Origin of the sequence: Bacillus sp. SIMBA_026, assembly GCF_046535335.1 — a bacterium.
Lineage (GTDB): Bacteria > Bacillota > Bacilli > Bacillales > Bacillaceae > Bacillus > Bacillus velezensis.
Window position 1 is genome coordinate 1,208,251 of sequence record NZ_JAWRWX010000001.1, and the last position, 54,905, is coordinate 1,263,155.

68 protein-coding genes and 6 pseudogenes (2 of these 74 only partly in view) are annotated in these 54,905 nt (G+C 43.5%); 24 read left to right on the forward strand and 50 right to left on the reverse strand.

Features of this window, described 5'->3' with window-relative positions:
* The 13 genes from SB847_RS05550 to cgeC form a co-directional block, all read right to left on the reverse strand.
* Positions 1 to 73 carry the 5' portion of a YozE family protein gene (locus SB847_RS05550; protein ID WP_007407941.1) on the reverse strand. 152 nt of this gene lie to the left of the window's left edge, so the window shows 73 of its 225 coding nt (coding positions 1–73); the start codon lies at positions 71 to 73; its stop codon lies beyond the left edge, outside the window.
* 74 nt (positions 74 to 147) lie between these two features.
* Positions 148 to 426, reverse strand: coding sequence for a YokU family protein (locus SB847_RS05555; protein WP_410561793.1), 279 nt, complete (start codon positions 424 to 426; stop codon positions 148 to 150).
* Positions 423 to 1,844 carry a lysine 2,3-aminomutase gene (kamA, locus tag SB847_RS05560; protein WP_410561790.1) on the reverse strand — a complete coding sequence of 474 codons (1,422 nt, stop codon included), beginning with the start codon at positions 1,842 to 1,844 and terminating at the stop codon, positions 423 to 425. The genes SB847_RS05555 and kamA overlap by 4 nt, the downstream gene beginning before the upstream one ends.
* Complete coding sequence (gene ablB / locus SB847_RS05565; RefSeq protein WP_410561788.1) at positions 1,841 to 2,713, reverse strand: putative beta-lysine N-acetyltransferase; 873 nt, start codon at positions 2,711 to 2,713, stop codon at positions 1,841 to 1,843. Before ablB ends, kamA begins: the two co-directional genes overlap by 4 nt.
* The gene (locus tag SB847_RS05570) at positions 2,676 to 3,983 is read right to left on the reverse strand and encodes a peptidase (RefSeq protein ID WP_326156413.1); all 1,308 of its coding nucleotides are present in this window, start codon (positions 3,981 to 3,983) and stop codon (positions 2,676 to 2,678) included. The genes ablB and SB847_RS05570 overlap by 38 nt, the downstream gene beginning before the upstream one ends.
* Entirely contained in the window at positions 3,949 to 4,644 is a 696-nt protein-coding gene (locus SB847_RS05575; protein ID WP_410561784.1) for a 3-oxoacid CoA-transferase subunit B, read from the reverse strand. The genes SB847_RS05570 and SB847_RS05575 overlap by 35 nt, the downstream gene beginning before the upstream one ends.
* Positions 4,629 to 5,318 carry a CoA transferase subunit A gene (locus tag SB847_RS05580; RefSeq protein ID WP_012117777.1) on the reverse strand — a complete coding sequence of 230 codons (690 nt, stop codon included), beginning with the start codon at positions 5,316 to 5,318 and terminating at the stop codon, positions 4,629 to 4,631. The genes SB847_RS05575 and SB847_RS05580 overlap by 16 nt, the downstream gene beginning before the upstream one ends.
* 6 nt (positions 5,319 to 5,324) lie before the next feature.
* Positions 5,325 to 6,656, reverse strand: coding sequence for an aspartate aminotransferase family protein (locus SB847_RS05585; protein ID WP_101670567.1), 1,332 nt, complete (start codon positions 6,654 to 6,656; stop codon positions 5,325 to 5,327).
* A gap of 246 nt (positions 6,657 to 6,902) precedes the next feature.
* A complete protein-coding gene (locus tag SB847_RS05590) occupies positions 6,903 to 7,349 on the reverse strand; it encodes an AraC family transcriptional regulator (protein WP_410561780.1) in 447 nt (148 codons plus the stop codon).
* A gap of 137 nt (positions 7,350 to 7,486) precedes the next feature.
* Positions 7,487 to 7,627 (reverse strand): YjcZ family sporulation protein, encoded by a 141-nt coding sequence (locus SB847_RS05595; RefSeq protein ID WP_007612029.1) that lies wholly within the window; start codon positions 7,625 to 7,627, stop codon positions 7,487 to 7,489.
* A gap of 78 nt (positions 7,628 to 7,705) precedes the next feature.
* Positions 7,706 to 8,485, reverse strand: a complete 780-nt coding sequence (locus SB847_RS05600) for a GNAT family N-acetyltransferase (RefSeq protein WP_038458805.1) — start codon at positions 8,483 to 8,485, stop codon at positions 7,706 to 7,708.
* Positions 8,486 to 8,523: 38 nt separating this feature from the next.
* Complete coding sequence (locus SB847_RS05605; protein ID WP_410561776.1) at positions 8,524 to 9,795, reverse strand: glycosyltransferase family 2 protein; 1,272 nt, start codon at positions 9,793 to 9,795, stop codon at positions 8,524 to 8,526.
* Between the two features lie 64 nt (positions 9,796 to 9,859).
* The gene (gene cgeC, locus SB847_RS05610) at positions 9,860 to 10,159 is read right to left on the reverse strand and encodes a spore maturation protein CgeC (protein ID WP_007407929.1); all 300 of its coding nucleotides are present in this window, start codon (positions 10,157 to 10,159) and stop codon (positions 9,860 to 9,862) included.
* 210 nt (positions 10,160 to 10,369) lie between these two features.
* Between cgeC and SB847_RS05615 the strand changes: the two genes are divergently transcribed.
* Positions 10,370 to 10,801 carry a hypothetical protein gene (locus SB847_RS05615; protein WP_044802191.1) on the forward strand — a complete coding sequence of 144 codons (432 nt, stop codon included), beginning with the start codon at positions 10,370 to 10,372 and terminating at the stop codon, positions 10,799 to 10,801.
* Positions 10,802 to 10,807: 6 nt separating this feature from the next.
* Entirely contained in the window at positions 10,808 to 11,764 is a 957-nt protein-coding gene (locus tag SB847_RS05620; RefSeq protein ID WP_082998644.1) for a CgeB family protein, read from the forward strand.
* 50 nt (positions 11,765 to 11,814) lie between these two features.
* Here the strand turns inward: SB847_RS05620 and phyC are convergent, their stop codons facing one another.
* The gene (phyC, locus tag SB847_RS05625; protein WP_410561773.1) at positions 11,815 to 12,966 is read right to left on the reverse strand and encodes a 3-phytase; all 1,152 of its coding nucleotides are present in this window, start codon (positions 12,964 to 12,966) and stop codon (positions 11,815 to 11,817) included.
* A 315-nt stretch (positions 12,967 to 13,281) separates the two neighbouring features.
* Here phyC and SB847_RS05630 point away from each other — a divergent pair, with 315 nt between their 5' ends.
* Complete coding sequence (locus tag SB847_RS05630; protein ID WP_032873355.1) at positions 13,282 to 13,707, forward strand: SDR family NAD(P)-dependent oxidoreductase; 426 nt, start codon at positions 13,282 to 13,284, stop codon at positions 13,705 to 13,707.
* A 33-nt stretch (positions 13,708 to 13,740) separates the two neighbouring features.
* Here SB847_RS05630 and sprB read toward each other — a convergent pair whose 3' ends face one another.
* The 3 genes and pseudogenes from sprB to SB847_RS05645 all read right to left on the reverse strand — a co-directional run bounded on the left by sprB (position 13,741) and on the right by SB847_RS05645 (position 14,560).
* Positions 13,741 to 13,917 carry a recombination directionality factor SprB gene (gene sprB, locus SB847_RS05635; protein ID WP_007612049.1) on the reverse strand — a complete coding sequence of 59 codons (177 nt, stop codon included), beginning with the start codon at positions 13,915 to 13,917 and terminating at the stop codon, positions 13,741 to 13,743.
* 2 nt (positions 13,918 to 13,919) lie between these two features.
* Positions 13,920 to 14,093: pseudogene (locus SB847_RS05640) on the reverse strand (hypothetical protein); the annotation flags it as partial.
* Positions 14,094 to 14,284: 191 nt separating this feature from the next.
* A complete protein-coding gene (locus SB847_RS05645) occupies positions 14,285 to 14,560 on the reverse strand; it encodes a DUF3221 domain-containing protein (protein WP_410577450.1) in 276 nt (91 codons plus the stop codon).
* Positions 14,561 to 15,091: 531 nt separating this feature from the next.
* Here SB847_RS05645 and SB847_RS05650 point away from each other — a divergent pair.
* Both SB847_RS05650 and SB847_RS05655 read left to right on the forward strand, forming a co-directional pair.
* Positions 15,092 to 15,328 (forward strand): hypothetical protein, encoded by a 237-nt coding sequence (locus tag SB847_RS05650; protein WP_015240043.1) that lies wholly within the window; start codon positions 15,092 to 15,094, stop codon positions 15,326 to 15,328.
* A 123-nt stretch (positions 15,329 to 15,451) separates the two neighbouring features.
* A complete protein-coding gene (locus SB847_RS05655; protein WP_007407921.1) occupies positions 15,452 to 15,826 on the forward strand; it encodes a YoqO family protein in 375 nt (124 codons plus the stop codon).
* Positions 15,827 to 15,842: 16 nt separating this feature from the next.
* On the opposite strand, the pseudogene SB847_RS05660 reads toward SB847_RS05655, so the two are convergent.
* Positions 15,843 to 15,915, reverse strand: a pseudogene (locus SB847_RS05660) (hypothetical protein); the annotation flags it as partial.
* 143 nt (positions 15,916 to 16,058) lie between these two features.
* A complete protein-coding gene (locus SB847_RS05665) occupies positions 16,059 to 16,511 on the reverse strand; it encodes a YoqH family protein (RefSeq protein ID WP_410561769.1) in 453 nt (150 codons plus the stop codon).
* 377 nt (positions 16,512 to 16,888) lie between these two features.
* Here SB847_RS05665 and SB847_RS05670 point away from each other — a divergent pair, with 377 nt between their 5' ends.
* Together SB847_RS05670 and phrK are read left to right on the forward strand one after the other, a co-directional pair.
* Complete coding sequence (locus SB847_RS05670; protein ID WP_029326141.1) at positions 16,889 to 18,004, forward strand: Rap family tetratricopeptide repeat protein; 1,116 nt, start codon at positions 16,889 to 16,891, stop codon at positions 18,002 to 18,004.
* Positions 18,001 to 18,123, forward strand: coding sequence for a phosphatase RapK inhibitor PhrK (gene phrK / locus SB847_RS05675; protein WP_016936664.1), 123 nt, complete (start codon positions 18,001 to 18,003; stop codon positions 18,121 to 18,123). Before SB847_RS05670 ends, phrK begins: the two co-directional genes overlap by 4 nt.
* A 40-nt stretch (positions 18,124 to 18,163) precedes the next feature.
* Here phrK and SB847_RS05680 read toward each other — a convergent pair.
* Positions 18,164 to 18,287: pseudogene (locus tag SB847_RS05680) on the reverse strand (DNA polymerase); the annotation flags it as partial.
* A 3-nt stretch (positions 18,288 to 18,290) separates the two neighbouring features.
* Here SB847_RS05680 and SB847_RS05685 point away from each other — a divergent pair.
* Together SB847_RS05685 and SB847_RS05690 are read left to right on the forward strand one after the other, a co-directional pair.
* Positions 18,291 to 18,599 (forward strand): hypothetical protein, encoded by a 309-nt coding sequence (locus SB847_RS05685; RefSeq protein ID WP_410561766.1) that lies wholly within the window; start codon positions 18,291 to 18,293, stop codon positions 18,597 to 18,599.
* Between the two features lie 66 nt (positions 18,600 to 18,665).
* On the forward strand, positions 18,666 to 19,685 hold the full coding sequence (locus tag SB847_RS05690; RefSeq protein ID WP_410561763.1) for a YncE family protein: 1,020 nt from the start codon (positions 18,666 to 18,668) through the stop codon (positions 19,683 to 19,685).
* A gap of 60 nt (positions 19,686 to 19,745) precedes the next feature.
* On the opposite strand, the gene SB847_RS05695 is transcribed toward SB847_RS05690, so the two are convergent.
* Positions 19,746 to 20,105, reverse strand: a complete 360-nt coding sequence (locus SB847_RS05695) for a hypothetical protein (protein ID WP_224182343.1) — start codon at positions 20,103 to 20,105, stop codon at positions 19,746 to 19,748.
* Positions 20,106 to 20,515: 410 nt separating this feature from the next.
* Here SB847_RS05695 and SB847_RS05700 point away from each other — a divergent pair, with 410 nt between their 5' ends.
* Positions 20,516 to 20,599 (forward strand): putative holin-like toxin, encoded by an 84-nt coding sequence (locus tag SB847_RS05700; RefSeq protein ID WP_410577678.1) that lies wholly within the window; start codon positions 20,516 to 20,518, stop codon positions 20,597 to 20,599.
* A 254-nt stretch (positions 20,600 to 20,853) separates the two neighbouring features.
* Here SB847_RS05700 and SB847_RS05705 read toward each other — a convergent pair whose 3' ends face one another.
* Positions 20,854 to 21,312: an SMI1/KNR4 family protein gene (locus SB847_RS05705; RefSeq protein ID WP_032873346.1), complete on the reverse strand. Its 459-nt coding sequence runs from the start codon at positions 21,310 to 21,312 to the stop codon at positions 20,854 to 20,856.
* A 15-nt stretch (positions 21,313 to 21,327) separates the two neighbouring features.
* Positions 21,328 to 23,130, reverse strand: coding sequence for a T7SS effector LXG polymorphic toxin (locus tag SB847_RS05710; RefSeq protein ID WP_410561757.1), 1,803 nt, complete (start codon positions 23,128 to 23,130; stop codon positions 21,328 to 21,330).
* Positions 23,131 to 23,301: 171 nt separating this feature from the next.
* Between SB847_RS05710 and SB847_RS05715 the strand changes: the two genes are divergently transcribed.
* From SB847_RS05715 to SB847_RS05725, 3 genes and pseudogenes are all read left to right on the forward strand, one after another.
* Positions 23,302 to 24,252, forward strand: coding sequence for a thermonuclease family protein (locus tag SB847_RS05715; protein WP_410561754.1), 951 nt, complete (start codon positions 23,302 to 23,304; stop codon positions 24,250 to 24,252).
* Positions 24,253 to 24,638: 386 nt separating this feature from the next.
* Positions 24,639 to 26,323 (forward strand): annotated as a pseudogene (locus SB847_RS05720) (recombinase family protein).
* Positions 26,299 to 26,919: pseudogene (locus tag SB847_RS05725) on the forward strand (polysaccharide biosynthesis protein); the annotation flags it as partial. The pseudogenes SB847_RS05720 and SB847_RS05725, both read left to right, overlap by 25 nt.
* A gap of 40 nt (positions 26,920 to 26,959) precedes the next feature.
* On the opposite strand, the gene msrB reads toward SB847_RS05725, so the two are convergent.
* On the reverse strand, positions 26,960 to 27,394 hold the full coding sequence (gene msrB, locus SB847_RS05730; RefSeq protein WP_007409536.1) for a peptide-methionine (R)-S-oxide reductase MsrB: 435 nt from the start codon (positions 27,392 to 27,394) through the stop codon (positions 26,960 to 26,962).
* 1 nt (position 27,395) lies between these two features.
* Positions 27,396 to 27,929: a peptide-methionine (S)-S-oxide reductase MsrA gene (msrA, locus tag SB847_RS05735; RefSeq protein ID WP_088461024.1), complete on the reverse strand. Its 534-nt coding sequence runs from the start codon at positions 27,927 to 27,929 to the stop codon at positions 27,396 to 27,398.
* A gap of 128 nt (positions 27,930 to 28,057) precedes the next feature.
* Here msrA and SB847_RS05740 point away from each other — a divergent pair, with 128 nt between their 5' ends.
* A complete protein-coding gene (locus SB847_RS05740; RefSeq protein ID WP_003153639.1) occupies positions 28,058 to 28,483 on the forward strand; it encodes a MarR family transcriptional regulator in 426 nt (141 codons plus the stop codon).
* A gap of 50 nt (positions 28,484 to 28,533) precedes the next feature.
* Here SB847_RS05740 and SB847_RS05745 read toward each other — a convergent pair whose 3' ends face one another.
* The 5 genes from SB847_RS05745 to ilvA all read right to left on the reverse strand — a co-directional run bounded on the left by SB847_RS05745 (position 28,534) and on the right by ilvA (position 32,232).
* Positions 28,534 to 29,097 carry a YpmS family protein gene (locus SB847_RS05745; RefSeq protein WP_029326139.1) on the reverse strand — a complete coding sequence of 188 codons (564 nt, stop codon included), beginning with the start codon at positions 29,095 to 29,097 and terminating at the stop codon, positions 28,534 to 28,536.
* A gap of 9 nt (positions 29,098 to 29,106) precedes the next feature.
* On the reverse strand, positions 29,107 to 29,862 hold the full coding sequence (locus SB847_RS05750) for an SGNH/GDSL hydrolase family protein (RefSeq protein WP_410561748.1): 756 nt from the start codon (positions 29,860 to 29,862) through the stop codon (positions 29,107 to 29,109).
* A 77-nt stretch (positions 29,863 to 29,939) separates the two neighbouring features.
* The gene (locus SB847_RS05755) at positions 29,940 to 30,521 is read right to left on the reverse strand and encodes an SCO family protein (protein WP_410561745.1); all 582 of its coding nucleotides are present in this window, start codon (positions 30,519 to 30,521) and stop codon (positions 29,940 to 29,942) included.
* 98 nt (positions 30,522 to 30,619) lie between these two features.
* Positions 30,620 to 30,871 (reverse strand): DUF2535 family protein, encoded by a 252-nt coding sequence (locus tag SB847_RS05760; protein WP_410561742.1) that lies wholly within the window; start codon positions 30,869 to 30,871, stop codon positions 30,620 to 30,622.
* Between the two features lie 92 nt (positions 30,872 to 30,963).
* Positions 30,964 to 32,232 carry a threonine ammonia-lyase IlvA gene (gene ilvA / locus SB847_RS05765; RefSeq protein WP_007612085.1) on the reverse strand — a complete coding sequence of 423 codons (1,269 nt, stop codon included), beginning with the start codon at positions 32,230 to 32,232 and terminating at the stop codon, positions 30,964 to 30,966.
* 184 nt (positions 32,233 to 32,416) lie between these two features.
* Between ilvA and SB847_RS05770 the strand changes: the two genes are divergently transcribed.
* Both SB847_RS05770 and trhA read left to right on the forward strand, forming a co-directional pair.
* Positions 32,417 to 33,409 (forward strand): sigma-54-dependent transcriptional regulator, encoded by a 993-nt coding sequence (locus SB847_RS05770; RefSeq protein ID WP_410561738.1) that lies wholly within the window; start codon positions 32,417 to 32,419, stop codon positions 33,407 to 33,409.
* A gap of 16 nt (positions 33,410 to 33,425) precedes the next feature.
* Positions 33,426 to 34,064, forward strand: coding sequence for a PAQR family membrane homeostasis protein TrhA (gene trhA, locus SB847_RS05775; protein WP_007612091.1), 639 nt, complete (start codon positions 33,426 to 33,428; stop codon positions 34,062 to 34,064).
* Between the two features lie 38 nt (positions 34,065 to 34,102).
* Here the strand turns inward: trhA and SB847_RS05780 are convergent, their stop codons facing one another.
* The 10 genes from SB847_RS05780 to SB847_RS05825 form a co-directional block, all read right to left on the reverse strand.
* Positions 34,103 to 34,726, reverse strand: coding sequence for a lysophospholipid acyltransferase family protein (locus SB847_RS05780; RefSeq protein ID WP_021494209.1), 624 nt, complete (start codon positions 34,724 to 34,726; stop codon positions 34,103 to 34,105).
* 20 nt (positions 34,727 to 34,746) lie between these two features.
* Positions 34,747 to 35,232, reverse strand: coding sequence for a dihydrofolate reductase (locus SB847_RS05785; protein ID WP_007409527.1), 486 nt, complete (start codon positions 35,230 to 35,232; stop codon positions 34,747 to 34,749).
* Positions 35,229 to 36,023, reverse strand: coding sequence for a thymidylate synthase (locus SB847_RS05790; protein ID WP_003153622.1), 795 nt, complete (start codon positions 36,021 to 36,023; stop codon positions 35,229 to 35,231). Before SB847_RS05790 ends, SB847_RS05785 begins: the two co-directional genes overlap by 4 nt.
* A 99-nt stretch (positions 36,024 to 36,122) precedes the next feature.
* Complete coding sequence (locus SB847_RS05795; RefSeq protein WP_007612095.1) at positions 36,123 to 36,731, reverse strand: YpjP family protein; 609 nt, start codon at positions 36,729 to 36,731, stop codon at positions 36,123 to 36,125.
* A 262-nt stretch (positions 36,732 to 36,993) separates the two neighbouring features.
* Positions 36,994 to 37,764, reverse strand: a complete 771-nt coding sequence (locus SB847_RS05800) for a class I SAM-dependent methyltransferase (protein WP_032870018.1) — start codon at positions 37,762 to 37,764, stop codon at positions 36,994 to 36,996.
* A 39-nt stretch (positions 37,765 to 37,803) separates the two neighbouring features.
* The gene (locus SB847_RS05805) at positions 37,804 to 38,238 is read right to left on the reverse strand and encodes a BrxA/BrxB family bacilliredoxin (protein WP_003153619.1); all 435 of its coding nucleotides are present in this window, start codon (positions 38,236 to 38,238) and stop codon (positions 37,804 to 37,806) included.
* Positions 38,239 to 38,319: 81 nt separating this feature from the next.
* Entirely contained in the window at positions 38,320 to 39,996 is a 1,677-nt protein-coding gene (gene ilvD / locus SB847_RS05810) for a dihydroxy-acid dehydratase (RefSeq protein WP_410561730.1), read from the reverse strand.
* A 252-nt stretch (positions 39,997 to 40,248) separates the two neighbouring features.
* Entirely contained in the window at positions 40,249 to 41,382 is a 1,134-nt protein-coding gene (locus SB847_RS05815) for a conserved virulence factor C family protein (RefSeq protein WP_410561727.1), read from the reverse strand.
* A gap of 68 nt (positions 41,383 to 41,450) precedes the next feature.
* A complete protein-coding gene (locus SB847_RS05820; RefSeq protein ID WP_410561725.1) occupies positions 41,451 to 42,059 on the reverse strand; it encodes an HD domain-containing protein in 609 nt (202 codons plus the stop codon).
* Between the two features lie 11 nt (positions 42,060 to 42,070).
* A complete protein-coding gene (locus SB847_RS05825) occupies positions 42,071 to 42,553 on the reverse strand; it encodes a glutathione peroxidase (protein ID WP_007409521.1) in 483 nt (160 codons plus the stop codon).
* 283 nt (positions 42,554 to 42,836) lie between these two features.
* Here SB847_RS05825 and metA point away from each other — a divergent pair, with 283 nt between their 5' ends.
* From metA to cspD, 4 genes and pseudogenes are all read left to right on the forward strand, one after another.
* Positions 42,837 to 43,742 carry a homoserine O-acetyltransferase MetA gene (metA, locus tag SB847_RS05830; RefSeq protein WP_003153608.1) on the forward strand — a complete coding sequence of 302 codons (906 nt, stop codon included), beginning with the start codon at positions 42,837 to 42,839 and terminating at the stop codon, positions 43,740 to 43,742.
* Between the two features lie 224 nt (positions 43,743 to 43,966).
* Positions 43,967 to 45,109 (forward strand): diglucosyl diacylglycerol synthase, encoded by a 1,143-nt coding sequence (locus SB847_RS05835; RefSeq protein WP_032873307.1) that lies wholly within the window; start codon positions 43,967 to 43,969, stop codon positions 45,107 to 45,109.
* Positions 45,110 to 45,203: 94 nt separating this feature from the next.
* A pseudogene (locus SB847_RS05840) lies at positions 45,204 to 45,315 on the forward strand (hypothetical protein); the annotation flags it as partial.
* 15 nt (positions 45,316 to 45,330) lie between these two features.
* The gene (gene cspD / locus SB847_RS05845) at positions 45,331 to 45,531 is read left to right on the forward strand and encodes a cold-shock protein CspD (RefSeq protein WP_003230776.1); all 201 of its coding nucleotides are present in this window, start codon (positions 45,331 to 45,333) and stop codon (positions 45,529 to 45,531) included.
* Positions 45,532 to 45,584: 53 nt separating this feature from the next.
* On the opposite strand, the gene SB847_RS05850 is transcribed toward cspD, so the two are convergent.
* The gene (locus tag SB847_RS05850; protein ID WP_003153585.1) at positions 45,585 to 45,767 is read right to left on the reverse strand and encodes a hypothetical protein; all 183 of its coding nucleotides are present in this window, start codon (positions 45,765 to 45,767) and stop codon (positions 45,585 to 45,587) included.
* A 160-nt stretch (positions 45,768 to 45,927) separates the two neighbouring features.
* Between SB847_RS05850 and SB847_RS05855 the strand changes: the two genes are divergently transcribed.
* Positions 45,928 to 46,185, forward strand: coding sequence for a DUF2564 family protein (locus SB847_RS05855; RefSeq protein WP_007409519.1), 258 nt, complete (start codon positions 45,928 to 45,930; stop codon positions 46,183 to 46,185).
* Between the two features lie 29 nt (positions 46,186 to 46,214).
* On the opposite strand, the gene SB847_RS05860 is transcribed toward SB847_RS05855, so the two are convergent.
* Together SB847_RS05860 and SB847_RS05865 are read right to left on the reverse strand one after the other, a co-directional pair.
* On the reverse strand, positions 46,215 to 46,397 hold the full coding sequence (locus tag SB847_RS05860; protein WP_003153581.1) for a zinc-finger domain-containing protein: 183 nt from the start codon (positions 46,395 to 46,397) through the stop codon (positions 46,215 to 46,217).
* A gap of 2 nt (positions 46,398 to 46,399) precedes the next feature.
* Entirely contained in the window at positions 46,400 to 47,071 is a 672-nt protein-coding gene (locus SB847_RS05865; protein ID WP_014418166.1) for a ribonuclease H family protein, read from the reverse strand.
* Positions 47,072 to 47,152: 81 nt separating this feature from the next.
* On the opposite strand from SB847_RS05865, the gene SB847_RS05870 reads away from it, so the two are divergent.
* Genes SB847_RS05870 through sspL form a run of 3 tightly spaced genes read left to right on the forward strand, consistent with a single transcriptional unit; the run spans position 47,153 to position 48,412 of the window.
* Complete coding sequence (locus SB847_RS05870) at positions 47,153 to 47,833, forward strand: queuosine precursor transporter (RefSeq protein ID WP_410561718.1); 681 nt, start codon at positions 47,153 to 47,155, stop codon at positions 47,831 to 47,833.
* A 6-nt stretch (positions 47,834 to 47,839) separates the two neighbouring features.
* Positions 47,840 to 48,232: a reverse transcriptase-like protein gene (locus tag SB847_RS05875; protein ID WP_174737814.1), complete on the forward strand. Its 393-nt coding sequence runs from the start codon at positions 47,840 to 47,842 to the stop codon at positions 48,230 to 48,232.
* Between the two features lie 51 nt (positions 48,233 to 48,283).
* On the forward strand, positions 48,284 to 48,412 hold the full coding sequence (gene sspL / locus SB847_RS05880; protein ID WP_003153575.1) for a small, acid-soluble spore protein L: 129 nt from the start codon (positions 48,284 to 48,286) through the stop codon (positions 48,410 to 48,412).
* Positions 48,413 to 48,417: 5 nt separating this feature from the next.
* Here sspL and SB847_RS05885 read toward each other — a convergent pair whose 3' ends face one another.
* The 7 genes from SB847_RS05885 to SB847_RS05915 form a co-directional block, all read right to left on the reverse strand.
* Positions 48,418 to 49,305: a 5'-3' exonuclease gene (locus tag SB847_RS05885; protein ID WP_410577452.1), complete on the reverse strand. Its 888-nt coding sequence runs from the start codon at positions 49,303 to 49,305 to the stop codon at positions 48,418 to 48,420.
* A 94-nt stretch (positions 49,306 to 49,399) separates the two neighbouring features.
* A complete protein-coding gene (locus SB847_RS05890) occupies positions 49,400 to 49,543 on the reverse strand; it encodes a hypothetical protein (RefSeq protein WP_003153570.1) in 144 nt (47 codons plus the stop codon).
* 76 nt (positions 49,544 to 49,619) lie between these two features.
* The gene (locus SB847_RS05895; RefSeq protein WP_012117818.1) at positions 49,620 to 49,877 is read right to left on the reverse strand and encodes a YpbS family protein; all 258 of its coding nucleotides are present in this window, start codon (positions 49,875 to 49,877) and stop codon (positions 49,620 to 49,622) included.
* A 68-nt stretch (positions 49,878 to 49,945) separates the two neighbouring features.
* Positions 49,946 to 53,524 carry a dynamin GTPase gene (dynA, locus tag SB847_RS05900; protein ID WP_410561710.1) on the reverse strand — a complete coding sequence of 1,193 codons (3,579 nt, stop codon included), beginning with the start codon at positions 53,522 to 53,524 and terminating at the stop codon, positions 49,946 to 49,948.
* Positions 53,525 to 53,707: 183 nt separating this feature from the next.
* Positions 53,708 to 53,803: a Fur-regulated basic protein FbpC gene (gene fbpC / locus SB847_RS05905; protein WP_025284905.1), complete on the reverse strand. Its 96-nt coding sequence runs from the start codon at positions 53,801 to 53,803 to the stop codon at positions 53,708 to 53,710.
* A gap of 72 nt (positions 53,804 to 53,875) precedes the next feature.
* On the reverse strand, positions 53,876 to 54,382 hold the full coding sequence (locus SB847_RS05910; RefSeq protein ID WP_265971488.1) for an isoprenylcysteine carboxyl methyltransferase family protein: 507 nt from the start codon (positions 54,380 to 54,382) through the stop codon (positions 53,876 to 53,878).
* Positions 54,382 to 54,905, reverse strand: partial view of a type III polyketide synthase gene (locus tag SB847_RS05915; protein WP_265971487.1) — the final stretch only. The gene runs 577 nt beyond the window's last position; the window shows 524 of its 1,101 coding nt (coding positions 578–1,101); its start codon lies beyond the right edge, outside the window — the gene reads right to left on this strand; its stop codon occupies positions 54,382 to 54,384. The genes SB847_RS05910 and SB847_RS05915 overlap by 1 nt, the downstream gene beginning before the upstream one ends.

The window sequence follows — 54,905 nt, forward strand, 5'->3', positions numbered from 1 at the left end:
TCGCAAACTGGCTGATTGCGTCCTGCGGCTTGGGATGCCTGTATTTCATCAAATAGTGATAAAAGGATTTCATGGGTTTCCCCTCCTGATGACTGTCTTTTGTTGTACTATTATACAATTCAAGTGTGAAATTACAACAAAAGAAGACTAGGAGAAGTCAAAATAATTCCGTTTCAAGATCCGTTCTGTCTCCATCAGCTCTTGATATGTGAGTGTTTCCGGTAATTTTTTTGCATCGACTAAAAAAAGCTGATTTTCGATTTCCGCTATGACCGCTTCCTCCTGATAAGTCATGCCGCAGGAGGAACAGGCGAATGCGGGTGTTTCTGTAATTTCTATGGCCCTCGTACCGTCAGGAAGCTCCCAGTACACAGCCGCCTCACTAGCTGACGCCTTCTGATTGCCGCACCACTCGCATGGCTTCACGGCGACTCACCTCCGACTTCCGATCCTGCTTTTTGCTCTTTCTTTTGCTGTGCAATAAATTTCTTTTCTTTCAATTCATCTCTCTTTTCCCTGCGGTCTTTCAGCGTTTCATGATCAGGGTTTGATGTAAACGTTTTCCTCCTGTCGATCCTCGATACATTTTCCGGTGTGAACGAAACCTCTTTGTCCGCGAAAATGGCGCTCAGTCCGACCGGCTCGTGTTTGGCCATCGTTCCCGGAAAAACAGAGTCAAAATAGTCGTCGGCTTGATTCGGGATATAGTTTTCCGGCTCGGGATAAGATGTAATCACCCCTTCGAAGTTTCTGATCACAACTTTCTCCGGACTTTGGGAGAGCAAGTAGTTCGGCTGCAGGGCGATTTTACCGCCTCCGCCCGGGGCGTCGACGACAAAGGTCGGCACGGCAAAGCCCGTTGTGTGGCCCCTCAGTCCTTCAATGATTTCCAGCCCTTTTGACACAGGCGCTCTGAAATGGCCGATTCCCTCTGACAAATCACATTGATAAATATAATACGGACGCACGCGGATTTTCACTAAATCATGCATGAGTTTTTTCATAATCGGCACCGAATCGTTAATGCCTGCTAAAATAACGGCCTGGTTACCGACCGGAACACCTGCGTTAACGAGCTTTTCACACGCCGCAACCGATTCTTCCGTCAGTTCGATGCTCGTATTAAAATGAGTGTTCAGCCAGACCGGATGATATTTTTTCAAAATCTCACAAAGGTTATCCGTTATCCGCTGCGGAAATACGACGGGCGCTCTCGTTCCGATCCGGATAATTTCAAGGTGGGGAATGTCACGCAGGTTTTTCAAAATATATTCCAGAATCTGATCGTTGATTAAAAGCCCGTCTCCGCCGGAAATCAGGCAGTCACGGATTTCCGGCGTCTCCCGGATGTAAGCGATGGCCGCATCAAGCTGTTTTTTCGGCACCCCCATTCCGATCTGTCCGGAAAAACGCCTTCTGGTGCAATATCGGCAATACATCGAGCATTGATTTGTCACCAGAAAAAGAACGCGGTCGGGATAGCGGTGCGTAAGACCGGGAACCGGTGAATCTTCATCTTCAAACAGCGGATCTTCAAGGTCATATTTCGTTTTATGCATCTCTTCTGACAGCGGCACGGACTGCATGCGGATCGGACATCTCGGGTTATCGGGATCCATTAAAGAAGCATAATAAGGCGTAATGTTCAGGGGAATGGTTTTTACAGACATCCTGACGCCTTCTTCTTCCTCTTCGGTCAAATGAATGACTTTTTTCAGGTCATCGACGGTTCTTACAGTATGGGTGAGCTGCCACAGCCAATCATTCCACTTTTCTTCCGGCACATCTTTCCACAATTCAATCTCCTTCCAATGACGCTTCGGCTGAAACCATTTGTTTGTCAAACGAATTCCTCCTTATGAATGGCCAAACGTAAAGTCTTGCACCATATATTCATATTTTCGAGCCCTTCTGAAATGCGGCAGTTGTTCACAAGCCTGCCTCTGTAGCCGTATCCCGCATGGTACAAAACGGCATTCATCCCGTAAGACGCTGCACGGGCCAAGGAAAAAAGATGAATGATTCCCCGGCCCGCGAGTTCCTGCTCCAACGCTTTAAACAAGTATGCTGTTACGGAGTTCCCCCTGTAATCTGACAGAACCGCGCAATCGGTCATTTCAGCGTGCCCCAATACCGGATTGATATCTGCGCTTGCCGCCCCAATGAGAAGATCCTGATCAAATGCGGCATAATAGATGGTGTTTTCTCTCATTGTTTTTTTAATATATAGGGGATTAAAGACAGGAGTCGGATAGGTAAGAAAAACATGTTTATATAAGTGCGTTAAACGGTCTGCATCATCTTCGTCCGCTTTTCTGAACATCAGCGTGCTTTCTGTCTGAGTCAGTCCCCGCCGCGGTGTCTCATATAAACGGTCAACAGTCGAATCTTCTGATACATATGAATCTGACCGTCTCCGTTCCTCTGCTAAATAGCGCACCATCACAACAGCCTCATGCCCGTTGTAATACCCGTCTATGACACCCTCAACAATAAAAAGATGCTTGACAAATTCCGGCTCATCGCCGCGCTTGGCAAAGAAAATTACCTTTTGGGCTCCTTCTTGCTTTGCTTCTGCCAAAACGGCCGGAATAAGCGCCGTGATCTGTCCTTCATAACGAATGACTCTGAGCCGCTCATTGAAACGGTCTGCATCAATCTCGGCCGCTCCCTTTTCAGCCCTCAGTTCCTTTATCAGCTCCGTCACCCCCATCTGCCACCCCGCACCATTCCATGATAAAAAGAGAAATGATTTTGACGGCATCGATTAACGCCCGGATTTCAATGTATTCATTCGCCTGATGCGCCGCCTTGACTTCTCCCGGGCCGAAGACGATGACCGGCGTCTGTCCCGCGTGCTGCAAAAGCCCTCCGTCCGTTCCCCACGGGGACGCTTCACGAACCGGTTTTGCCCCTTTCATTTTCTCAAAAGAAGATTCCAGAGCGGAAATCAGCGGATGCTCATCCGGGAGATCATTCGGAAGCCACTGAGCCCCAAACCATTCTATTTCCGCCGGGTGGTGTTTAAACCATTCATCCCGGTACTCCAAATCTTTCAGCCAGCTTGCGAGCTCTTCTTTTACTGCTTCGGGCGTTTCATCCGGCGCTATTCCGCACCTGCCTTCTATCACCACACGGTCAGCTACCGATGATGGCCACGTTCCCCCTTGGACGATGCCGATATTAATGGGAACCGGAATCGGAACGTCCCGATAAAGCGGGTCTGTGATACGGGCGTTGCGGACGTGTTCAAGCTCTTTAAGGGCTGTGATGACATGCAGGCTTTTTTCAATGGCGCTCACCCCTTCATAGCGGGTGCCGCCGTGTGCGGACAATCCCCTTACCGTAATGCGGAACCACATAGACCCTTGCTGCTTAACAAACAGCTTTAAATTAGTCGGTTCGGGAATAAGCGCCCCGTCAGCCTTGTAGCCCCTCATAACAGCCGCCAGTGTTCCCGCGCCGCCGCACTCTTCATCTATGACACTTTGAAACAGAACATCTCCTTTTAATGTAATCCCGCAGGCTTCAAGCGCTTCTAACGCAAACAAGAGGGCTGTATTGCCGCCTTTCATATCCGTTGACCCGCGGCCGTAAACTTTGCCGCCCTTTTCAACAGCGGTAAACGGTTCATACGTCCATGCGGCGGGATTTCCTTCCGGGACAACATCGATATGTCCGTTCAGTATCAGTGATCTTCCGCCCCCGGCCCCTTTCTTTACGGCTGTGATATTCGGGCTTTCATGGAAGTCTTCACGTTCCGATACAAAATAAGCATGCTCTTTCAAATGTTTGACACTCGGCTCCCACACATCAATATCCATGTCGAACTGTCTCAGTTTTTCTAAAACGACTGCCTGTGCGTTAAATTCATGGCCGAACGTGCTTTTTTCCCCGATCAGCCGTTTCAGCAGGCTTACCGCTTTTGCTGTGTTTTCTTCCGCCCACTCAGTGACTTTCTTTTCTAATTGATCCATGGACAAACCCCCTTTTAAGAAAACATTCTCCCAATCTGATTTCGGCATCCGTTGTTTGAATGACATCGTCTATGGTCGTGCCATTCAGCAGTTCCTCAAGAACAAAAGCCCCATCATCTATGCTGATGACGGCTTTCTCTGTAATGATGAGATCTGCACAGCCCGCTGCTGTAAGCGGCAATGAACAGCTTTCGACCAGCTTCGGCCGGCCTTTCTGATCGGTGTGGCTCATGACAACAACCACTTTTTTCGCGCCTTGGGCAAGCTCCATCGCCCCGCCCATTCCGGGCACTTTTTTCCCCGGCACGAGCCAATTGGCGAGATCACCTGTCCTGCTGACTTGGAGCGCGCCTAAAATGGTAATATCTATCAGCCCTTTTCTGATCATGGCAAAAGACAGAGCTGAATCAAAATAGGAAGCACCCTTAACTGTACTGACAGGAAACCCGGCCGCATTACATAAAAGCTCATCCTCCTCTCCGCGCTCCGGACTGCCTCCGATCCCAAGGACGCCGTTTTCCGCCTGCAGCATTACCTCCATGCCGGCCGGCAGAAAGTTCGGCACTAAAGAAGGAATGCCGATCCCCAGGTTGACAATCATACCTGAGGTAATTTCACTGGCGGCCCGCCTCGCGATACTCTCTCTTTCCGCTATTCCCAAGCCCATCTCCACTTCACTCCTTCACTTTGCACGACACCCTCCACGAAAACGCCCGGCGTTACAATATGCTCGCTGTCAAGTTCGCCGGCAGGCACAATCTCTGCCGCCTCAGCAAATGTTCTTTCGGCCGCCGCAGCCATCAGAGGGTTCATATTGCGCGCCGTTTTGTCAAACGTCAGATTCCCGAATTCATCAGCAGTATGTGCGGACACAAAAGCGAAATCAGCCGTCAGCGCTTTTTCAACTAAATAGGACTTTCCGTCAATCGTTACGGTTTCTTTGTTTTCACAAACAGTTGCGTTATCAATGCCGATATCAGTTAAAATACCGCCTAGCCCCGCTCCTCCTGCGCGAATCCGTTCAGCAAGCGTCCCTTGCGGCGAAAATTCCACCTCAAGCGCTCCGTCAGTCATTTGTCTGCCCGCGACAGGATTTGAGCCGATATGGGAAGCAATCAGCCTTTTCACCCGCTTATGAACGATAAGCGGGCCGATGCCGATTTCCGGAAATCCGGCATCATTGCAGATGACGGTCAGCTCTTTAACGCCGCTTTCCAAAATCGCTTCAATTAATGACGGAGGTGAACCCACTCCCCCAAAACCGCCGAACATAATGACAGATTCGTCCTTGACATCGGCAATTGCTTCATGAATATCGATTTTTTTATGAAAAATAGACATATCAGCTCAATCCTTCTTCATCATTTTTTCAACTTCTTCTGCGGCCTGGGAAAATAGATCTGACAGCTCATCCAGCTCGGCATATGAAATCGTGAACGGCGGGGCGATGATGACGGCGTCTCCTTCTCCGCTGTCAATGCCGGGCTTTGCAGGGTAGATAAGCAGGCCCCGTTTTTTTGCCGCTTTAATGATTTTTTCGGTGAAGCCCTGTTTTTTCGAAAAAATGTCCTTTGTCGTTTTATCCTTAACGAATTCAACCCCGATCAGGAGGCCTTTACCGCGGACATCCCCGATCACCCCGCTGCGCTCTTTGATTTCTTCTAATTTCCGCTTCAGCATTACGCCTTTTTCCTCTGACTGCCGAAGCAGCTCGTGTTTCTTAACATAGCGAAGCACTTCAAGCGCCGCTCTTGCACAGTATGGGTTGGCACTGTACGTATGTCCGCTCATAATGACCCCGGAGCCCCGCTTGATCGTTTCAATGATGTCATCAGACGCAACGGCTGCCGCTATCGGAGCGTAACCGGCGCCTAACCCTTTTCCGAGCACCGCGATATCAGGTGCGATCCCCCAATGCTCAGAAGCAAGCATCCGCCCTGTTCTCCCGAGCCCCGTCATGACTTCATCCGCGATAAACAAAATACCGTGCCGGCGGCAGACCTCCTCAAGCGCTTCATAATAACCTGCCGGCGGAGTGATGGCTGCTCCGGCTGCTCCGACAATCGGTTCTGCGACAAATCCCGCGATAAATGAGGAACCGATCCGCTGAACAGCCGTTTCCAGTTCAGCCGCCGCAGCTTTCACAAATTCCTCTCCCTGCAGCTCAGAACGATACATATTAGGTGCTGAAACGGCCGGAAACCGTTCGAGCAGCTGGGTGAAGCGATATCTCCGTTCGTAGAACCCTGATAATGAAAGCGCTCCCAAAGTAATGCCGTGGTAACTGCCCCATCTTGATAGGAAGACGGATTTTTGGTATTGCCCTTTTTCCTGCCAATATTGAACGGCCATTTTCATCGCTGTTTCGACTGCCTCTGAGCCGCTGTTTACAAAAAATGACCAATTTAGCCCGCCCGGCAGATGATCAGCCAGAAATAAAGCCAGTTCTTCTGCCGGAGTACTGGTGAATTGCGAGCGATACACAAACGAAACGGAGTCAAGCTGCTCTTTTAAAGCTTGTATAATATCCTCCGTGCCGTGGCCGATATTGCAAGTGACCGCCCCCGATGCTCCGTCAAGATACTTGTTCCCCTCCTGATCATACACATATGATCCCTTTCCATGACTGACTGACGGATAATTTGCGTCAAGCTCCGGTTTGATTAAATAGCTCCCCATATCTTTCCACCTCGAAAACCCATTTGCTTCATTGTATGAACAGATGAATAACCGCATTCTTATCCTTCAGAAAGTTTTTTGCAGAAAATACCTTTCTGTAAAACAGGCTGCCGGAGATGTCCCGACAGCCTGAAGAGCGTTCTGGAAATTCTATTCCTATTGTTGATTTTATTCTTTGCTCAGCTCATCATCACATCATTTTGATCTGAATCAGTATAAGCAGAAGGCGGAAAATTCCCGTCTTCTTTACTGTATGGGAATCAATATTTCACAAAAATGATGATTCACCTTTTGTAAAGTATACCTTTCGATAATGGGCTGTTCTCTGATTGATAAATTATTTTTTTCGATCTCAGAAAAAACAGTATTCCAAAATCCACTGACTGCCTCTTTTGTGTGATCAAGCAAGAAGACAGCGTACTTCCCTCCGGAAAATGTACCGATCCGGGCTGGTTCAGGCACATGGTCTTGATTGATAACAAGACAAACATCATAGCGGCATTTCTCTTTAGGAGTACGATTCGGATGGTCTTGCGGAATTCCTAAAATGACAGAATGATCAAGCAGACCATTCAATTGCGCCCAGTTTTTAAATGACTCCATCAGTTCTTTGTTTTGCTTTCCGCCGTACTCTCCGATGTTTCGGAAATAAGCAATTCTTGATTCAGGTAATTCTTCAATCGTTATGTTCACATTTTCGCCCCCTTCTCCAGAAGGTAATATGTATTAAAATGTTTTTCAAGCTGACTTTTTCAGCATGGAAATAACAAAAAGCCTGCAGAAAGTGAGGTTCTCTGCAGGCTGATTTTCATTATAGGATTTTTTTCAGTCTAACAAATAAAAGCCGCACCGACGATGATTAATAAAATAAACAATACCACAATCAGCACAAAAGTGCTGGTTCCGCCTCCGCAGCCGCCGTGCCCGTAACCATAGCCAAAACTGCCGCAACCGTAGCCATATCCGTACATACGCAAATCATCCTTTCTTCTTACGATATACGGCATTGTATGCGGGCCAACTCCCAATTGGTTTATGCGAATGCCCAACTATGTAAGAAAATAATGAAAAATTGTATGCACGCGCCGAAATCTTTTGAAGCCGAGTTTTTCATAAAAGCGGTTTACACCGTCCATCCCGGACGTCACAAGGTATACAGTTTCCATGCCGTTCAGCTTTGCCGCCGCCATCAGCTCATTCATCAATATCGATCCATAGCCTTTTCGTTGGAATTGATCCAGAATTGCGACTTCTTCTATTTTTGCGGTTTTATCTGCTTTGTTGATGAAAAGCTCTCCGCAGCCGATCGGAATCGTTTGCGAGGCGTCGCTGTAGCACACGACAAGCATAACCGTTCCGTCCTTATACAAAGGATATTTCCGCTCTAGCTTTTGTTCGGCCGCCGCCTCGCCAATGTAAAGGGCATCATAGATGTTCATAATAGACGACCCGTCGGCGAGGCTTTTTTCCGTCCCCCAAGCAGTGAGCGGGTGTCCGGCCTGCAGATCCCCATTTTCCAGTTTCCTTGCAAAAAACAGCTCATCTTCCACTACGCAGCCCTGCTTTACCAGAGTTTGTTTCAGAAGAAGCGGAAACGCGTGCTCCGGAGCCGCTTTCACATGAATATAATTGGCTTGAAGCATGCCCGGAACGGACGAAAAAAACGGCAGCAGTTTGTCTAACGGAAATGTACGGTGCAGCTGAACAAAGTTATGCGAAAAAATCTGCGGCAAAAAAGGGTCCGTATATACACTGAAATGCTCGAACCTCTGAATGCCGGAAGTAAGCTCTATATACTGCTTCTCGGTTTTATCAAATTGATCGGTCATAAAAGCTCTCCTTTTCCTTACACATCCAACTGCATCTCTCAACCTTTTGTTATATTGAGATTTCTCATAATTTCATCGTACACCGGATAGAACGGCATTCCAATTGGTAATTGTTTAATTTGCTGAAAGGAAATGGGTATCGCCTTCTGATTCGCAAAAAAGCGTTTCGCTACGTCATGACTGATCGGATGGAGAACCCCTCTCAAATAAACATAAAATTCCCGTTCAATGCGAAACAGCATTCTCCCGGGCAGATGTTGAATACAGCCCGATGTCCCCCGGCTGATCGGCGGACCGTCCGGAAGCGCTTGTATTTCGTCCCGTTCTAAAGCCGGGATGCCATGCCGTTTAAATCGGTAAAAGCGAAATGCGCTATGATTAACCAGCCTTTTCTCCCCGTCTTCTATAAAATAAACATGAAACTGATCCCTGACGAGCTGAAAATTCGGAATACTGCCGGAGTTCTCTTCCTCATATTGAAATAAAAACGGATCCGGAATGACGACGGTTCGGCCTTCATATAACGTATGCCAGCGCTCGTTTACAGGCTTCCTTTTATTTCGGTCAAGCTGATATACTTTCTGGTCCGTCCCTTTTACAAAAGACCCATCGATCAGGACAGACGGAAGCGATTGATACGTGTTCTGAAATGAGTGAGGTGTTTTATAGGTCGTATCCAACACTTCTTTTATCGGCAGAAATGATGTAAATGTGTTGAGCCTGCTCCAAAAAACAGAGTCTCCGTGATTCCAATGCATAACATCTTCGTCCCAAAAGCTGCCGAACTTCTCTTTCACACGCTCAAGCAATGATCTCCGGTGCATCACTGAACAGTGATCAACGAGAAAAGCGGCCTGATCAAGCACCTCTTCAGCAAAACGATAGAAGTGGAATTGTTCTGTTCCGCGCCCGTTTACATGTATCACCTTCTGGCTGGAATAGACGGCATCAAACTCGCTGCATTGATTAAGCGCTTCCGCCATGCGGCTGAGCCTATCCGGATGAAATACGGTGTCGTCTGTCAAATAAGTGATGTATTCGCCTTTAGCCCGTGAAAGCGCATCATTAATCAAAACGGCATACCGGGTCGACTTCAGCCGTTCGGCAGGATTGATAAAACTGTTGTCATAATATATGCGAGGATCTTTTATATACGTACTGATGGCAGCCGAGGTTTCTTCATTTGAATGATCATCCATCACAAACAGCTCCCAATTGCTGTAGGTCTGATGCAAAACACTTTCAATCGCCTGTTTCACAAGATCCGGTTTGTTGTAACTCGTTAAGATAATTGAGATCTTCTTTTCCATCCCATCACCCCTTCTGTAAAACGTAAAAAACGGCTCCGAAAGAGACAGAGCCTGATATCCGTTATTAAAAAGCACCCCAGCTGACGATGCTTGAAATCGCGACGTTTGATCTCGTATTATTGAGCGGATTTTGAAAAACGGCCAAATCTGACAGCACTTCTTTGACAATTACGTTTTGCAGTGTGCTGCCGTTAATCAGATTGACGCGTGATACAGGAACCCCAAGCTCTTTTGCCATTACAAGCTGACGCCGCAAATCTGAATGATCTCCGGACGGCTGACGGGATAACAAAAGAAGAAGAAGCAGTACGAGCTGAAATTCCTCCTCAAAACCCCCGTGTTTTACAGTTTCTTCTGAATCCAAAGTATTCCTCTCCTTCATTTTTTAATCTATACAACGTATGTCATACTCTTACAATCCGCATAGGCAAACAAAGCCTGATTCGAAAATTCAGCTGTTTGATTAAATATTGAAAAAAACACAAGCAAAACGGCATTCGACTTATACCAATCTCTTCAATCAGGAATATGAATAAACGTGAGGTTAAAATTGTTAAAGGAGGTGTATGTACGCATGAGCGAGGATCGTTTGGAGCTTAAAAAGGAGTTATTGAAAACTCTTTTAGCCCCTGTATTTGACAACAGCGCTTTATCTGGCGGCACAGATGGAGGAGATAATGTGGAAAACAAAGTAAAAGATTTATTGGAATCGGCAATTGATGCAAAAATAGATGAAGCAGCGGCGAAAGACAGTCTAAGCGCACAATCTGTATTGGGAAGCGGTATTTCATTAGCGGCGAGATGGATTTTTGCAAGAATTCAGCCCGGCACTGTCATCAGCATTGTGATGGATTCAGGAGACATGATCGGCCCGGTTCAATTTGTTGCCTTTGACGAAATTCACGGAATCGTTTTTGTTACGCAGGAAAATTCCGTTACACCGGCAGGCTCTGCTACAACATTGCTTGACGTCGACAAAGTTGAAAGTGTCACGTTCACTTCGTAACAGCATATGAACGTTTTATATATCCGTTCAGGATATAAAGGCATATACACGTATTTTGACCACTGGATCGAGGAAGGCTTTTTACAGTCTTCCGTCCGCTTTTTTTCTGTTTCTGAGTTTGAGGAAGATACCATCCGCAGTATACGGGCATTCAAACCAGACATCAGTCTGATGATGACGGGAGACCGTATTCCGTCTGAATGGCTTCAATGGCTGAAGACAGAACAGATTCCCGTTTATCTATGGATGACGGAGGATCCTTTTTATTTCGATGTGAGCATGACAATCGCCCCTTTCGCCGATGCCGTTTTGACGATAGAACAAAACGCGCTTGATGCTTACCGGCAAATGGGCTTACAGCACGTATATTATGTCCCGATCCCCGTTAATCAGCGGCTTTTTAAGAAACAACCTGCTGAAGCCTCTCTTCACACAAATCTGCTTCTGATCGGATACCCGTATCCGAACCGCGTTGAACTGGTGAAAGCAGCGGCGAAGCTTCCGTATACGCTTCGTATTATCGGGAAGGGATGGCGCAGACATCTGCCTAAAAAAATCGCCAGGCAGCAAAATGTGCTCGTAATGGATGAATGGATTGCACCCGAACGTGCCGCATTATATTACAACAGCGCAGACGTGGTCTTAAACCCTCACCGTTCTTATCGGTTTGCGCTCAATCAGAACGGACGCGGCATCGAAAATATCAGTTTAAATACGAGAAGCTTAGACATTGCGGCTTGTCAGGCCTTTCAGCTGACAGACCTTTCTCCCGCGCCCCCGTTTTCATCATTTGTTTCTTACAGCGGGCTTGCGGATTTTGCGGATAAGATCCATTTTTATATGACAAACCCGGGTGAACGTAAACAAATCGCGGCGCTTAATTACCAAGAGACAGTACCGGCGTACACGTATGACCGGCTGCCGGCTGTGCTTTCGGCTATCCGTTCCAAGACTTTCTCATGAAACGCTCTTCACATCAAAAAGCAGCTTGGATAAGCTGCTTTTTTTCATGTTTATTTTCCGCTTCTGTCAGTCAGTTTTCTTGGGTCAACCTGTTTATTGACCTGCGGGTGAAAGCCGATTTTATCAGCGATTCTTTCCCATGGCACCATTTTAAAATTTTGATTGGCCTTTTGGCCGTGATTTATATTCTCTCCGTCCTGTGCCACAAATAGGCCGAACGGATATTCAGGCCCCAGCCCGAAACCCAGAACGTCAATTCCGTCTGTATCGCTTGTGCCGTCTGTTTCGGACCCGTCTGTTATCTGAAAGTCCGCAACATATTTGTTCTGTCCCTGTCTTTCATAAATCGCGTAGCTGCTGTTACCCTGGCTTGATGCAAGCAGATAACCTTTCCCGTCAGCAGCGTAGTAAATCGTCAGTCCTTCAATATCAGGGGTTAAATGCCTGCCGTCTGCACGATCGATCACCGTTCCGTTACTGCCGCCGTCCGGCTCAGCGCTGAACTTCCAGATGGCCTCATCTTCTTCTGCGATAAAAAGACTGCCGTATTCATCGTCTGCTGCCATCCCTTCTGTCTGAGAATTCATTTTAAACGCCCTTACCTTTTTGCCGGATATGTATCCATTTTTATCCGCATTTAATTCGTATTGTTCAAATTCGCCTTCTTTCCCTGTCACCATCGCGTAATATTTTCCTGTTTTTTGACTATGGTACAAGCTGAAACCGTATACTTCATCAATTGCTGACGCAATCGGGCGGTCTGGGTTCGTAATGCTTTGTAATGTGCCGTTTTTCCCGTCAATGGCGTAAATCTCAATGGTATTCTTTCCTTCAGACCGATTGGATGCCGCCGCAATATCGACTTTTTTTCCGTTCAACGGAAAATCATAGCGGATATCAACATTGTTCAGCTTCCCGGTAGGATAGGAATGAAGCATCTTTCCCTCAAGGCTGTACACGACTAAGCCTGATTTTTTATTGGTTGTGATCAATTTGCTGTTCTGAGGATTCTTGGAGTCCAGCCAAATCGCAGGATCATCAGCTGCATCACCGGCTGTATCAACCGGCTCTGTTTCCGCCGCCGCATTCACTGTAAAATGATAAGGATCAGACAGCTTATGCTTGGCCTGGGAAGAAACCGCACCGCATGTGAGCATCAATCCGGCTGCCGCGGTTAACAAAAGTGTTTTTGAATGATTCATTTTCCATCCTCCTTTTATGAACGTGCACTCTAATTGTAAAATACATACAGGAAGTTCAGTGTTAAGTTTTTGTGAAGATTGTCCGAATGTGAGAATTTATGAAGAGAAAAAATTGACGTGAGCAAATATTCTTTATGAATATTTAGTACATTGTTTTATTTGTAAGTTCTATTCTATTAATCGGGTAAAGCGATATGAAAGCGCATCAGATTAATGTTTTTCTCTAATTTTTGATTTATTGGTTTCTTTCATTAACTCGCTGAAATTGTTCAACATATGATGCATGGTAGAGAAACGAGAGTTGGAGGATAAGCCATGCCTAAACAGCAAGCAGTAGAGCTACAACCGTTTTTTCACGATAAAACTGTTCTCGTCACAGGCGGAACAGGATCAATCGGAAGCCAAATAGTAAAACGCCTTTTGCTCTTAACCCCTAAAAAAGTCATTGTGTTCAGCAAAGATGACAGCAAACAATATGTGATGAAACAAAAATACGCGGATGAACAAAGACTGTCGTTTGTGCTCGGCGATGTTCGTGACTACAGAAGAGTCAACCAAGTGATGAAAGGTGTTGATATTGTCTTTCACACAGCTGCGCTGAAGCAGGTTCCGACATGTGAGGATAATCCCTTTGAAGCCATTCAAACCAACCTTATCGGCGGACAAAATGTCGCAGAAGCCGCTTTGCTGCAAGAAGTGACACATGTGATTAATATCAGTACCGATAAAGCCGTTTATTAAGATACTTACCACAAACAAATCAAAAAAAGAAGCTTACTCTGCACTCCTTTCCAAAGCAGCCTCCAATAAATGCTGAGCAAATTGTTTATAAAATTCATCTAAGTCATTACTCGCTTCATCCTGATCTATATAGCGGATACTGTAATTATCTTTATGGACAACCTTTATTGTTTTCTTCTTTAATTCCTCATAACGTTGGTAAGGTTCCAAAACTACACCCCCGCTTTCACAGGAGTATTATATGTATGTAATGGTTCGTCTCTTGACTGTTCTTTCTTTATCAAAACCTCGCAAGCTTGTTCAAATGTACGGTTAACTTTTTTCTTTATCCAGCGTTCAGTACCGATCTCTTCGCATATGAATACGGGAATGCTGGTTTTATTCAAGGTGCCCAGTCATTCAAAATGTGTTCTTGACATATGCCTTCTCTGCACCTGAGTCAACAATCGTCAAATAAATCTCGGGGCAGGAATAAGCCACCGCGAATGAAGAATGAGATGAGGTTTGAAGACATTATTTCTGTTTAATATGCCGCTTCAGTTTTGCAGCGGTATTCCTAGGAATTACAGAATATGTACTAAATACTTTCAAACTTTGAGATGTTTGTTTTTGGAGGTGAAGATTCATTTAATTTTTTATACCAAATACGAATTTTTTGTCCTTTGCTCAAGTCATCTTTATTGTTAAGTTGACTAAGTCCCAGTAATACTATATCCGATTTATACTTTTCAATAATCTCTATTTCACTAAGATTTTCATAATCTTTAACATTATCTTTTTCATTACGTGTGAGAATTGCTTGATTCTCTCCTTTAAAAATGACATAGCCGATCATGGTTTGCTCATTTTCCATAAAATTTTTGCTATGTTGGTTTTGACACCCTAATGTTATACATAACAAAACTAACAGCATTATAAACACTCTATACAAGTTCAAACCGCCCTTCTTGCATATTTGTGACAAGAGTAAAACACTGTTTTAGGAAATGACAGACTAAAACGCCTCATTTTTAAGGATTTAAACAACTTCCCTGTAGTCTTATGGAACACGGCGAGATCTTCACCATCATAGAACCGCACAATTACATCACTAAATCCAAATTGGCTGATCAACCACATCACCTTCTTTAAGCGATCTAATGTTTAGGTAAGGTCTGACTTCTAAGTCTATCTAGCCTTTCCGCAAAATCATTTTGCTTATCTCTAAGCAGTTTACATTAACTAAGGATATGTACAGTTTTTCAGACATGTTCAGCTTGTCCTTGAAATGCCGGATTGCTTTATCTTGTTCTTGACGTAAAATGTTTATCATTTAATCATGCTGACTTAATATAATGTTTAAGTGTTTTTATATGGGAGGAATATGTGAAAGGAGGCGGTTTATTTGAAAAACGATCAGAAAATAACTCTAAACTCTTCTTTTGCGTTATCCACTCTTATTGTCTTACTTATTGCATTGTACCCATCCTATTCTTCTTGGTTTGTCACCATATTCTTTTTAGGATTTGCACTGATATACACATTTGAAAAAAAGAGCAAATCTTCAAAACTAATTGCTGTTATCTCTTATCCATTATTTATTGTTGCGTTTGTTTACAGCATAATAAACAGCATGTCATGATCCACTCTAAATTTGTTCTTAAAATTACGATTTTAAGTTAACTTTAAACTGCATTATGTTGAGAATATCACCTTTAATTGGTAAGCTGACACCAGATCATACTTATCTAATGAAGGTGAAATCATGAATAAAATAATCGGAATGACCGGATTAATTATCTCCTTACTTGTGCAAGGGTTCTCAGCAAGTGATTCATTGACTCATAAGATCGCCATGGCTTGTCTATTTTTGTTCTTATTGGTTTATAATTTTAACCATACTAAGGAGTTCTCTAAAAAGTCTCTGGCGATTATAGGCGCTTCCTTTATTGTGCTAATGCTTGGGATTTATCAATTGCTCTTTTTTACCGATGATTACTTTGAAAGTCGCGGTTTAAATTTTGGATTTATCCTCTTACTTGAAATTGTTTTAGTTATTGGATTAGTGACTGCTGCGCTGAATTTAATTAAGCATATTGCAGACCGCTTAAGGAAAACACCTGATGGTAAAGAGCGTTGACTCTTTGCCTTTTTTTAGCTAACCATTTCTTTTTATGCCGTCTTTCTATGTACAAAATCAAACGCAATATCGACTTTTGCCGGCTCTCTTCTTCAAATGATGAATTGACTCCAGACATTCCATCTTAATGGACTCTTCTTCATTTTTCACCAGAATTTCTCGATCAATTACCTTTTTGACAATTTACAAAAGATCCAGTCGCATTGCTCTCTTTGATAAGAGCTCTACATTTCTAATAGCAAGATTGAACATTGTTTGTTAATACACTCGGTCCCAACTTTTGTGTCTTAGAATTTGAAAGGCGCACTTGCACTTTAACATTTGTCATTTCAGCTGATATGGAATCAATCCTTCCAGCCCAATTAGGACTCTCTCCCTCGGGAGTCGGATATAGTTTAAATCGCCAACTGATTTCCCCTGTTTTGGAGGCAAATCCTTCATAACTGTCGTAGCTTCCATAAGAAGATGGTTGAGGAAGGTGGACAGCAAGAATACTCATATTCGTTCTCGCAGCACTTGGCGGGTATAACTGCACTTTATAGATTAGTGCCGCACCCTTCGCATTTTTCAGTTTTTGATTTACCGGTTCGAGTACTGCACTACAAGGCATTGGACTTGCTTTCATTTGAGTTGGAGAGGCAATAACAGCAGCCAATAAAGGTATAACCAAGATAAATCGTTTCATCTACATTCCCTCACATTTTTTTGTTAATTTCCCTTACTCCCGCCTTGAATATTCATCACTTTCGAATGGTTAGCTTCATTAAAAGGTGAAAAAGGCAGTACTGGAGCTAAAGGAGCTACTGGTGCTGCTGGTAAAGATGCGAAAATCAGCATATGAATTAGCCGTTCAACAAGGTTTCTCAGGAACATTAGATGAGTGGCTTGCCTCACTGAAAGCAACAGGAAATTGATCACATCCCTTCTCTAACGAGGAGGGTATTTTTTTCGTTTTTCAAATTAGAAAACCCCAAAAACTCTACATCCTTTTACAATTTTTTCAATGACTATGTTATGATTATTCCCAAAGGATTTTTGAAATTTTCAGAAAGAGGGGTTTGAATGAGCAAGATCGCTTCAGAAGTTGTTGCTACTACACTGAATGATTGGTACATTGCTATAAAGAAACAAAAGGTACATGAGTCAATAAAATATTACTCAGAGATTAAAAGCCTGTTCGATGATATGGAAGAGGATCAAGAAGTTCTTGCATATTACAGTTTATTAGAAGAAAGACACAAAATGTTGCTGCACTCTTCACGCGGAGAGCCTTTACAAAAGCACACTTATTTCACTGAAGAGAATGAAAATTTCATAAAAAGAACGAACGATAAATTGGAATATAACTTTTATTTATTCGAAGCAATGTACGAGGCATACAACAAAAATTATGATCGAGCAATTAACTTATATGGATTAGCTGAGAAAAAGCTTGCAGAAATTCCGGATGAAATTGAAGCAGCTGAATTCTACTCCAAGGTCTCCTACTTATACACTCTTGTTAAACAAAGCATTGTGGCACAACACTATATCAAGAATGCAATTGCAATATATAAGCGACACCCTGACTATAAATGCAAACTGGCAACTTCAACAATGATTGCGGCTGCAAACTATTCCGATATGAAACGGTTTGAGGAGTCAGAAACATATTATTTAGAAGCAATAGACATTGCACAAGAAACAAAGGATGAATATTTGGAAGCTCAGTTATATCACAACCTTAGTATCGTGTATTCTGATTGGGACAAACCTGATAAGTGCATTAAATCTCTCGAAAAAGCTATTGGAAATGAATCTTGGATGAATTCAAATTATTATATAAATTCTTTATTCATGATGATTAAGGAGCTATTTAAAATTGACGAAAAAATGAAAGCCATTAATTTTTACAATAAAGCACAGGAAAGACTCATATTAATGGAGAATAAGGTATACGAAGCCAAAATTAGCACCCTATACAACCTATATTGTGGTGAATTAAAAAACAACTTCAATAATTGCATCCGTTACATTGAGTTTTTAAAACAACAAAATGACCTTGAAAGTGTAGATGAATTGTCCTACATAGCTGCAAAAAGGTTTGAATCAATAGGTGCTTTTGAAGAAGCAACAAGCTTTTTCAATGAAAAAATTTGGGCTGAACAGAAAATGAATCAGGTGGAGGGAATCTTATGAAAAAAATTGTGCTTTGCGTATCTATTTTAACTGTAATTTTAAGTGGGGTAGCTTTAACGCAATTGAGTACAGATTCACCATCTAACATCCAGGTAGCTGAAAGGCCAGTCGGAGGTTGAAAATTAATTTAGCCCTACTCATATGAGTGGGCTTTTTATTTTATAATTTGTGACCACCTGTCAAACCTGCTCTATGTAATGCTGTGCCTCTCAGATGTATAAGAAACAGCTCGTAAGATCGCTTTAGATCCGCCGTATTTATTTCTTATCCCGACCATAACAAAATTATGGAAGCATGGGCCGGAAAAGGGGTAAGGAATTATCAGAACAACTGGGGTAAGCGATTCAAAAGCAAAAAGAAACAGTATGTTAAGGGCGCAGATATCTATGATAAGGTAAAGGCCCAGAGATATGCTAGTAGTAAAACAGGTAAGCCTTATTCAGTGGCTGCAACCAAAAAAAGCACAAATAAATATTATTGCTCTAAACTTATGTTGCAATCATACAAAAACACAAAAGGAACAGACCTAGACAGTAATGGAGAAGCACCTGTCACATCTGGTATTGACCGCTCATCAAAAACTGTCTGCTCCTAATCATTTGCTTTGCAGATTTATTCTGCAAGTGTCTTTTTATTTTATGTAAAAGATAAGGAGCGTTATATGAAAAAGTCTTATGTTTTATATGGGATTTCAGGAGTTCTAATTGGTGCAATAGTTATATTGTTGATCAATGCATTCTTTATAAATAAAGGTGAACACTCTGTAAGTACTTCTAAAATTAATCCAACCGAGGATAAAATCTTTTTTATCTATTCAAATCCACTCATCAAGAAAAGCGTACTCATATCCACATCACAAGGAGAAAAATTCAATAAACGATACTTTAAGGTACCGGATATACCATATATCCAGAAAAAAACCCCCTCTTCAGACGATATCGTCTTGTTAGCTGAACATGAACCATATTATTACACATTAAAAAACAACACCATTAAGGATCATCAATTGTCAAATCCATTTGCTTTTTGGTATCAAGTAGAAGATATTTCTGTAAAAGCCTATAATGTCGACACAAATGGAAATGAACTGAAAGTAAATGATAAAAAGTTCAATAAAAAATATAGCCTGACTTTGCCCTCCCTGGTAACCATGGGAGAAAGCGATGATAAGTATATTTACGTCATTCAAGGAATGTCTTTGTACGTCATTGATAGAAAAACAGAAGAGATTATTAAAACGATTGGATTAGCTTCCTATGGAGATGTATTTGATCACTCTGAAAAATATGTTGTGGCTAGCTCAGAACATGAACTAACTGTAATCGAAAAAGGATCATGGAAATCAAAATTCATAAAATATCCGGATGATCTCGAACAAGCGGACGCTGTGTATTACGACAAAAAAAGCGGTAAATTTTACGTTACATATATTAATAAATCCGGATACGCCTGCTTACTTGAGTACGATAAAGATTTTTCTTTTGAAAAATTCGATTTAAAATTTCCGTATATGAATGCAAAGTTTAAAGATCAAAAACTTTATGTGATTTCACAAGAGGAAAACAAAAAAGGCATTGGTGGCTATATGGGGATTTTTGATATCCGTACTAAAAAGAAACTTAATGAATTTGATTTGCCTGAAGAAGAAACAAAAGTGCAGGACTTTATGGTTTTAGATTAAACATAAAGAATAAGTTGCAAAGCAAAAGCCCCTTCCTGAATAAGGGGCTTTAATTTTAAATTAAATAGATGTTTTATAAGCGTTAATGGCTTGATTTCTCAAAAGCATATTATCTTTCGTCACCATTCCAAGATTGTATGCTTGTTTGATGATATCCAGCACTTGATTATCTGTTTCAGTTACAGCTCGTCCACCCGTTATTCTGGATTTCCAGTAATCGAACTGGTGATTTAATTCTGAAGTGCTTTTAAGGTTTTGATTATCAACCACTTTTCCGTTCTCGAGCGCATCTTTAAATTCATCAAATTGAATTGAACATTGCTGATTCGAATTACTTCCTGCGCCTTCTGTCGCTAAACTGCAAAATGCTAAAAACTTAGGGTCTTTCGTAATGTTGTAAGAGTTATTAAGGCCTTCCATAACATTCACCCTCTCTCAAATTTTACAACGTTGCTGTAAATGATTTTCATGTTTTTCCCAAGTCCTTCAACTTGAATCTCATTTGAAGGAAGTTCGTTCATTGGAATTTCAATATATTTGTCCCATCCTATCACTATCCTGTTTTGCCCAAGTATAGCATCATATTTGTATATGTTTGCTTCACCTTTGTATAACAAATTTCTTCTGTTTGGTATTATTTCTTATGTTATTTATCGGTAATTCCAGCGAGGTATTTAACTTAAATACAAAAAAAGAACCTGATTCTAACATGGTTCTTTTCATTTTAGTAACTGAATGGGTTTTTAACCACATATAAATGATTCCTGTACATTAAGTATGCTCACTTAAGGGAGTCTTGCTCACTCCCTATAGAAAGGGGGGTGATGCTTATGTCACCATTTCAGGCATTAATGTTAATGCTTGCATTCGAGTCGTTTATAACCGCCCTGTTGACATATATAAATAAAAAATAGACCTCCCTTAAGCCTCAAAACCTGAAGGGATAGGTCTACTAAGAAACCGCATCGAGTAAGCCTTTTGACGGGGTGTGATCAACACCATACTCTTTTTATTTTATGCATTTCTTATTAAAGAAATACACTATAACCAGTTTATATTTTACAGTTTGATTATAACAGATTAAACGAAATCATTGGAATTATTTACAAAAAATTCATTTATTGGATAAAACCATTTTTTATAGATCACACAAGTGTAATACTTTTGCTTAAGCGTCCCAGTCTTCATCCTCAATCCAGTCGTCTTTCGCTTCTTCTAGTTCCTCTATTAAAAACTCTAGGAATGTGCTACTAACTTGTTTACCATATCCCTCTTGGTTATCCCAAAGAATGACGGGGCATTCACCATTTTTCATCTTGTTAGTATCAAGACAATAAGAAAATTCATCTACATATTCGATAACTACGAGACCATCAGAAAGGTTATAATACTTTTTATATTCATTGGTCTGTTCGACAACTTCAGCACCGTGAGAGTCATAACCGAGTATCATAGTCCCGTATGCTCCCCCTGAACCATACTCAGTCAAAAACCATTTATAGCTGCCTGGAAGGGTTACATTGAGATCCTCTTCTATTTCTTTAATCTGATCTTCAGTAACACCTCCTGTGAGAATTGAATTTTCTTTATTTTCATCAAAGAAAGTTTTTACTTTTGAATAATCCATTAAACCTTCACCTCATTATTCTTGGTTCTCAAATTGCTGAGCTCTCCATCTCCAATACCTTCTTCTGAAACTTTTATATTGTTTATCAAGTACTGGGTCATTTCTAAAACTCTGTCCATTCCCTTTCAAACCATGTAAAACATCACTGTACTTATTATGCCAGCTTTCAGGTATCTCGAGCATATTTCCAGGTTCTTCTTGAATCAAGTGATGCAAATTAATTTGGGTCCCATCTTTTGCAAACGGAGCGTTACCATTTTTCATCAGTTGAAGATTCGTAAGGCCTTTACGATTTTTTTGATTAAGATCAATATCTTTCATTGTATATACCCTACGGCTTACATCTCTAATTTTCCCTTTTGTTTTTACTTTGCCATCTATTTCATAGGCCTCATACTTCTCTTTATTTAACCAAGGGACATTTACTTTCTGACCAGTAAATGGCTTTCTCGTTCCATCCGGGATTTTCTTTGCATTGGTCAAAAGTTCATTTTTAAGGTTTTGGCTGTCAACCACATTGTATGGTACGTTATCGGCCAAAGCAAGATCATACTTAGAGTTATAAGGAAGCAAATCTGCAATCTTAACGTCTTTAATTTTCTTCCCTGCCTGTCCTGCCTTGTTTATGACCTTCCCCGCCGCATCAGCTTTGTTAACGGCTCCTGCGCCTTTCGTTCCGACGACAGCCACAGCCACTGAACCGACCGCATATGTCACCCATCTTGATCTGGAATACGCATCTCCATTTACCATATCTTTTTGATACGATACCTCAATAGCTGTTGAAATGGCATTATACGTATTAATTGGATGAGCAACTGCCCCTATGATACCTTCAACAACTTCATCAGGCTTACTGATCAGCTGCCATAAACCGGTTACCGTGTCTTTCCCGACATCATATAAACCAACGCCGGCTCCTTTTAAAATATCCCAAGTCACTTCTCCGGCTTCTTCCAGCTGTTTTGCTTGTTCAAGCTGGGTCACATATTGCTGCTGGGAAGGTTCAAGATTCTCGTAACCGATCTTCTTGGCAATCTCCAAGTATTCATCAGGATCAGTTACTCCATCAGCGAGCTTTTTTTTCAGATCCTTGATTTCCCGCTCTTTTGCTTCTTCCTTCTTAAACGTTAAATATGTGTCTGAGTGTCTTGCAATCTCGCCTTTTTTCTTATGCATGTCACTTTCTCTGTATGCCTTGGCGTTATAGTGAAGCGGAGTAGCGTTTTTCCCTTTTCCCGTAGCGTTTTGGAGCTGTTGAAAATCTGCCTGAATGAAATGTTCATTTGCCTCGGTTTCTGCGTATTCTTTCGTTAGATCGTGATCAAGCTTTCCGAGCTTATGTATGGTATCGTTCCTTTTTTTATCTGCTGACTCAAGCTTTTGATCGACATCTTCTGTCGAGAAAACATCAAGATGAATGATATCACTGATTTCATCAAGGATACCTTTCATTTCATTGCGCTGCTCCTGCATGATGGCTTTTGATGTATTCTTCGCATGAATCAGCTCGTGTTCTAAAAATGACTCTTCCACAAACGAATCGGCCAATCCGGCATCAGCTACTTTTCCAGAAATACTGTTAAGAAAAGCAATTTTCATATCGATCAAATCAAGCCAGCTGTCTGTGACACCGGCGTGATCTTGAAAGAATGCTTTAATGTTGTCTGCGCCTTTGCCTGAAAACTCACTGTCGTCTAAGTCAGCCATTCCCTGAAACGCTTTTCTGAGATTGATAAATTGTTCTCTAATCTGATCGTATTCTTTTGCTCGTTTCTCCGCTGCTGAGATTAACGAGGATGCTTCAAATACCTTCATATCTGTCTCCTTCCCACTTATTCACATCTAAATTTTACCATAGTTGTAGGTTATTCGATTTTCAAAATCAGATGTTTATCTAAAATCAAATTTACAATCTTTGGTTTTATATTTATAATTAGGAAGGTTTGTCCGATATAGAGACAGAACAAACAAATTGGGGGAATTACATTGAAGAAATGGCTGTTAGGTATTGGCGCACTATCTCTAAGCTTTTCTTTGGCTGCGTGTGGATCTGATTCTGCTTCTACAGATAAAACAGATTCAGATAAAGCTAAAACAACGCAGCAAGAAGAAAAGGATGCAAAAGAGACAAAGGCAGACACTCAATCAAATGACAAAAATGAAAAAGCCGAAAATGCTTCAAAGAAGGATTCGTCGGATAAAAAGGCGTCTGACAAAAAGAAAAAGCTGGTCGATGTAACACTTAACAGAACAGTTGATGGGAATACGATTAAAGTTAACTATAAAGGCGGCGTCAAAACTGTTCGTTATTTACTTGTTGACACGCCTAAAACTAAGAGCCCAAACTCTTGCGTACAACCATATGGTGAGGATGCTTCAGCAAGAAACAAACAGCTGGTTAACAAGGGAAAACTTCAACTGGAGTTTGATAAAGGAGATCGTACAGACAAGTATGGGAGAATGCTGGCTTACGTTTATGCAGATGGCAAATCAGTACAAGAAACACTGCTTAAAGAAGGATTAGCACGAGTAGCTTATGTATATGAGCCAAACACGAAGTATTTAGACACGTATAAGAAAGATGAGCAAGCTGCGAAAGATAAAGACTTGAAGATTTGGAGTAAGAATGGATATGCGACTGATAAAGGATTTAATGGCTGCGAAACGAAACCGAAGAAATCAGTAAGTGTATCTAAGCCGGCTCAAAAGTCAGTTACAACACGCCAATCCGAGACACATAAATCGAACTCAAGCAGTTCAGCATCAAGCAGCTCTTCTAACTCTGCACAAGCCTCCCCTTCTGCTGGAGGAACAGAACACTTTGCAAACTGCACAGAGCTGAGAAAGAAATATCCGCATGGTGTACCAAGCACTCACCCTGCTTATACATCTAAAATGGATCGGGATAATGACAACTTTGCATGTGAGAAGAATTAATTATTTTGAAGTCCTCTGGGGCTTCTTTTTTTATTTGTATATTTTCTTAGGCTAAACAAAAAAACATAAAGCGTATGAGCGAGCTCTGCGGCCCCCGTTTCACTATTTAATATCAGGACATTCAGATGAAACTGATTTGAAGAATTGTCGCACATTCTTATCTGCCACTAATGAATTGCGTTGACATTTCAAGAAATGAACAAAATAAAAACCCTGTTAATTACAGTCGGCGTTTAATTAAAAAATGAATCCGATTAGAATAGATCAATATTCAAACAATACAATCCTTACAATATTACGTTATTTTCGTATTCAATGTCAGACAGAATATTGTACGAATACTTCTCTTTTTACAGTAAATACAATAAAGAGGAGGTGCTGATTTTTTGGATTTAAAAAACATCGTTCATTCTTACAACATTACAAATATTTTGGGTTATCTTAGACGCTCTCGTCAGGATATGGAGCGAGAAAAAAGAACAGGCGAAGATACGCTAACAGAACAAAATGAACTCATGAATAAAATACTGAAGTCGATTGAAATCCCCTATGAATTAAAAATGGAAATCGGGTCAGGAGAAAGCATTGAGGGCCGCCCTGTTTTTAAAGAATGTCTTAAAGACCTCGAGGAAGGCAAGTACCAGGCAATTGCTGTTAAAGAAATAACAAGACTCAGCCGCGGGAGCTACAGTGATGCGGGACAAATTGTTAACCTTCTTCAAAGCAAGCGATTGATTATCATTACACCATATAAAGTTTATGACCCTCGAAATCCTGCAGACATGCGTCAGATTCGTTTTGAATTGTTTATGGCCAGAGAAGAATTTGAAATAACCAGAGAGCGTATGACAGGCGCTAAATACACATATGCGGCACAAGGGAAATGGATTTCCGGGCTAGCGCCTTATGGATACCGGTTAAACAAAAAAACATCCAAACTAGTCCCAGTCGAAGAAAAAGCAAAAGTCGTTCAATTCATCTTTAACATCTTTTTAAATGGGTTGAATGGAAAAGATTATAGTTATACAGCGATTGCTTCTCACTTAACAAAATTACAAATACCGACTCCATCAGGAAAAAAGCGCTGGAATCAATACACAATTAAAGCAATTCTGCAAAACGAAGCGTATATCGGAACTGTTAAATATAAGGTTAGAGAAAAAACAAAAGACGGTAAACGAACAATTAGACCTGAAAAGGAACAAATTGTAGTATCGGATGCACATGCCCCTATAATAGATCAAGAACAATTTCAACAATCACAAGAGAAAATTGCAAACAAAGTCCCCCTGCTGCCTAATAAAAATGCATTGAAATTAAGTGAATTGGCAGGCGTATGCACTTGTTCTAAGTGCGGTGAACCATTATCTAAATACGAAACTAGGCGAACGCGAGAAAACAAAAACGGCACGGAAAGTGTGTATCACGTTAAATCACTCACTTGCAAAAAGAATAAATGCACTTATGTGAGATATAACGATGTTGAAAATGCCATTCTGGATTACCTCTCTTCTTTAAGCAACTTAGATAATAAGACTTTAACAAAACATATCATTTCAATGATTTCTAAATACGAAGACGTAAATAGTAATGTGAAAACAAAGAAGCAAATGTCTGAACATCTCTCACAAAAAGAACAAGAGTTAAAAAACAAAGAGAATTTTATCTTTGAAAAATATGAGAGCGGCATTTACACTGATGAACTTTTTTTGAAGAGAAAAGCTGTTTTAGATGAAGAATTTAAAGAACTCCAGATTGCTAAGCATGAGCTCAATGGAACTCAAGAAGCGCAATCAGAAATAGACAGTAATACAGTCAGAAACAACATAAATAAGATAATTGATCAATATCACATTGAAACAAGCACAGAGAAAAAGAACTCGCTATTAAGAATGGTCTTCAAAGAAGTTATCGTTACGATGACACAAAAAAGAAAAGGGCCAATTCCGGCTCAGTTTGAAATCACCCCTATCCTGAGGTTTAATTTTTCGTTTTCGACCTCACCGTCACTGATAGTCCCTCACAATACAGTAAATACCTTAAAAAACCGATAAAGCCGTTTCCCCGGTAAACACAATGGGAGCTACGAAGCTGTTGTCCGAGAAGCTGTTTCATCAGGCGAATCATCATGTTCAAAACCGCGGTACGGTATTTTGTTCGGTCCGCTTCGGCAATGTGCTAGGTTCACGCGGTTCCGTTATTCCTATTTTATTTGAGCAGTTGATGGCAGGCGGTCCGCTCACCATTACAGATAAAAACATGACGAGGTTTTTTATGTCGATTGATGATGCCGCAACGCTCACCCTGCAATCTGCGGCGATTACAAAGGGCGGAGAAACGTTTATTTTTAAAATGGAGTCCCTGAGGCTCGAAGAACTGCTTCACGGGTTTGAGGAATATGCGTCCCGGCACGGGCTGCCGCGCCCCGCCGCTGTTGAAGTGGGAAAACGTCCCGGTGAGAAGCTTCATGAAGAACTGACCTCTCCTCATGAGACGGAATCTTTATATGAATGGGGCAATCTTTACGCGATATTGCCCGACCCCGCCAAACATCCGGAATTTCGGAAGGTCAATCTCCCCAGATATCAATCCGATCAAGCGCCGCTCATCACAAAAGACACAATCGTAAAGATTATTGAACGATTACATGAAGAAAAAAAAACATAGAAAAAAGGCCTGTCTGATAGGCAGGCCTCATTGCTGAGCTCTATTTTTCAAATAAATGCAGGCAGGCTTCATAGCCCTCTTCCTTCAGCTTGTCTTTCGGAATAAACCGGAGTGCCGCAGAGTTAATGCAATAACGGAGACCGCTTGGCCCCGGGCCGTCATTAAATACATGGCCTAAGTGGGAATCCGCTGTTTTGCTTCTCACTTCCGTCCGGATCATCCCGTGGCTTGTGTCCAGTTTTTCGTCAACCTCTTCTTCCTCAATCGGTTTTGTAAAACTGGGCCAGCCGCAATGAGAATCGAATTTATCCAGAGAAGTAAACAAGGGCTTTCCCGATACGATATCAACATACAGCCCCTCTTCTTTGTGATCCCAGAATTCATTTTGAAACGGCGGCTCCGTTCCGTTATTTTGTGTGACTTCATATTGCATGCGGTTTAATGATTTGATTTTTTCTTCTTTATTAAAAGCCATCTTATCTGTCCCTCCAATGCTCATCCAGAAAGCCTTGACGTCCGGAACCTACACGGTAGCGCCCGTAGTGATCAGGATTTTTCTTATAAAAGTGCTGATGATAGCCTTCCGCTTCATAAAAAGGCTCAGCCTTTAAAATGTCTGTCACGATCGGCTTTTTAAATATGCCGCTTTCTTCAAGCTGTTTTTTTGAGGCTTCAGCGATATGTTTTTGTTCATCATTATGGTAATATATCGCCGCCCGATATGAACTTCCGCGGTCTGCAAACTGGCCGCCTGCATCAGTCGGGTCGATCTGCTGCCAAAACAGCTCGACAAGCTTTTCATACGGATAAATGTCAGGTTGAAATGTGATTTGAACGGCTTCTCTGTGTCCGGTCGTTTCACTGCACACTTCTTCGTAAGTCGGATTCTCAGTATGGCCTCCTGTATAGCCGGACACCACCTTTTCAATTCCGGGCTGTTCGTCAAACGGCTTCACCATGCACCAAAAACAGCCGCCTGCAAATGTGGCGATTTCTTTTTTTTCTGACATACGGGTGCCCTCCTTTGTTCATACGTGGTATTATTATATTATAGCATGTATAAACAGAATAAAAATAATTCTGCTTTCAGGGGAAGCTAAACGAATGCCACGCTGACTACATATTGGAGGTTCATGATTTGAAAGTAAGGACACAAATGATGTATGATATGGAAGCTTTGCTTCGAAAAGTGTTTAAACAAATCAGAAATGAAGTTAATGAAATTCTAGATAAAGAGCTGTCCAGGAACGAATTCACCATTTTGCGGATTCTCAGTGAACAAGGGCCTAAAAAAGTAACGGAATTCGCCCCTATTCTTGAGGTTTCCGCAAGCCACATTACCGCAGTGACCGACGCTTTAGTAGAAAAGGAATGGATCACCCGCATCCGTTCTAAAGAGGACAGGCGAATTATCAGAATCCATATTACGGAAGCCGGGGAGAAAATTGTCGATCATTTCAATCAGAAAAAAACAGAATACTTTTTTAAACGGTTTGACTGCTACTCTGATGAAGAGCTTGCAACGTTAATCAAACTGTTCAGCAAGCTAGACAAAAAACGCTGACACGAAAAAACACAAATCCCTGAAAGGATCTGTGTTTTTTTTATGAAAACTTATTGTTTCGGATGATAATAGGAAAATTCAATTTCATCCGTGTCGAGATTGATTTTATCCGCTTTTACATACATGCCGTTGTCTAAAGGCATTTCTGACAGACGGATCTCGATGCTTTTATCCCCCGAATGAACGTGCACAAATGACGGGAGTTCATAAAAGCTGTCCATATAATTCAGCACAAAGCTGATCGGCAGGCTTAATTCGCCTAATGAAAACTTCGTCACTTTCAAAACCACATCTCCGTTCTCCTGTACGGACGGTTCAAATGTGACGACCGCATTAATGGAGGTTGAGAATGCTTTGATTTTACCAGCCACGTGCACATCGTTATTGATGTCCACTTTGTAGTCAAGCTGATTCGATGCCTTCTCTTTTAAGTACGCATTCACAAACCTGGCAAGAGATTCTTTGGAGCTTGTGATATGAAAGCCGTACTCACTTTTTGTCTGATCTTGTATTTTCGCCTGCTCTCCCGGCATAACCAATAATGTCACAATTACCGCGGCGGCAATCACATTGAGTGCGAGAAGAACAAAAAACAGCGATTTCCACTTTTTCATCATTTCACCCTATTCTGCTGGTAACCCTTGTTTTTCAATGATGCCGTATAATCGATCGGCGATGAGTGCATATCCTTTTGCGTTCGGATGAAAATCATCATCCTTTGAAATCCGTCTGCTGCCGCTTTTTTGACTGAACAAGTCTTCAACATTCACCGCGGCGGCGTGAGGGTCTTTTTCCAGCTCTTTTGCGGCGATCTTGTTCCAATCCGTTACAACCCCATTAATTTCTTTTAATTCAGGCAGCGTAAACGTGAATGGATTATACATGCTGACATACACCAGCTCTGCGTTTTTATTATATTTGCGGATTTTTGAAACGATCGCCTTGAACCGTTTTTCAAAAGGTTTCTCTTCCTTTTGGAACGGCTGAACCGTCAGCTGCATCATATTCTGGCGGAGCACCTTCATTAAGTCATTTCCGCCGATGGTAAAAAAGATATAGTCGGCGCTCTTTAATGATTTCTGAACTTTTTTATTATCAAGCTTTTCCAGCAGGTCCGACGTTTTGTCGCCCTGCACCGCATAATTTTTAATATCTACCGTTTTCACATGTCCCTTTTTCTTAAGAGACTCCGCTGCCCTGCCGACGTATCCTGAACCGTCAGGATCTCCTACTCCTTCAGTCAATGAATCACCGACCGCAACTATGACAATATGATCTTTCGTTTTCGGTTCTTCTGTGTCAGAACCGGTGCGCTGGACAGAACAAGCTGATAAAAGCAAAGCCAGTCCGGCGATCAATGAGAACATTCGCAGCTTCAATCTGGTTGCTCCTTCCCCGTCTACTAGTGGAAAGTGTAACATGTTTTTTCAGTTTTGAAAATGTCTAATCTGCCAGTTTACTTGAGCTCCTCAGCCGCTCTGACATCTGAGAGGATGTCATCATACGGAACTTTCTGCACGCCGTCATAATCTTTAAGCACCTTGCCGTCAGGTCCGACTAAATAAAAAGAAGTTTGATGTATGACCTGGTCCTCTCCCTCCGGCTTTTTGACGATTGCTTTAAAGCTGTTCAGCGCAAAATCTTCAATGTCCTTTTGGCTGTAACCGGTCAGAAAATCCCAGTTGCGAAGCGAAAGCGGATATTTGGAAGCAAATGCTTTCAGCTGTTTCGGCTTATCATTTTCAGGATCTACACTGAACGACACAATCCGCACGTCCAGGTTCTCAGCCTTCAGTTTTTTTTGCAGTTCGGTCATGTGGGCCGTCATCGGCGGACAGACTGTATTACAATTTGTAAACATAAAGTCGGCAATCCAGACATGCCCCTTCAGGCTTTTCAGTGACACTGTTTTTCCGTCTTGGTTTTGATATGAAAACGGCTCAATCTGATAGTTCAGCGGGTCTTTTATCGTTTTCCCCCCGCAGGCGCACAAGAGCAGCAAACAAAAGACGGCAGCGAAGATTTTCATTTTTTTCATTTCCATTCCCCCCATGGATAAAACGCTTACAGCATTCATCATAAAAAAATTCCCGCACCCTCCCTTATCAAAAGGAAGGCGCTAAGGAATATGCACCGTTATGCGTTATGTTTTAAAATCTCTTGGTTGAAAACGGCCTCGTAATCTTTCCACTTCATACGGCGCTTGACAAATTGTCGGAATGAATACACTGTTCTCACACTTTGTGAAGCAAAAACCTCTCTCAAATAAAGCTCAAGGTGCTGATGAATTTGAAAAAAATAATGTTCACCTTCTGTGACAACCGGTATTTCTGTCACTTTTACCTGAATCCCGTCCTGTCGTTTGAACTCTAGGCTTTTGAGTAACAAGATATCAATCCTTCTTTTTCGATTGTTTTCTTTTTATTATATACAATCTGAGAAAGCGTGTCTGTCATTTTGCGCGGCCGTTCTAAAAAAAGTCAGATTAACAGGTGGAACAGATCCTGATCTTTATTCACCTCTACGTAATGAAATCCTTTTTGATTCATCCGGGCAATGAGTGCGCCGTAATCTTCCCGATGCTTGAGCTCAATGCCGACCAATGCGGGGCCGCTGCTTTTGTTATTTTTTTTCGTGTATTCAAACCGGGTGATGTCATCATCAGGCCCGAGCACTTCATCAAGGTATTCGCGAAGCGCTCCCGCCCTTTGCGGGAAATTAACGATAAAATAATGCTGCAGCCCCTCGTAAATCATGGAGCGTTCCTTCATCTCCTGCATTCTGCCGATGTCATTATTCCCTCCGCTGACCATGCAGATGACGTTTTTCCCTTTAATCTCTTCCTTGTACAGATCAAGTGCTGACACGGACAATGCACCCGCCGGTTCAGCCACGATGGCGCATTGATTATATAATTCAAGAATCGTGCTGCACACTTTTCCTTCCGGGACAAGCACAACGTCATCGACGACGGTTTCGAGCGTTTGAAAGGTTTCGGCGCCGATTTTTTTTACGGCCGCCCCATCGACAAATTTATCAATTTTCTCAAGTTCAACCACTTGTCCGGCTTTTTTCGATTCAAAATAGGAGGCTGCGCCCTTCGGCTCTACCGCTATGATTTTTGTATCCGGCGAGATGTTTTTCATGTACGTGCCGAGCCCGGACAGGAGTCCTCCTCCCCCTACGCTTGCAAAAAGAAAATGCGGTTCAACGTCAATGTCATTTAAAATTTCGATGGCAGCCGTTCCCTGTCCGGCCATGACATCGGGATCGTCAAACGGATGAATAAACGTGCGGTTTTCTTTTTCACAGCATTCCGCAGAACTCTTATACGCATCATCGAAAGTGTCACCCGTCAATATGATTTCAACAAATTCTTTTCCGAACAGTTCCACTTGGGATACTTTCTGTCTCGGTGTGGTTGACGGCATAAAAATCTTGCCGTGAATGCCGAGGTGTTTGCATGAAAACGCAACCCCCTGCGCATGGTTTCCCGCACTTGCGCATACAATTCCGTTTTCAGTCTGCTCTTTTGAGAGCTGCCTCATTTTATTATAAGCCCCTCTGAGCTTAAATGATCTGACCACCTGCAGGTCTTCCCTTTTCAAATAGATATTGCAGCCATACCTCTCAGAAAGTCTGTCATTCCTCTGCAAAGGCGTATGTATCACAACGTCCTTTACATTTTGGTGCGCTTTTAAAATGTCTTTTACCTGGATGAGAGAGTCTTCTTTAAGCAACGGTTTCATTTACAGAGTCCTTTCTTATTTAAATCCCTATTTAATATGCCATTATAACATGAATATTCAAATAATAAGATAATTATTTTAATTTTGTAAATAAAAATAAATGAACCGATACAAGAGAAAAAGATATTTTCGATCGCACAAACGTGTTATACTTAAACCAATTAGAACCAAAAGGAGCCAATTTATGAGTGTAATTGAACAAACTGATCCTTTTTATCAGCTGGCCGGCGAACATCACACCTTTTTAGAAGCGAAACGGTTGGCCTCGCAATTTGCCTTATCTGATTTGCCGGTCTTCATAACAGGTGAAGTCGGAACCGGAAAAAAACAAATGGCCAGAGCGATCCATCATAAATCCTGCAGAAACAGCGAACTATTTATTACCGTTCACTGCAGCCAAAACGAAGAGCGGCTCGAATATGAACTGTTCAGCGCTGAAGGTGCATTAAACAGGGCCCGCCGCGGAACATTATTCTTATATGAAATCGGAGACATGCCGCTCTCGGTACAGACCCGCCTTCTTTCCGAGCTGGACGCCGGAATTTCCGCCCGCATCATTGCAAGCAGCACGGCGGATCTTGGCGATACTGGCGCAGAAAATACGTTCAGCCAAGATTTATTTTACAGGCTTCACGTGTTATGCCTTCCGCTCCCTGCTTTATCTGAACGAAAAAGCGATATACCGCTTCTTTTGCAGCATATGCTGACATCCACGGGACAGCATGTTCATATCGATCCGTCCGTTTATCCACTGTTTGAGCGGCACACCTTTAACGGCAACATCAGAGAACTTCAAAATGCGGCGTACTATATGGCCGCGGCAGCATCCGGCAGCACGATTTATCCCGATGATGTCCCGCTGTATATCAAAAACAGCCAGAAAGCGAAAACAGCTAAGAAAAAAGAAAAACGGCTGACATTGATGGAGAAAGAAGAGTTTTTGTTTATTTTGGAATCAATTAAAGACTTAAATACAAAGGGCGAACCCGCCAGCAGACGGAGCATATCCGAATTAAGCGAAAACAGCACAATGACATTATCGCCCCAGCAGGTCAGAAACAGGCTTGATTACTTAGAAAAGATGAACTATGTGACAAAAGGCCGAGGACGCGCAGGAACAAAAATTACATTAGAAGGGTTGAGCTTTTTGCAGTCACTGCAAAAACAAATCCTTTAAAAAGGAGGACATTTGATTGTTCACAATAAAAGAAGAAATCGCAAATGCCGTCACACACGGAATCGGTGTATTGCTGTCGATTCCGGCGCTTATTTTTCTCATTATCTTCGCGGTGAAATACGGCTCGCCGACAGACATCGTCAGCTTTTCAATCTTTGGTGCTTCAATGCTGCTGCTGTATCTCAGCTCGACTCTTTTGCACAGCATTCAGCATAAAAAAACGAAAGACATTCTTGAAATTGTGGATCATTCCGCGATATACGTATTAATAGCCGGAACATATACGCCATTTTTATTAGGACCCCTTAAAGGGGCGCTCGGTCTGACCCTTTTAATTATTGTTTGGTCGCTTGCCATCGGAGGCATCGTGTTTAAAATCTTTTTCGTGAAGCGGTTTATCATTTTTTCAACGCTTGTCTATTTATTGATGGGCTGGCTGATCATCGTCGCCATTAAACCGCTGTACGCTTCGCTGTCAGGCCCCGGTTTCGGCCTTCTTCTTTTCGGCGGCTTATTGTATTCCGCCGGCACAATATTTTATATTTGGAGAAAGGTTCCGTATCATCACGCCATTTGGCACAGTTTTGTTTTAGGCGGCAGCGCCTCGATGTTTTTCTGTATTTTGTTTTATTGCGTCAAAGTTCCCTTTATCTGAAATAAAAAAGCACAGCCTCTCTATAGACTGTGCTTTTTTTATGCACGGAGCCGTTTCTGACCGGCCGGATAATAAGCGGGCTTTATATGTAATTCAATGTCAGCCGGCTTCAGCCGTTTCAGTAATCTGCCCCGCAGCAGCCGGTCTGTTCCCGAAGTGCTGACGGGCACAATCGGGAGATCGAAACGAAGAGCCAGTTCCTCCGGATTGATTTTGCCGTCTTCAGACAGAATCAGACTTTGTCCTTTTTGCAGACGGACTTCCGCCTCCTGAAACACGGCGTCCCGGCTGTCTCCGTCACAAATGACACCCATCAGCCGCAGCCAATTTCCGAGAAACGGCATCCGGAAAGCTTTCTCGCCAGCGATAAAACCAGCCGGCTCTTCAAGATGTCCCGCAAGCAGCAGAAGATCAGCCGGGCGCAATCTGGGATGCACATACAATACGGGGCCGTCCGGGATCGGCTGATCATGATGAATGCCGATTGCCGATCCCGATACGTCAATGCAGCCTCTCATAAAGGCTTTCGGCCGCTCATATACCAGCCTCATCTGTTTTTGAAAAGAAAGCCGCGGGTCAAGCTCTTTTTGATTGATATATTCCTGAATATTTTTCATGAACATAAATACAACGTACATCACAAGGCAGCCGTAACGAATCAATTCTTGTCCCCCTGCTTAAATCAATTCTTTTTCTCGTATACAAGGTACTCATAATCGTAAGGGTTTTTTTCATCTTTTACTCCCTGTTTGCGGGATGTCAATTCCCATTCAGCTTCATTAAATTCCGGAAAAAAACGGTCTCCTTCAAAGACATGGTGAATTTTTGTCATGTAGAGTCTGTCCGCATAAGGAAAGAGCGCACTGTACAGCTGGGCGCCGCCGATCACAAAGCATTCTTCATCCGCCGGGATCAGCTTGAGCACTTCCTCAGCCGAGTCGGCAGTAATACAGCCCGGGAATAAAGATTCGTCCCGTGAGGTTACAACGATGTTACGCCGGTTCGGAAGCGGGCGTCCGATTGATTCAAACGTTTTCCGCCCCATTACAATGGTGTGACCCGTCGTCACTTTTTTGAAATATGCGAGATCATCGGGAAGGTGCCAAGGCAGATCGTTATCTTTTCCGATCAGCCGGTTTTCATCCATCGCAAAAATAAACGAAATCATACGCTGACAGCTCCTTTTATGTGCGGATGCGGGTCATAATCCTCAATGATAAAGTCTTCAAACGTAAAATCAAAAATAGAATCAACATTTCGCGCAAACCGCAGTTTCGGCAGCGGACGGACATCCCTTGTAAGCTGCAAATTCACCTGCTCCACATGGTTTTGGTAAATGTGGACGTCTCCGAATGTATGAACAAACTCACCCGGTTCAAGCCCCGTCACATGCGCGATCATCATTGTTAAAAGCGCATAAGACGCAATATTAAACGGCACGCCGAGAAAGACATCCGCTGAGCGCTGATAAAGCTGGCACGACAGTTTTCCGTCCGCGACATAAAACTGAAACAGGCAGTGGCAAGGCGGAAGCGCCATATGATCAATTTCGCCGACATTCCAGGCGCTGACGATTAAACGTCTGGAATTCGGGTTTGTCTTGATGTCGTGAATCAGCCGGGAGATTTGATCAATGGTCTCGCCGTCCGCTCCGCGCCATGAACGCCATTGAGAACCGTAAACCGGTCCGAGTTCTCCGTTTTCATCCGCCCATTCGTTCCAGATGCGGACTCCGTTTTCCTGAAGGTAGCGGACATTCGTATCTCCTTTTAAAAACCAAAGCAGCTCATGCGCGATGGACTTAAAATGGAGCTTTTTCGTCGTAAGCATCGGGAAACCTTCCTGAAGGTTAAACCGCATTTGGTAGCCGAACGTGCTGATCGTACCCGTTCCCGTACGGTCTCCTTTTTTTTCTCCGTTTTCTAACACATGACGGCACAAATCTTTATATTGTTTCATTTTTTTCATCCTTTTAAAGTAGTCTTTTAGTAGTGTAACACAATAAAAAATCATTTCTGCAAAATTTCTCAGAAATGATTTTTTTATTTCTTCTCGCTATTACACGCTCATCCAGTCAGGCGGCGTATTGCGGTCCCAGTAAATGCTGCCGAGCTCATGATGTGATTGAAATCCGTCTTCAGCGGTATGGTAATGAAAATTAAACCAGTAGCCGTCTTGCGGAGGATGATCCCGGCGGACGTGGAACCTTAAAAGATCTTCACCCGTCAGCCTGTTATACACATGAAAAATTTTTTCAGTTTTTCCGGCCGACGGTTTGCTGGAAATAACCACATCCTGATACGCTTCATCATCTTGAAACTTGGCTAAATGTCCTGTGATCACATCTTCGATTTTCGGCAGAATTTCACTTCTGTAATCATCTTCAATGACCGGAGAGATTTTGCTGCCGAATTTTAAAAATGATTGATTTTCAGCATCACCGAGAAGCTGCTGCTGATACGATTGAAACAGTAATTCAGGCTCCCGCCCTGCCTTATCTTCTCCCGGCAGGGCGTGTTCATCATAAAAAGCGGTGTAATCATTCTGCTCAAGACTGCTCGACTGTCCTGAAGGCTTGTCTGTCATCAAAGCAGCCGGAGGAGACACGAGTCCGAACGTTACAATGGTAAACAGAACCACAAGGGTCTTTTTCATCCACAATTTCATGACAGATTGTTCCCCTCTGTTTTATTGTCCTCTTTTCCTTTATTTTAGCATAGATGAAAGCGCGGCGTCATGTCCGGCAGCGTATTATCATGCAATATGGGAAATTGGTAACTGTGACCGAGCGGATAAACCGCTTACAATAAGAAGGAGAAAAAGGAGGGGATGAGATGATTAACGCTTTATTTGCGACTGTATCACTTCTCACGCTGCTTTATTTTGTCGTTATGGAAATCACTGATTAACGAAAAAGAAGCCCATGATATCATGAGCTCACATGGATGACACCAAAGTGGAAAAGCGCCGTCTTTCTTTTCAGCACCTTGAAGCCGTATCGTTCAAACCGCGGGCTTTTCCAATGGTCTTTAAGCACTACGCATTTTTTCGCCGCCCGGACGGCTTGCGTGATGCACTCTTCGTTAAAACCCTCTTCTGCCAGCGCGCGGAGCGGTGCAATGCCGTCTGACGTTTCAACAGGTTCGTGAAACATCGGGTCAAAATAAATGACATCTACCGATGAATCAGGAAGCTCCCGCAAATAATCGGCGCAGTCGGCATGTTTGACCTGAATGCGTTTCATGGCGGTTTGGAGCTGCTCCATTCCGGTTTCCCACGTTTGAAGTCCTGTTTCTACAAGCAATGAGACAAGCTTGTTTTTCTCCAGGCCGATGACTTGTCCGCTTTTTCCGACTGCCAGGCTTGCCAAAATCGCATCGGATGCCAGGCCGAGCGTACAATCTAAAAAGGAATCCCCTTCGCGTAATCCGGCTGCTTTTAACAACGGCTCGGCTTCCCCTCTCAAAAACCGCTTTGCGCGGAACATCGCTGTATTCGGGTGAAAAAAGAACTTCTCCCCTTGCTTCGTGTAAAGTTCGAACCGTTCCTTTCCGATGACTAAAAGATCGCTAGCCGCTCGTTCCAGCATTTTTTCAATGGGCTGTTTATTGCGGCTGCAGTAAGTGTCACCCAGCTTGACACTGAGTGACTGCGCTGTGTGTATCGTATATTCGCTTGGTCTGTAACTCGTTGTGATCATTTTTTTCTCCAAAAAGAAAATGCCCGGAATTCGGGCATTTCAGCAGTGCGCATCGAAGGCATCCGTCAGATTTTTCATAATTTCCTCCATGTCATGCCCTTCGATTTCGTGGCGGGGAATAAAATGAACGACCTCTTTCCCTTTTAACAGCGCCATTGAAGGCGAGGAAGGTTCCTGCCCCGTAAAATATTCACGCATTTTTGCAGTTGCGTCTTTATCTTGACCGGCAAATACGGTAACCGTATGATCAGGCGCTTTTTCATGCTGTAAAACAGCCTGAGTCGCAGCCGGACGGGCAAGACCGGCTGCACAGCCGCACACGGAGTTGACAACGACCAAAGTCGTGCCCTCTGCCTGTTCCATAAAGCTTTCTACTTCTTCAGCAGTCGTTAATTCCTGAAAACCCGCACCCGTCAGCTCACGGCGCATCGGCACGACCAGCTGGCGCATATATTCTTCATAAGCCATTGACATAAAAAAGCCCCCTCTAAAATCCTTATATGAAGTCAAGGATACTATAGAGGGGGCCGGAATTCAATTGTTCAGGCCTCTGTTTTATATTTTCATGATTCCGCCTGTATTGGCGCTTGTTACGAGTTTGGAATACCGGGCTAGATATCCTGTTTTTACTTTCGGCTCGAAGCCTTTCCATTCGGCCTTGCGTTTTTCCCATTCTTCTTCAGCCACTTGTACGTCCAAAATCCGTTTTTCTATGTCAACGATGACATGGTCGCCGTTTTCTACGAATGCGAGCGGGCCGCCTTCAGCCGCTTCAGGCGATACGTGCCCGATTGAAAGGCCGCGGGACGCTCCTGAAAAACGGCCGTCTGTAATAAGCGCCACTTTCGGGCCAAGCCCCATTCCGACAATCTGAGAAGTCGGAGCGAGCATCTCCGGCATGCCCGGGCCGCCCTTTGGCCCTTCATAACGGATAATGACAACATCTCCTGCTTTGACTCTGCGGTTTATAATGCCCTCAAGCGCCGCATCCTGTGAATCAAAGACGACAGCGGGCCCTTCATGTCTTGTAATCCCGTCCTGTACGCCGCCTGTTTTGATAATGGCGCCGTCCGGAGCCAGATTCCCAAATAGGACGGCCAAACCGCCTTTTTCGGTAAACGGATTGTCAATCGGATGAATCACGTCATAATCCTTTACTTCATGACCCGCAATTGTTTCTCCGAGTGTGCGGCCTGTTACAGTCAGCGCGTCAAGATGAAGCGCTCCTTCTTTTTTCGCCAATTCATTAAGGGCCGCCGAGACTCCGCCCGCTTCGTGCAGATCTTCAATGTAGACGTCCGAGGCCGGCGCCAATTTCGATAAGTGAGGCACTCGTTCAGCCACTTCGTTAATGCGTTCTAAAGAATACTCAACCCCAGCTTCGTTGGCAAGCGCAAGCGTATGCAGCACTGTGTTGGTTGAGCCGCCGAGGGCCATGTCTAACGCAAACGCGTTGTCAATCGCTTTTTCGGTGACGATATCGCGCGGCTTAATGTCTTTTTTGATGGTCTCCATCAATTGAGCCGCTGATTTCCTCACAAACTCTCTTCTCTCCGGTGAAGTTGCTAGAATTGTTCCGTTTCCAGGAAGCGCCATACCGAGCGCTTCAGACAGACAGTTCATGGAGTTTGCCGTAAACATGCCCGAACAAGATCCGCACGTCGGGCAGCCGAACTGTTCCAGCTCCTGCAGGTCGCTTTCACCGATTTTCCCGGCTTGATATGCGCCGACGCCTTCAAATACTGAAGAAAGCGAAATTTTGCGGCCGTCGCTTGTGCGGCCGGCTGCCATCGGCCCCCCGCTGACAAAAATGGTCGGAATATTAATCCGCATAGCCGCCATCAGCATTCCCGGCGTAATTTTGTCGCAGTTCGGAATGCAGACCATTCCGTCAAACCAGTGAGCCGAGACGACCGTTTCAACTGAATCGGCAATGATTTCGCGGCTCGGCAGCGAATATCTCATACCGATATGCCCCATCGCAATTCCGTCATCTACTCCGATCGTGTTAAATTCAAAAGGCACACCGCCCGCTTCCCTGATTGCTTCTTTTACGATTTTTCCAAATTCCTGCAGGTGAACATGCCCGGGAACGATATCGATGTATGAATTACAGACCGCGATAAACGGTTTGCCGAAGTCTTCTTCTTTTACGCCGGCAGCGCGAAGAAGGCTGCGGTGCGGCGCTCTGTCAATTCCCTGTGTGATCATGTTGCTGCGTAATTCTGCCATGGTGATCCCCCTACTGTTTTTAGACTGTGCATTATTTTTAAAATTTTCAGTTTATTCTAGGGCGTGTTCTGCAAATTTTACAGTGTCTTTGCCCTGTCTCGCTTTTCTATTCTTTCTGTATTTCGATAAAAACCCTCCAACAATTAATATTGTACTTACTATATAGAGTTTTGAATCATTTTTCAACAATATTCTAAATAATTTTTATAAAAAGTGAATTCAAATAAAAAAGGTGCATGGCGCACCTTTTTGTTATAACTGTTCTTTTTTTCTGCTTTCAGTCATCTGTTTCCAAACTGAACCTTTCGCCTCTTCTCCGTGCTCAATCCGTTCAATCGCCATTTTGACTTGCAGGCTGACTTCGAATTCCGGATCGTCTTCCGCCGCTTTTAATGCTTCCAGCGCACTTTCATCGCCGACTTCATATAAAAACATGGCCGCGCGCCAGCGCACAAGCTTACTTGAGTCACTGAGCGATTTCATCATGGCCGGGATGGCGCTCGCATCGCCGAGATCCGACAGACAGTCACCCGCCGTCCTTCTGACCGTCACCGTTTTGTCTTCAAGCGCTTTGTATAACAGCGGAAGCACAGACGGTTTTTCGATCATTCCCAAATAAACGACGGCTTGTCTTCTGATCGAAGTCTTCGGATCATGCAGCGCCTTTTCCAATACTGGTAAATCGTCTTCATCCGGATCCATTTGCTCAAGATGGGCATAGCGCTGTTTCCAGTCTTCATCATCAAGCATCTCCAATGTCACTTTATAAGCTTTCCGTTGCACTGCCGGTTTGGCCTCACCCTTTTGCTGTGCGGCTGCTTCTGTCAGACGTTTGAGCCGCTCATCACTGTAGGCGGCCTGAAGCTCTTCTGTGACATCGTGTCCGATTTCGGTAAAATCCCCGAAGCGCACGCCTTGTTCTTTCCAGGCCCGCTCAAATACGACATTTGAAGCTTCGGAACGCAGCTTTAAAATGGCTTCTTGGAAACGTTCCGGAAGGCCGAAGCGTTCTTCACGTTCGCCGTCCGTCAATTTGACCTGCATCGGGATTCCGCTGAACATTTGTACGAAAACCTTCACTTCACCGAACGATTCCTGTTCAGAACGGCTCTCAGACTGCTCCGCATGTTCCATTCCGAAGGCGGAACGGACCTGAGGCAGAATTTCCTTCCAGTCAAAACGGGCGTTTCTCTCCACAGCCAGGAAATCGGCAACGTGATAAACGCCCTTTACTCCTTCAATGTTTAAAATATCACGTACGACAGCCGGAGCATCATCTGCCTGATCGGGCTTGTAATTGTTGCTTTTCCCTGCCGGAAGCTCTTCAGTCAAAATCACTTTCATCGTGTTCGGACTCGGCGTCGGTTCTATTGATTTAATTTTCATATTGGTCCTCCTATGCGCAATCTGACACTTATTCTAACATAGTCGGCACAAGCGTTCTATTGCGCCGCTTAGCTTTTGCAAATGCCGGCCTCTTTTTGGATACGGGCGGCGAACTGCAAAAGAAATTGATGCCGCTCCTCTGCTAAACCGGCCCCCGCTTTTGTATTCATTAAGCCTTTAAGCTTGATTAATTTATCCTCTATATGGGCCAGCACACTTGTTTGAGTTCCGTACATCGGGTGACCCTTCGCGCCGGCAAACATAAAAGCCCTGCCGATGCCCGCTGCGCCGATCGCATCAAGCATGTCTGCATCCTGAACAACTTTCCCCTCCAATGAAAGCGGCCGCTTTTTCAGCAGTTCCCTGTGTCTGAATGACATTCTCGTGATAATATCCGCGATCTCCTGAATGGGGCCATCCGCGATGTTGAAAGCAGCCAGCCGTTCTGTCACTTCGCCTGCCGTCAGCCTTTCGCTTTTTTCGAGCTTGGCGTCAATCAGATCATGAACCAGCGCGGCCGTCTCAGTGATAAATAAATCGGCGCCTTCTTCTTTTGCCATATAAACAGAAAGTGTTGCGACCCGGGAAATATGAAGCCAGTCATGGCCCGTCCGTTCATTGATAAGCTTTTCTCTGACCCAATTCCTGACGCTTTCCAGCTGCTCTTTTTCGTTCACCGTATCACCTCTTATCGGGCCAAAAGCCTCTGCACCGTATCTTCAAGCTCTTTTGGGTTGACGTTCGGTGAAAAACGCCCGGTGACTTCACCGTTTCGGTCCACGATAAACTTAGTGAAATTCCATTTGACCGCTTTTGTGCCGAGCATCCCCTTCGCCTGTTCCGTCAGATATGTGAAGAGAGGATGAGCGTCTGCTCCATTGACATCAACTTTCGCAAACATCGGGAATGTGACTCCGTAGTTTTTCACACAGAACTCTTGAATTTCAGCTTCGTTTCCAGGTTCTTGGTTCATGAATTGGTTGCAGGGAAATCCCAATATTTCAAGACCTTCCTCCCGATATGTATCATAGAGCTCCTGAAGCTGCTTGAGCTGGGATGTGAACCCGCATTTGCTTGCTGTATTCACAATGATCATCACCTTACCTCTGTAAGCCGATAGCGTCATGTCTTCGCCTGTTATGGTCCGTACGTTTATATCGTAAATTGTCATCTGCGGCCCTCCTATTTACATTCTTCATTTATTTTACCTGTTTTACACTGCAAAACAAACGGAAACCGCTTTTTCCTTCCACTTAACGGAAAACGTTTTTTTCGAGGAACCAAACGGCTCTTTACCCGTCATAATAAAGAGCCGCTCCGAATTTATGCCCATTTGCCGCTTTTATCCTTGTCATTATGCGTTAAATGCGGTTTATTACGCCGGGATGGATTGAAAAATGGCTTAAAAATTTCTATAATGAAGAAAATTAACGGGGAATAACGGAGGTGGCATGTTGCCTATTAATATACCAAATCACCTGCCCGCTAAGCAGGTGCTTGAAAGTGAACACATCTTTGTAATGGATGAAAGCCGGGCTTTTCATCAGGATATCCGGCCGCAGAAGATCGTGATTTTAAATCTGATGCCGAAAAAAATCCAAACGGAAACCCAGCTCCTCAGGATGCTTGGGAATTCACCTTTACAAGTTCACTTTACGTTCTTAATTCCGAGCACACATACTCCAAAAAATACGGCAAGGCAGCATCTGGATGAATTTTATACGGATTTTTCCAGCATCCGCCACAAACGGTTTGACGGAATGATTATTACCGGAGCTCCGATTGAGCACCTGCCGTTTGAAGATGTTTCTTACTGGGAAGAATTGAAGGAAATCATGGAATGGAGCAAAACGAATGTCACTTCAACCCTCCATATCTGCTGGGGCGCTCAAGCCGGTTTATACTATCATTACGGCATTGAGAAAGTGGAGCTGCCGAAAAAAATCTTCGGTGTGTTTGAGCATACCGTTCTTAAAAAACATGAGAGATTGGTAAGAGGATTTGACGAGCTATACTATGTGCCCCACTCACGGCATACAGATATTAATACGGAGCAGCTGCAATCGGCTTCGGATCTGGATGTGCTCAGCGTTTCAGAGGAAGCGGGGGTCTGTTTAATCGTTTCAAAAGACGAAAAACAGATTTTCTTAACGGGTCATCCGGAATATGATACCGATACGCTACTTCAGGAGTATGAGAGAGACATAGAGAGAAATCTTTCAAACGTAGAAGCTCCTAAGCACTATTTTGCACCCGGCGGGAAAGAACCTGTTAACCGCTGGAAAGCTCATGCAACGTTATTGTTTATGAATTGGCTGAATTATTACGTATATCAGGAAACCCCGTATGAATGGGATTAATTTTTGTTTTGAGTGATACGGTGACAAAAATATGATAAAATACTCTTGATTCAGTATGCGTATAACAAAACTTTAAAATAATGGAACATATCAATTAAATTTAGTTTAAATATGTTGCCGCGCTTATTATAAAATGATGCACTTGTGTTATGTTTATCTATAGACAATAACTCCTTACGATGCATGAAGCTTGCTTGTTGTTGATTACATTGAGGTGAATTTACTTGAATACCAATAAAAAAGTATTAATTTTGACTGCAAATTACGGAAACGGGCATGTTCAAGTGGCCAAAACGCTCTACGAACAGTGTCTGCGTCTCGGCTTAGATGTGACGGTTTCCAATTTGTATCAAGAGTCAAATCCGATTGTTTCAGAGGTTACTCAATACCTTTATTTAAAAAGCTTCTCAATCGGGAAACAGTTTTATCGTTTGTTTTATTACGGAGTTGACAAAATCTATAATAAACGCAAATTCAATATTTATTTTAAAATGGGAAATAAACGTTTAGGCCAGCTCGTCGAAGAGCATAAGCCGGACATTATTATCAATACATTTCCGATGATTGTCGTACCGGAATACAGACGGAGAACCGGAAAAGTGATCCCGACGTTCAACGTTATGACCGATTTCTGCCTTCACAAAATCTGGGTTCATGAAAATGTTGATAAATATTATGTCGCCACAGATTACGTGAAGGAAAAACTGATTGAAATCGGCACTCACCCGAACAACGTAAAGATCACGGGCATTCCCATCAGGCCTCAATTCGAGGAATCGATGCCGAAAGAGCCGATTTATAAAAAATACAATCTCTCTCCCGACAAAAAAGTTCTTCTTATTATGGCGGGAGCGCATGGTGTGCTGAAAAACGTAAAAGAACTGTGCGAAAATCTCGTTCATGACGATCAGGTGCAGGTTGTGGTGGTATGCGGCAAAAACAGCTCGCTGAAAGAATCCCTCAGCAGCTTGGAAGGTGACAATGCCGACCGGCTGAAAGTCCTGGGCTATGTAGAAAGAATTGACGAGCTGTTCCGTATTACGGACTGTATGATCACGAAACCGGGCGGCATCACACTGACGGAAGCGACGGCGATCGGAGTACCCGTTATTTTGTACAAACCGGTTCCCGGACAGGAAAAAGAAAATGCCATTTTCTTTGAAGATCGCGGTGCGGCTGTCGTGGTCAACCGCCACGAAGAAATTTTAGAGTCTGTCACCTCCCTTCTCGCGGATGAGGAGAAGCTGAACCGGATGAAGGACAATATTAAAAGCCTTCACCTCCCTAACTCCTCTGAAGTCATTTTGCAGGACATTATAAAAGAATCTGAACTGATGGCCGAAAAGGCGGATATGGCATTATCGTAAGAGAAAAGCACACGGACGATTCGTGTGCTTTTTGTTTTTTTCCGGATAAGCTTTGGCACTGGAAAAATAAAGATGAAAAATAGAGAGCGGCCGCTTGACGCCCGCTCCCATATGGTGTATAGTTGAACCATCATTTAACAACGTAAACATACGTACGGTTGAATGATGACAAAATTTTTTTTAGCACGAAGGTGCTACAGTACTAGGAGGAATTAAGCAATATGCAAAACGGTAAAGTAAAATGGTTCAATAACGAAAAAGGATTCGGCTTCATCGAAGTTGAAGGCGGAGACGACGTATTTGTTCACTTCACTGCTATCGAAGGAGACGGATACAAATCATTAGAAGAAGGACAAGAAGTTTCTTTTGAAATTGTCGAAGGTAATCGTGGACCTCAAGCTTCTAATGTTGTAAAACTCTAAACTCAATACATGTTGATCAGATGACACAAATAGAGGAGAGGCGTATGCCTCTCCTATTTGATTGCCGTCTGAATCTCAATTGCGACAAGATTCTGCTTGCAGCGCTGCTCGATTTCTTCAATTTGTTTCTCCATTGACGGCATTCCTTTTTTCGCCATTTCCGCTAAACTTCCCAAATCACCGTATATTTCTTTAAATGTCTGCTGAAGGATTGTTTTTAAATCATTATCATTCACGGCTGGTTTTTCCCTTCTCTCCCAAGATACCCTGAATAATAGTAATTAAGCCCTAATTAATCAGGTTCAATAGTTATATCGGCTCATTTTATATATTTTTTCTATTTTCCGTACATATTTCTAAAAAAAATCTCCAAACTATTTGCGGAGGTGTTTTTTAATGGACTCTGAATTTTTTCCAAACGGACTGACGGATAAACGCCAGCTTGAATTAGCGGTAGAAACGGCCCAGAAAACAACGGGAGCGGCTACCCGGGGCCAAAATTCAACTTTGGTGGAATCTGCTTACCAGGCGATTCAGGATGCCAGAACGATGTCACAATCCAGTGAACTGCAAGCTCTCGACCAGGATTTTCTGCAAAAGCAGCGAATGCTTCTCGACGATTGCCAGCATCAGCTCGATGAATTCGAAAAATAAAACCGCAGAGACTACTGCGGTTTTATTTTTTATTGATTTGTCAGCACCTTGCCGTAGGCTTTCAGCTTCTCCCCCACCGTACATTGGTTGATGCAGAAAGAATGAGCGTGCGTTTTTCCAAACTCTTTGCGAAAATGCTTTTTTACGAAACAGTCTTTGCAATATTCATCCTGAAGCTCAGTCAATTCTTTATAAATGCTTTTTTTATCCAATATCAGTCATCTCCGTTACCTTCTAATGTTATGCGGCTTTCAATCTGCCGGTCCGAGAGAATTTTTCTGGCAAGGTCATCCGCTTCTTGATTTTCCTTTCGGTTTACGGCTTCATATGTCGGTGTCAGCTTTAAGGATTCGAGCAGCGCTTCAATTTTATCCAGCCATTCGTTTTGCGTTTCATCATAACACGGCCAGCTGCCGTCAAGCTGATGCAAAACGACGAGGGAATCCCCTCTTATCGTGATTGAATTTCTGCTTGCGCCAAGTTCCTGCACTTCCTTAAGGGCTTCGTACAAAGCGGCATATTCCGCCTCATTGTTCGTCTGAAGCGTTAAGCTTTTGTTTTTCCGTATGCGGTGCCGCTTGCCGCCGAGAGAATAATACACGACAATTCCGAGTCCGGCGCGTCCGCTTGTTTTGTCAAAGCCGCCGTCGAAATACACTGTAATGTCGTCAGGTTCGTGCGCAAGCTCTTCAGTAAGCTTTTCTAATTCTTTAAGCGTCCAGCTCGCGCCTTTTTCATCCTCAAAATAAATGTCTTTTATATAAGGAAAGCGGCTGACTTCTCTTGCAAGCATGCGCGCTTTCGGAACGGTCAGCCAATCTTCGGAAAAAAACGCGACAGGGCCTGTTCCTTTTGCTTCTATTTCGATATACGGCTTAAGATTCATTGAAATCACCTTACCATTCATTAGTTGACGGGCGTGTGCTATAATCAAACCATTCTCAAATTGAAAGGAAGTCAGCAGGTTTTGTTTAACGATGTGTTATGGATCTTATTTGCGGTCATTCATTTTATCATTGTTCTTCTGTTTTATAAAGGATTTGGCAAAACGGGCCTATTCGTATGGATCGGTTTCGCCACGGTGTGCGCCAACTTGCAGGTTGTCAAAACAGTCGAGATGTTCGGGCTTACGGCGACACTGGGAAATATCATGTACGGCACCGTTTTCTTCGCAACGGATGTGCTGAATGAAAAATACGGTCCCAGGGAAGCGCGCAAAGCCGTCTGGCTCGGGTTTTCCACTCTGCTCGCTTTGACATGCGCCATGCAGGGGGCTCTTTTATATAAACCGGCTGCGTCAGATATCGCACAGCCTGCCCTTGAGACGATTTTCGGTTTTCTGCCGCGTGTTGCGCTCGGAAGCCTCTTGGCTTTTATTTTCAGCCAAACGATAGATGTTTATGTATATTCAGCCATTCGGAGAATCTTTCCTTCAGACAGGCTTCTCTGGCTCAGAAACAGCGGAAGCACGGCGCTCAGCCAGCTGCTGGATACATTTATCTTCACTGCCGTGGCCTTTATCGGCGTTTATTCCGCGGGCGTATGGTTCAGCATCTTCATTTCAACTTACCTGATTAAATTTGCGGTATCACTCATTTCTGTCCCTTATGCGTATGCGGCAAAACGAATGACACCGAATGGAGAGTGACGGATGATGCCCGCTGAAATTTATGTAGACGGTGCAAGCGCCGGAAACCCGGGCCCGTCCGGTATCGGTATTTTTATTAAACATGACGGGAAAACAGAATCTTTCTCAATTCCGATCGGCGACCATTCAAATCAGGAAGCTGAATTTCTCGCTTTAATTGAAGGAATGAAGCTGTGTGCCGCCCGCGGATTTGAGTCCGTGTCATTCCGGACGGATTCGGATATCGTGGAGCGGGCCGCAGATCTTGAAGCGGTTAAAAACAAGGCTTTCCAGCCGTTTGTTGACGAAATCACCCGCTTAAAGGCCGGGTTTCCATTGTTTTTCATTAAGTGGATTCCCGGCAGACAAAACCAAACAGCCGATCAGCTCGCAAAAAAAGCGATTCGGCTGAATAAATAACCGGAATGAAATTGCGTCTCTCTGTTCATCCTACAAATGAGGTGAACAGCTATGAGAAAAGAAAATAAAGGCAGGCTGACCGGGGGCGTGAATCCTCAGGGAAATATGGAAGGAAATGCGCATAAAGACCCGAAATCAGCCCTTGAAAACAACGCAAAAAAAAGCAATACAAAACGCTAGAGGGATCAGCTGATCTCTCTGGCGTTCAGCTTTTCGAGCATCCTTTCAATTCCTTTTATCTGATGACGTCTGAGCATGAATGCCGCCTCTTCCATCTTCAATGAAAAAAGCGCTTCTTCAAGCGTACAGACTAACGGCACCTCGCAATGTATTTCAGCAAGCTGCCTTGACAGCTCCAATTCTTTCAAGCTTTGCTGAATTTTCGTTTGCTGGCCCTTCGGCAAGAGAGCAAGGCTTTCAAATAAGCGGTCTATGTTTTGATATTCACGGATCAGCTTGTACGCCGTTTTTTCCCCGATCCCTTTAACGCCGGGATAGTTATCGCTCGTGTCTCCCATCAGCGCCTTAATGTCAATCAGCGCTTTTGGCGGAACTCCCGTTTCTTCTCTGAATATCTCATCTGTATATACCTTATAATTGCCGATACCCTTTTGCAGCAGTGCTACTTGAACTTGATGATTCAGCAATTGAAGCAGATCTTTATCACCCGTTACAATCGTAATTTCCGCTTCCCCGGAAAATAGAGCAGAAAGCGTACCAATACAGTCATCCGCCTCATAGCCTTTTATGCCGATGTTTAAAAAACCGAGCTCTCGCGCTGCTTCTTTCGCTAGATCAAATTGCGGAATCAGCTCTAGCGGCGGTTCGCTTCTGTTGGCTTTATAATCTTGAAACAAATCATTACGGTACGTTTTGCTTCCCATATCCCAGCAGCAGACGACATGTGTGGGCTGAAACGTATCAACCGCTGTAATAAGATGCTTTAAAAAACCGTTGACTCCGTTTGTGGGAATTCCGTTTTCATTTATCATAAAATTGCGATGAACGGCCGTCGCGAAAAATGAGCGGAACAAAAGCGCCATACCGTCAACGAGCAGTAATTTATTATTCATATATCGATACTCCTTTTTATTCAATGTTCCTATTTTACCAAAGAAGGCGGTAAAAAAACAGCATCCCCCCATTTGGAAGATGCTGCCGTCACGTTTACTCACCGTGTCTTTTATTGCTTGCCATCAGCTTTTCAGCTTCACGGCCGGCATAAGAATCAAATTTCTGTCCGAAGCCGTTTTTCTTTTTGGCATTGTTATTCTGCTGAGCATTTCTGTTTCCCAGTTTTGTTCTGCCCATGGTCATATCCCCCTTTAGAGAAGATACGGATAGTATGTACAGCAAGCGCTGATGACACACGCGGCAGGTTCATCCATTACTGTCTGCTGACGAATTCTTTCACCATCTCTTCACTTACGAATCGTCTTTGCGGCACGATGCCCTTTTTCGCCAGCTGGTTCATTTTTGCGGTGATGCCATTGATGGCATCTGTCGTGAACGGTTTATTCTGTCTGCATTTTACAATGGCTTCTTCAATGGCCTGTTCACGCTCATAATCAAGCTGTACAAATGTTTTGACATGCTGATGCTGTTTTGCGGAATGTGCTGAAATTGCTTTATGGACTTCTGACATAAAAGGTTTCATCTCGCTTTTTTTCATTTTAGTCTACCACGACTGTTATCTGCCCGCCAACCGGATTTTTAAATTTTCAGCATTTCATCTTTCTTTTTCCATGCTTTTTCGGCTTCGTAAAGGTGTTCAATTTCCCTTGCACTCGTATTTTCCGCAAGACCTTGTAAATAAGTGTCCCGCTGCTCGCGGATCTGGGACAGGCTTTTATCCGCCATGTCTTCTTGCAGACGGCGCACCTGCTCAGTATATCGCTCTGAAAGGCTTTCTTTCTCCTGTTCAAGCCACTTTTCTGTCACTTTTTGCAGGCTGAGCCTGAGCCCTTCTACAAACGCTGCTTTTCCGTTCTGTCCAAAAAACTGCTTCGGTGATTTAACTTCCTTTACGTGATGTGAGAATGCCGAGACGTCAATGACCGGAGCGACCTCTTTCAGCTGAACGGCAAATTCGTTTTCACCGCTGACATAAATGGAGAAATCTCCGTCTTCCATAAGCTTCTTCTGACAGTTTTCCATCCATTCCTCAGCCATATGGCGCTCAATAAAACCGGTCATCCGGATATCGAGCGTTTTCAGCTCTTGAATATATTCAAAACGGAATTCCTTGAGCGCTTCATTCAGCGCCGCTGATATATTTTGTTTCCAATCACCGTTTTGAAGGCCCGGATGGAAGGCGGTTTTCAACATATCATTCGCATAAAACGTCAGGCGATGTTTAATGTGATAGAGCTGTTCTTCCGTATCTTTCATCACTTTTCGAATGATGACCTCAGACGTACGGCGCTTTGAAATGTCAGCGAGAGCTTTTTCATAGGAAGACTCCATACGCTGTTTCTTTTTCTCTTTTTCTTCTGCCGACTGGTGAAGAGATTCGTGAAGCTGTTCCACCATAACGCACAATTTGTCCGCCTCTGTTTTCAGCTGGGCGCAGCTGGCCCTCATTACATCTTCCTCAATAAAGTGCTCAAGCCCGGTTCTTACATCAGAGAATCTGTTATAAAAAGCTGCTTTTTTACCCGCAAGCTCTTCTTTACTTGAGACATGATATAATTTCGGCCGGTTAATTCCCTCTTTTGAGAGTTCTGAGCGGACATAGTCTTTGACGGTTTCCAGCTCGCTTTCGGTTTTGGCCAGATCGGCGGCGTTAATGACAAAAAACATTTTATCCATGCCGAATGATTCTTTGACGAGGCCGAGTTTCTTCAGAAAAGACCTGTCTCCTTTTGAAAAAGAATGCTGATAGTACGTCATATAAAAGAACGCGTCAGCATCTTTTATATATTGAAAGGCAAGTTCCGTATGGCGCTTGTTTATACTGCTTGCTCCCGGCGTATCAACAATGGTGATGCCTTTTTGCGTGAGAGGCGAATCATAATACACGGTGACTTCTTTTACGCAGCAGGCCGTTTTTTCTTCGGCTGCGTACGGTTTTAAATCTTCAACCGGCACCGTCAGTGTCAGCCTTTGACGGATCTGTTCTTCGTACGTATCAAACGCCTGCAGCATCGTTTGAATCACCGGGATAAGTTCATCCGGAACTTTTCCCTTTTTAATGGCATAATTCCATCTCTCTTTCAGTGAACGCCCTTTTACTTCAGCATCTTTCAGCTCAGTCAGCTGAAGCATTTCAGCGTCCAGCTCCTCCTCCGTTTTAAAAACGATCTCCGCAGATTTATGCGGTTTGCCGTCTTGCGGTTTCGTTATTTTGTTGATCGTAGCCGTTGTGGGCGTCGGTGATGACGGAAGCACGTATTCACCGACAAGCGCATTTGCAAATGATGATTTACCGGAACTGAATCCGCCGAATAACGCCAAGGTAAACTGGCGGTTTTCAAGCCGCTCAATCCTGCTTCGAAAGGCTTCTGCCTGTTTTCCTAATATGCTCGAGGATTCAAGAATCCCGGCAAGCTCATAGAACCGATCAGTCTGCTCTTTTATAGGAAGTTCCTTCATCGCATTTTTTTCGGACTTGCTTACTTTATGCTGTACAGCCTCTTTTGGTTTCTTTTGGACGGGCGCTTTTGCAAGGCGTTTTTTTCGCGTATACCAGTCGCCGCTTCCCGTATCACAGGTCAATTCTTCTTCCCACAAAGCGCGGACTCGGGCTGCTTTTTCCAAGGCATTGCGTTCTTCTTTTGCCGATTGCGCGAGCTCATCCCTTATTTTCTTTTCTTTTTCGAGCCGGTTTTTCAAGTTCTCAATGAGCGGTCCGTTTTTTGTCTGAACATAAGCGGTCAGCTCTTCAATGAGTTCCGCTGTCTGTCTTTTGGCTTCCCTTCTGATCATTTCAGCGAGGTCTTTCGTATAAGTTAATACGTATTCAGATGAAAAAGCCGCTCCCTGCTTAAGGGCCTGAGCGGTGATATCGTCAGAAAGCGGTGTGCGGTACGCCTGGATTTTCTTGATCAGTTCGTCCGAATCCGCTTCATACCGCTTGGCCGCTTTCGTAAATGTGTCGATAATATGCCAATCCGCTTCCCCTTCCGTTCTTTTTTTAATATCGGCAAAAAATTCAGCACGCCTTCTTTCTTTTTCCGAAGCCGTTTTCGCTTTTGAAAAGAATAATCCGGTTTTAAATGAGGGCTGCTGTGATTCAATATAAGCAGATGCAAGCTCCCTCATCTCAAAGGGTGTCAGATTAGCGTTTTGCAATATGTTCTGCACGTCTTTTCTGATGTCTTTCTCTGCTGTTTCAGCCTGTTGAACGGCTTTTTTAAGCTCATCTTCAACAGAACGGACAAGTGCTTCTTGTTTGTCAAACTGCTCTCCGCTGCCGTTTTTATCATCTTTTACGAGCATCTCTGTATGCTCTTTGACTAAGTGTGCAACTTTTCTCTCCGTTAAGGACCATAAATTTGTTTTTGCCTGCTGTTTCAGCTTCTGCAGATGTTTTTTCAGCTGTTCCAAGCCGTTTAAAGGATGGTCAGGCTCAGTGACAGACGTAAAGAAAAGCGATTCTTTCGGTATTCCCGCGCCTTCAAGCATATCTTCCACCTGCCTGCGGTACTCTTCAAACTTCGTTTCAGTTTCATCATGTCTGTCAATTTGGTTGACGATCAGAAACAAATTCGGAATACGGTCTTTGATGGAGCTGAGAAACAGCATATTTTCTTCTGAATGAACGTGATTATAATGAACGACGTAAAATAAAGCGTCAGCCTGATGGAGAACCGAAGCCGCAGATAAAAAATGCGCTTCGTCCGTCGAATCAATTCCCGGTGTGTCGATGTAGGCCGCATAAGGCTCTGACTCCTTAAAGCCGGCATAGACTTCCACCGTCTCAATTTGCTCACCATCTTTACAGAATTGCTGCACTTGTTCTTTATCGTAACTTCCTTTAATTTCTGCATAAGCCCCGTCCGTCGTATGAAGCACGACTTTATCTTCACCGTGCCGGATGACAACGAGGTTGGCGCTTGTAGGAATCGGGCTTGTCGGCAGTATGTCTTCACCGAGCAATGTGTTTAATAAAGAGGACTTTCCGGCCGAATAATGCCCGGTAAACGCGATATAAACCTCTTCATCAGCCGCTTTTTTCATAATGGCCGCGAGCTGATCGGCCCGTTTTTTATCCTGATGATCCAAAAATTGTGCGTATAAGGCACCCGTTCTGCTGAAAATCTCCCTGTTATGGCGTTCTTCTTCTGTCATGTGTCTTTACCCCTTTGTGTCTGTCGCATCAAATGACGTTTTTCATTTTTAGAAAGCTCTGAAAAAAACCTCTCCCCCATTTTACACAAGAATGGCTCACTTTTCTTCAGGAAACGCAAAAAAGCCGCCGATATCGGCAGCTGATAAAGAAAAAACACCCGCGGCAGGAAAAACCGCAGATGTTTAAGAAGACATCGATTTATTCGAAACTTTTTTCAATACGAAACCAATTAAAACACTGTATGTACAAACGGCTGCAAATAAAAATAACATTGTCATTTTCGGCACCACCTTGAATGAGAATCATTTTCATATTTACATCTTATCATGAGTGAGAATGATTTTCAATCTCTATTTTGCGGTGTTTTCTTCTAGCGCTTTCTCTTCGGCACGAATCCTCACAGTGAGCATGCAGGCATTGAGAATCGAAAAGAGAAACAGTGTCCAATACGCTCCGTATACCAGCGGCAGAAAAATAAATTCTAAGATGACGACCGCGTAGTTCGGGTGCTTCATCCACTTGTACGGCCCCTTTCTGACAAGCTCCGCATCAGGCACGACAAGGATTTTCGTATTCCAATACCGCCCTAATGATAATAGCGCCCAATACCTGATCCCCTGTACAAATAAAATAATACATATAATGGCGGCCCACCTTGGAGAAGGCGTTTTTTGAAACGCCGCCACCTCAGCTGTAAGAGAGACAAAAAAGAGCACGTGCATCAGGACGAGAAAGGGATAATGTCCTTCTCCGTATTCGACTGCGCCTTGCTTTTTCACCTTTTGCTCATTGCGCCGGGCCACAATCATCTCCGCAATCCGCTGGGCCGCAAGCAGCATGATAAACAGCCAAAACATTAAGAAGCCCCCTTTTCCCAGCTGAACAGCAAAAGCTCAGACGAAAATCCCGGCCCGAGAGCGCCGATCAGTCCTTTTTCGTTTTCTTTCTGCCGTCCGTGGAGCAACTGTTCTTTTATCACATGAAAAATAGTTGCGGAAGACATGTTCCCGTGTTTTTGCAGCACCTTCCGAGATGCCGCAAGCTGCCCGGTGCCCATTGAAAGACTCGTTAAATAGGCGTCAATGACCTTTTTCCCGCCGGGATGGGCAAGAAAGGTTTTAATGTCGTGAGGACTGACGCCATATTCAAATAAAAATTCATCAACATTGTCCTTCAGCCACTGTGAAACCAGGGTGGGAATGTCTCTTGAAAAAATGACTTGAAAACCGCTGTCGGTGAATTCCCAGCCCATCACATCTTCCGCATCCGGCATCATCACCGATTGAGTGGCGAATATCCGCGGAAGAAGCGGCTGTTTGACGTCGTTTCGGTTCGCCTTTTCTCCTCCGATTAGTACTGCGGCAATTCCGTCCGCAAACA

Bases quoted from the DNA above. Each gene is read 5' to 3' on its own strand.
- ablB (WP_410561788.1), bottom strand. From the start codon at position 2,713: ATGGGGGTGACGGAGCTGATAAAGGAACTGAGGGCTGAAAAGGGAGCG.
- SB847_RS05575 (WP_410561784.1), bottom strand. From the start codon at position 4,644: ATGGGCTTGGGAATAGCGGAAAGAGAGAGTATCGCGAGGCGGGCCGCC.
- SB847_RS05580 (WP_012117777.1), bottom strand. From the start codon at position 5,318: ATGTCTATTTTTCATAAAAAAATCGATATTCATGAAGCAATTGCCGAT.
- SB847_RS05585 (WP_101670567.1), bottom strand. From the start codon at position 6,656: ATGGGGAGCTATTTAATCAAACCGGAGCTTGACGCAAATTATCCGTCA.
- SB847_RS05595 (WP_007612029.1), bottom strand. From the start codon at position 7,627: ATGTACGGATATGGCTACGGTTGCGGCAGTTTTGGCTATGGTTACGGG.
- SB847_RS05600 (WP_038458805.1), bottom strand. From the start codon at position 8,485: ATGACCGATCAATTTGATAAAACCGAGAAGCAGTATATAGAGCTTACT.
- SB847_RS05605 (WP_410561776.1), bottom strand. From the start codon at position 9,795: ATGGAAAAGAAGATCTCAATTATCTTAACGAGTTACAACAAACCGGAT.
- SB847_RS05615 (WP_044802191.1), top strand. From the start codon at position 10,370: ATGAGCGAGGATCGTTTGGAGCTTAAAAAGGAGTTATTGAAAACTCTT.
- SB847_RS05620 (WP_082998644.1), top strand. From the start codon at position 10,808: ATGAACGTTTTATATATCCGTTCAGGATATAAAGGCATATACACGTAT.
- phyC (WP_410561773.1), bottom strand. From the start codon at position 12,966: ATGAATCATTCAAAAACACTTTTGTTAACCGCGGCAGCCGGATTGATG.
- SB847_RS05630 (WP_032873355.1), top strand. From the start codon at position 13,282: ATGCCTAAACAGCAAGCAGTAGAGCTACAACCGTTTTTTCACGATAAA.
- SB847_RS05645 (WP_410577450.1), bottom strand. From the start codon at position 14,560: ATGGAAAATGAGCAAACCATGATCGGCTATGTCATTTTTAAAGGAGAG.
- SB847_RS05655 (WP_007407921.1), top strand. From the start codon at position 15,452: ATGAATAAAATAATCGGAATGACCGGATTAATTATCTCCTTACTTGTG.
- SB847_RS05665 (WP_410561769.1), bottom strand. From the start codon at position 16,511: ATGAAACGATTTATCTTGGTTATACCTTTATTGGCTGCTGTTATTGCC.
- SB847_RS05670 (WP_029326141.1), top strand. From the start codon at position 16,889: ATGAGCAAGATCGCTTCAGAAGTTGTTGCTACTACACTGAATGATTGG.
- phrK (WP_016936664.1), top strand. From the start codon at position 18,001: ATGAAAAAAATTGTGCTTTGCGTATCTATTTTAACTGTAATTTTAAGT.
- SB847_RS05685 (WP_410561766.1), top strand. From the start codon at position 18,291: ATGGAAGCATGGGCCGGAAAAGGGGTAAGGAATTATCAGAACAACTGG.
- SB847_RS05690 (WP_410561763.1), top strand. From the start codon at position 18,666: ATGAAAAAGTCTTATGTTTTATATGGGATTTCAGGAGTTCTAATTGGT.
- SB847_RS05695 (WP_224182343.1), bottom strand. From the start codon at position 20,105: ATGGAAGGCCTTAATAACTCTTACAACATTACGAAAGACCCTAAGTTT.
- SB847_RS05700 (WP_410577678.1), top strand. From the start codon at position 20,516: ATGTCACCATTTCAGGCATTAATGTTAATGCTTGCATTCGAGTCGTTT.
- SB847_RS05705 (WP_032873346.1), bottom strand. From the start codon at position 21,312: ATGGATTATTCAAAAGTAAAAACTTTCTTTGATGAAAATAAAGAAAAT.
- SB847_RS05710 (WP_410561757.1), bottom strand. From the start codon at position 23,130: ATGAAGGTATTTGAAGCATCCTCGTTAATCTCAGCAGCGGAGAAACGA.
- msrB (WP_007409536.1), bottom strand. From the start codon at position 27,394: ATGGCTTTTAATAAAGAAGAAAAAATCAAATCATTAAACCGCATGCAA.
- msrA (WP_088461024.1), bottom strand. From the start codon at position 27,929: ATGTCAGAAAAAAAAGAAATCGCCACATTTGCAGGCGGCTGTTTTTGG.
- SB847_RS05745 (WP_029326139.1), bottom strand. From the start codon at position 29,097: ATGAAAAAGTGGAAATCGCTGTTTTTTGTTCTTCTCGCACTCAATGTG.
- SB847_RS05755 (WP_410561745.1), bottom strand. From the start codon at position 30,521: ATGAAAAAAATGAAAATCTTCGCTGCCGTCTTTTGTTTGCTGCTCTTG.
- ilvA (WP_007612085.1), bottom strand. From the start codon at position 32,232: ATGAAACCGTTGCTTAAAGAAGACTCTCTCATCCAGGTAAAAGACATT.
- SB847_RS05770 (WP_410561738.1), top strand. From the start codon at position 32,417: ATGAGTGTAATTGAACAAACTGATCCTTTTTATCAGCTGGCCGGCGAA.
- SB847_RS05785 (WP_007409527.1), bottom strand. From the start codon at position 35,232: ATGATTTCGTTTATTTTTGCGATGGATGAAAACCGGCTGATCGGAAAA.
- SB847_RS05790 (WP_003153622.1), bottom strand. From the start codon at position 36,023: ATGAAACAATATAAAGATTTGTGCCGTCATGTGTTAGAAAACGGAGAA.
- SB847_RS05795 (WP_007612095.1), bottom strand. From the start codon at position 36,731: ATGAAATTGTGGATGAAAAAGACCCTTGTGGTTCTGTTTACCATTGTA.
- SB847_RS05800 (WP_032870018.1), bottom strand. From the start codon at position 37,764: ATGATCACAACGAGTTACAGACCAAGCGAATATACGATACACACAGCG.
- SB847_RS05805 (WP_003153619.1), bottom strand. From the start codon at position 38,238: ATGTCAATGGCTTATGAAGAATATATGCGCCAGCTGGTCGTGCCGATG.
- ilvD (WP_410561730.1), bottom strand. From the start codon at position 39,996: ATGGCAGAATTACGCAGCAACATGATCACACAGGGAATTGACAGAGCG.
- SB847_RS05815 (WP_410561727.1), bottom strand. From the start codon at position 41,382: ATGAAAATTAAATCAATAGAACCGACGCCGAGTCCGAACACGATGAAA.
- SB847_RS05825 (WP_007409521.1), bottom strand. From the start codon at position 42,553: ATGACAATTTACGATATAAACGTACGGACCATAACAGGCGAAGACATG.
- cspD (WP_003230776.1), top strand. From the start codon at position 45,331: ATGCAAAACGGTAAAGTAAAATGGTTCAATAACGAAAAAGGATTCGGC.
- SB847_RS05855 (WP_007409519.1), top strand. From the start codon at position 45,928: ATGGACTCTGAATTTTTTCCAAACGGACTGACGGATAAACGCCAGCTT.
- SB847_RS05865 (WP_014418166.1), bottom strand. From the start codon at position 47,071: ATGAATCTTAAGCCGTATATCGAAATAGAAGCAAAAGGAACAGGCCCT.
- SB847_RS05875 (WP_174737814.1), top strand. From the start codon at position 47,840: ATGCCCGCTGAAATTTATGTAGACGGTGCAAGCGCCGGAAACCCGGGC.
- sspL (WP_003153575.1), top strand. From the start codon at position 48,284: ATGAGAAAAGAAAATAAAGGCAGGCTGACCGGGGGCGTGAATCCTCAG.
- SB847_RS05885 (WP_410577452.1), bottom strand. From the start codon at position 49,305: ATGAATAATAAATTACTGCTCGTTGACGGTATGGCGCTTTTGTTCCGC.
- SB847_RS05890 (WP_003153570.1), bottom strand. From the start codon at position 49,543: ATGGGCAGAACAAAACTGGGAAACAGAAATGCTCAGCAGAATAACAAT.
- SB847_RS05895 (WP_012117818.1), bottom strand. From the start codon at position 49,877: ATGTCAGAAGTCCATAAAGCAATTTCAGCACATTCCGCAAAACAGCAT.
- dynA (WP_410561710.1), bottom strand. From the start codon at position 53,524: ATGACAGAAGAAGAACGCCATAACAGGGAGATTTTCAGCAGAACGGGT.
- fbpC (WP_025284905.1), bottom strand. From the start codon at position 53,803: ATGACAATGTTATTTTTATTTGCAGCCGTTTGTACATACAGTGTTTTA.
- SB847_RS05910 (WP_265971488.1), bottom strand. From the start codon at position 54,382: ATGTTTTGGCTGTTTATCATGCTGCTTGCGGCCCAGCGGATTGCGGAG.